This is a genomic window from Marinobacter sp. LV10R520-4 (assembly GCF_002563815.1).
Lineage (GTDB): Bacteria > Pseudomonadota > Gammaproteobacteria > Pseudomonadales > Oleiphilaceae > Marinobacter.
On the sequence record NZ_PDJM01000001.1, the window covers coordinates 1,888,259 to 1,945,929 of the forward strand.

Below are 57,671 nucleotides of genomic sequence, written 5' to 3' on the forward strand. Positions count from 1 at the left end.
GTTGGGAGAATGGCGCGCGGGTGACGGTTTACCTTGGTCTTGAAACGCCTTTGCCGCAGGCCAATGCGCTGGCTGATCAGATAGACACCGACAGTCGGGTGGCGTTTGTAGAGCTGGTAGACCGCGAGCGTGCCCTAGCGGAATTTCGCGCCAGCTCCGGGCTTGCCGACGCACTGGATTTTCTGCAGGAAAACCCGCTGCCCCACAGCCTGTTGATTACACCAGAGGCGAGTTATCGCAGTAGCGACGGCGTGGCGACTTTGGTGGAGTACCTTCAAGGTTTGCCGACAGTGGAGCGGGTACAGGTGGATCTGGGCTGGTTGCAGCGGCTGAACGCCCTGGCCGGTCTATTGACGCGGGCTGCTACGGCGCTGGCAATCTTGTTAGCGGTTGCGGTCGTACTGGTTATTGGTAACACCGTGCGCTTAGCCATTGAAAGCCGGCGCGATGAAATTCTGGTGGCCAAACTGGTGGGTGGCACTGATGCCTTTGTGCGCCGCCCTTTTCTGTACACCGGCGCATGGTTTGGTTTGGGCGGCGGTCTAGTGGCCTGGCTGTTGTTGCTCATTACTTTCTGGTGGCTAAGCGCACCAGTGGCGAGGTTAGCGGAGTTATATCACAGTGATTTCGTTCTGCATGGGTTGGGCTTTGAAAACGCAACAATGTTGATTTTTGCGGCCATGGCTCTGGGTTGGCTGGGCGCCTGGGTGGCGGTGCGAAGGCATCTGGATGACATGGAGCCGGGAGACCATTAGAATAGGCCGCAGGAAGTCTATGAGCACCCGTATTTACCGCGTTTTAATGATGCGTTCAGGAACTTTCAGGGCATTTTATGGTCTTATATGCCATTGTCTGTTTTTACAGCGTACAGATTCGGAGGAATAAAGCATGGGCACAAGTTTACAGCTAATGGACAAGCTGGTTCCGGGCGCTAATCTCGAGTCTTACATTCAGGCTGCGAGTCGCATACCCATTTTAACCGTGGATGAAGAGCGTGCATTGTCGGCACGCCTGTATCATGAGGGCGATGTAGACGCAGCCCGCCAGTTGATTTTGTCGCATCTGCGCTTTGTGATTCATATTGCCCGCAGTTATTCCGGCTATGGTCTGAACCAGTCTGATCTGGTGCAGGAAGGTAACGTGGGCTTGATGAAAGCCGTTAAACGCTTCAACCCCGAATACGGTGTGCGGCTGGTGTCGTTCGCGGTGCACTGGATCAAAGCAGAAATTCACGAATTCATTTTGCGCAACTGGCGCATTGTGAAAGTGGCGACCACCAAAGCCCAACGCAAGCTATTTTTTAATCTGCGCGGCCAGAAAAAGAAATTGGCCTGGCTAAGCCACGATGAGCTAAACGCAGTGGCCGCAGACTTAGGCGTGGAAGCTCGCGTGGTGCGCGAAATGGAAGGCCGCCTGTCGTCTCACGATACGGCTTTCGACGGCCCGATGAACGATGACGAAGACAGCGCTTACCAGGCGCCGGCGTATTACCTTGAAGATCACCGCAGCAATCCGGCTACCCAACTGGAACGCTCCGACTGGACTGAAGATTCCAACGGGCGCCTGATGCAGGCTCTGTCCACCCTGGACGATCGCAGCCAGGATATCCTGCGCGAACGCTGGCTGTCAGAGACCAAATCGACCTTACACCAGTTGGCCGATCGTTACGGGGTATCTGCCGAACGCATTCGTCAACTGGAAAAAAATGCGATGAAGAAAATACGTCTGCACATGCAAGAAGCGGCCTGACTTTAGCGGCTTAACTGCAGTGTTAACAAGGCTCTGCCAATTAACGCCACCGCCGCTTTTGCGCCTGGTGGCGTTCTTTTAAGTGTTGCGTCGTCATAGGCGACAGCCTCTTACAAGATGGTAACTGGCCCAGCGGCCGGGTTATTCGTACCCTTGGAGCACTATCATAGGCCAGCGGGAGGAATACCGGTGAAAGCACTGGTCATAGAAGACGATCATGACGTAGCAAGTTACTTGGTGAAAGGCCTGCGGGAATCTGACTTTGTGGTGGATCACGCGGACGACGGCAAAACAGGCATGCTGATGGCAGCCAGCGAAGAATATGACATTATGATTGTCGATCGCATGTTGCCTGGCATGGATGGCCTCACCATCATCAAAACCGTTCGCGCCACCGGCAATCAGGTGCCCATTTTGATTCTCAGCGCCCTGGGCGATGTGGACGACCGGGTAGAAGGCCTGCGTGGCGGAGGCGATGACTATCTTACCAAGCCCTTCTCGTTTACCGAGTTGCTGGCCCGCATCGAATCGCTGATTCGCCGTAATCGTCAGGCAGCAGAAACCGAGACCGTATTGCATGTTGCCGATCTGGAAATGGACCTGTTGGCACGCACGGTGAAACGCGCAGGCCAGAACATTGACGTACAGCCGCGGGAATTCCGTCTTTTGGAATATCTGATGCGCAACGCCGGCCAAGTGGTTACCCGCACCATGCTACTGGAAAAAGTCTGGGACTATCATTTTGACCCCCAGACCAACGTGATTGACGTGCACATCAGCCGTCTGCGGGCGAAAATCGACAAAGAGTTCGATACGCCGCTGCTGCAAACCGTTCGCGGTGCCGGGTACATGCTGCGTGAAACTGCTTAGCCAGCTTAGAACGTCGTCGTTCCAGCTGGCACTTCTGTATATGGTGGTGTTTGCCACCTCGGTGTTCTTGCTTCTGGCGTTCATATACTGGCGTACGGCCGGTTTTATGACCGCCCAGACAGACGCCACGATTGAAGCCGAGATTGCGGGCCTCGCGGAGCAATACCGCGGGCGTGGGGTAAACGGCCTGATTACCATCATCCGTGAGCGTGTAGCCCGCGAACCCAACGCCAAATCGATTTATCTGCTGACCACCGACGAGCAGGTCAAGCTCGCCGGTAATATCCAGCAATGGCCGCAAAGCACCGCCACGGAATCCGGCTGGATCAACTTCAAACTCGATGAAAAAGTAGGCTGGATGGGCAGTCAGCGCCTGGCCCGAGCGCGAATTTTCGAAGTGCAGGGCGGTTTGCTGCTGTTGGTGGGCCGCGATGTTGAAGAGCTGACCAACGTTAAAAAGGTCATTGAAAACACCATCAACTGGGGCATGGGGATTACTCTTGCACTGGCCCTGTTGGGCGGTTTTCTGATGAGCCGCAGTACTACTCGCCGCATTGAAATCATCAATAACACCTCGCGCCGAATTATGAACGGGCACATGTCACTGCGTATTCCAAATCGCGGGACCGAAGACGATTTCGACCAGCTGGCGGAAAACCTGAATCAGATGCTCGACCGTATCGTGTATCTGATGGAAGGCATTCGCCATGTATCTGACAGCATCGCCCACGATTTGCGCACGCCGTTGACCCGTCTGCGTAATCAGCTTGAAAACACTCTTATGTCGGTCGATAACGACGAAGCCCGCGAGCAGGCCAGACGTGCGGTGGCCGAAGCCGACCAACTGCTGGCCACATTTAACGCCCTGTTGCGTATTGCCCGCCTGGAAAGTCGTGGCAACGCCGGGGATGTAAAAACCGTGGCGATAGACGCGCTGGTGGAAGACGCCTGCGAACTTTACGAGGCACTGGCCGAAGACAAAGACCAGAATTTCGAGCAAGAGCTGGAACGGGATGTCAATATTGAAGGCGACCGGGATCTGCTGTTCCAGATGTTCAGTAACCTGATTGATAACGCCATCAAGTACACTCCGGAACACGGCACCATTCGCATTGGTGTGCGCAAAGAAAACGACGAAGCGGTATTTTCGGTGCAAGACAGCGGTATTGGCGTGCCAGACGAAGAGAAAAGCCAAGTATTTCAACGCTTTTACCGGGTGGGTAAAAGCCGCTCTTTACCCGGTAACGGGCTCGGCCTTAGCCTGGTGAATGCGGTTGCGGAAATTCATCAAGCCCGTATCGAACTGACGGACACCTATCCCGGCGAAGAGTCGCCGGGGCTGACCATTACCGTTCGTATGCCGGCGATGGTGAAAGAGCGTAGAAAGCGGCGTAGAAAAGCCATCAACGCCGCTAGCCCTGCGACCGACAGCAACAACCCCAAGATCTGAAAGCGGCGGGTTCAGCCCTGCTGTTTATCTCGCTTGAGTGGGCGTAACAGGCGATTCGCCCGCTGTTCCACCGTTTCACTCAGTTTTTCGAAGCGGGCTTTTTGCACATCAAAACGCACCTGCAAACTGTCCCACTCGCCTTCCAGCTGTCTCTGCCCGTGCATAAGGTAAGCCGCCAGATTATGGCGATTTACCTTGCTGGTAATACCGAAACGGTCCAACTGATAACCCAGGGTATCGACGCTCTGTAGCGCCAGATCCTGTAATTTTTGGCGGTTCATGACAGCCTCCGTTGTGAATGTAACTACGTTGGCCGAACGTTACGCCGGGCTACTAGAGCGCACAACCTAATTATGGTGAACCTTAGCGCTTGGCGATCAATTCTGACTAACTGGTAACGGTCCCGACATCCATTGGTAATAGTGTTGGAGTATAATAAAGGTCACATAGCAGCTGAACTCCAGACAGTGCAAACCTTACCCCGTTTAACGGGGTTTTTTTATGTCTGCTGTCCGCGCTTATGAAACGTCAGCAAGGGTAGCGAATGGCCTCAATCAGCCAGGTTTTTTCGCCGGCTGGCAGCATAACCGCTACTTCGTCACCCACCTCTTTTTTCAGGCAGGCACGCACCAGGGGTGCGTCGACAGAGGCGTAATCGTTGCGGCCGTAGATTTCGTCCGGTCCCACAATGCGGAACGTCAGTGGCTTGTCGTCTTCGTCCAGCAGGCTGACCCAGGCGCCAAAGAACACCTTGCCTTCTTGCTCCGGCGAATAGGCAACCACCTTCAATTCTTCAAAACGCTTGCGCAGAAAGCGTACGCGCCTGTCTATCTCCCTCAGGCGCTTTTTATTGTATTGATAATCAGCATTTTCAGAACGATCACCAAGGCCGGCGGCCCAGGTTACTTTGCGGGTAACCTCCGGACGTTCGTGGCGCCAGAGCTGGTCCAGCTCCTGTTGCAGAAGATCGTAGCCTTCGCGGGTAATCAGATTGGTTTTCATGGCCGGCCCACGGCGCTACTTAACCGCAGCGAGTTTGTCGATGTATTGCTGCATTGCCTGGTCTTTTGACGAACCTTCCAGTTTAGCCCAGGCGTCGTACTTTGCCCGACCCACAAAATCCATCATTCCAGGGCGCTTACCGCTGGCGTCGCCGACGGTTGCCTGCTTGTACAGCGCATAAAATTCCAGCTTCATTTCAGTCGAAGGCTTAAAATCGCCGTCGGCGTTCTGTACTTCATTCACGGCCTGTTCAAATTGGGTTTTCAGATCACTCATGGTGGCTCTCCTGTGGCTGATGCAGCGAGTATAGCGGGCGCCGTGGTTGTCGTCACAGTTCAAAGCGTGGAGGATCAAAGCGGGATGGTTTTGAGCGAAAACTTGCCCTTGTTCACATTCTATTTACTTTACTATCCACATAGCCGGTGGCATTGGGCAACCAGAAAAAATATCAATGACTTGCCGCATCTTTTTACACCCTTCCGACCTTGACATAGCAGCTCATAATTTTCTCAGCCGCCGACATGACGTTGGACTCTTGGCAAGCTAGGCTCGCCGTTGAACTGGCTTTTTAAGCCGCTTACGTGGCGGTGAACAGTTGCAGGGACAGATTCGGCGCACAGTTTCATTTCTACGCCGCCTGTGTGGCGGGGTAAGCGTGCTGACAAGTTCGCAAACACTGCTCGCATTTTAAATGTGCTTCAAAGTAGAGTGACAAGTGTTGAGCACCAGGATGGAGCGCAGCCTAAATTTAAAGGAGTTGTTGATGTTTGTTATTTCATGGATGAAGCGCCTGGGTTCAGGTTTATTGGCAGGCATGGCGCTGATGGCGACCGTGGTGCTTGGTGCGCCAGCGAAGGTTCCGTTGGCCAATGTGTATCAACAGGGTGCGCCGCTTGCGGATTATTGGGTGAGCGAAAAGCTGGATGGAGTGCGGGCTTATTGGGACGGTGAGCGCCTGTGGTCCCGCCGCGGCAATCCGTTTCAGGCGCCTGACTGGTTTGTCAGCGATTTTCCATCGCAGCCGTTAGACGGCGAACTGTGGTTGGGACGCGGCCATTTCGCGCAACTTTCCGGCATTGTGCGCACCGTTCGTCCAGTCGATGCAGATTGGCGTAAAGTGCGTTTTATGGTGTTCGATGTGCCGTTAACCGACCAGACATTCGACCAACGTCTTCCCCGTTTGCGGGAGTTGGTCAATCAAGCGGGCTCACCCTACCTGGCCTTGGTCAAGCAGCAACGGCCCGGAAACCATCAGCAGTTGATGGCTCGCCGGGATGACGTGATTGCAGTCGGCGGTGAAGGGCTGATGCTGCGCCGTGGCGCTAGCGTTTATAAGGCTGGCCGCTCGGACGACTTGTTAAAAGTGAAACGCTTTGACGACGCCGAAGCGACCGTTGTGGGCATTCTGCCGGGCCAGGGCAAATATCAGGGGATGATGGGCGCGCTGCGGGTGCGGCTGGCCGATAACCGTGAGTTTCGCATTGGCAGCGGTTTCAGCGACGCCGAGCGTGCAGATCCGCCGCCACCGGGCAGCGTTGTTACCTTCAAATATTCCGGCCAAACAGCCACCGGCCTGCCACGATTTGCCAGCTTTGTGCGAGTGCGAAATGATGAACCAGAGGTGCCTGTTATTAAGTAAGTTTTCACCGTCTGGCCCAAACGCCGTTGCATTAATGGACTGTCATGGTGCATTCAGGCCACTGTGCTAGAGTTATTTGAGCTGACAGCTGCAATGTCGGCGTTGATGGAAAGGAACATTCTCCATCCGTTCTCTAATGAAGAGTCGAATACACATCACGTTTCTGGATCACTCTACCAAGTCAGGAGATAGCTCATGGAACATAAAGCCGCACAAGACGATTACGCTCGCGTGAAAGGCGATCTGACAGCTCTCAGGGAAGACCTAGCCGCACTGACCAAGGCCGTGGCCAACAGCCAGGCAAACAGTGCCAACAATCTGAAAAGTGAAATCAGCAAGGAAACCCACGCGATTTTCGATCAGCTGCGTGCAAGCGGTGACAAAGCGATAGCCCGCGCTACGGAAGCCGGCTCGCAAACGGTGGAAAGCGTTGAACACAAAATCGAAGAGCGCCCTTTTTTGAGCATCATTCTGATGTTTCTGGCGGGCATTGTGGTTGGTAAGATGCTCGATCGCTGACCATGTTTGATTCTGCCGCTATAAAAAGCACCATCCGCAAGGCCGCAGCCGCGCTGATTGGTTTTGTAATGGCGCTGATTTTGTTGGCGGCGCTGTTGCTTACCGGGCTGCATTTGCTGGTGAGCGCAGCCACCCTTGCGCTTGCCCCTTTGGTGGGGCAGGCCGGGGCGATGGCCATTTCCGGGCTGGTTTGCGTGTTGCTGGTTGCATTGTTTTTCTATCGACTGGTTAGCCCCGGAAGCTCTTCGAAAAGTCAAAGCGGTAGCGAGGGCAGTTCCAAAACTGCGTCCCGTTCGCCCATCCAGACTTTGCGTTCCGCGATCACAGACAACCCCCTGGAAGCCATTGCCATTGCGTTTGCAGCCGGTATTGCCGGGCACGACGATTCTCGCCTGCGGCGCCTGTTGCTTCAAGGCGGCATGTCGATGATGGAGCAGCCGGAAGAAAGCGCGGCTTCCCCTGCCGAACCTCAATCCCCTGGCGCAAACACTCCACCCTGAGTCAATTGTGCTTGCGTTGAACTCTGTTTATCCAGCCCGGTCATTGCGATCGCTCAGGGGTTTTTTGGTTTTAACAAACCTCTTTGCGCTACAGTGCCTGCTTTAAAGATGGTTACAGGGAGAAGCGTATGTCAGTTACTGATTCTATCGACTGGCGCGTCACGCCGGCCGCCGTGTGGCGAAGGCACCGTTCCGGCCTGCGTGCTATTCGCCGCCTGGATCCGGTTACCTGGGGGTCGTTGACCGGCGTAGACCAACAGCAGGAAGCGCTGGCGTTGAACACCGAACGTTTTTTGCAGGGGCAGCCGTCTAATAACGTGCTGCTTTGGGGCGCCCGTGGTACTGGCAAGTCGTCTTTGATCAAAGCGCTGCTGAACCAGTATCAGCCACAGGGTCTGCGGATGATTGAAGTGGATAAAGACGACCTGGTGCACCTGCCTGAAATTGTTGATGATTTATGGGATTTGCCCTATCACTTCGTTATTTTTTGCGATGACCTGTCATTCGAGGCGGGTGAAACCAGCTACAAAGCGTTGAAAAGCGTTCTGGAAGGTTCGCTGGAATTGCCACCGGAAAATGTCCGTGTTTACGCCACCTCGAATCGCCGCCACCTGATGCCGGAATACATGGCCGATAATATGAACAGCAGTAGTCGTGGTGGTGAAATTCATCCCGGCGAAGCCATAGAGGAACAGATTTCTCTGGCTGATCGCTTCGGCTTGCAGCTTTCCTTCTATGCGTTTTCTCAACAGCTCTACTTGCAGGCGATTGATGCTCTGTTTGTCGAAGTTGGCGATCGTGAGGCTCTGCACCAGCAAGCGATTCGTTTCGCGACCGCTCGCGGTGTCCGCAATGGCCGCACAGCGCAGCAGTTTTTCCGTCAGCACGGCCCGCGCTCGCCGCTAGTTGATTAACAGGCGATTAAGGCGGCGTCGGATTTACATCCGCGCCTGATTCGGCGGCAGGAAGCACCAGCCGGAACGCCACGCCGTCAAGGCCGTTTTGGCTCTGATTATCCGCGTCCAGTCGGGCCAGGTGGTAGTTCGCGATCAACTGCGCAATCAGCAGGCCTTGACCCAGATGATGTTCGGACGTGTTGAGTTCGCCTATTCTATGGGACACAAACGGCGAAAAAATATCGGCCCCGGCGGGCAGTCTGGAGCCTTGATTAAACACGCTGAGTCGCCAGCCCTGGTCAACTCGCCGCAAATCCAACTCAATGCGTTGGCCTTCAGGGGTAAAGTCCCGCGCGTTGTCGACTAACTTATCCAAAAGCTGTACCAACAGCTCCGGAGACCCCAAAACTGGACTGCCGTGCTGCGGGCCCTGATACACAATAACGTGGTGCGGGTCCAACGCCTGGTAGGCGGCTGTCACCTGCGTCAGCACTTCAGCCACATCAAACACTTCTTTGTGCTCGGCTTCCAGGCTCTGCTCCAGCCGTGCGGCCTCACTCATGCTGCGTAAAATACCGCTAAGCCTGGCCACGGCGCTTTGGGCGCGGGTCAGATAATTCTGCCGCTCGGCTTCGTCGGTGCAGTGAGTCAGGTTATCAAGGGATGAGCGCACCACCGCCAGTGGCGTTTTCAGTTCATGGGACAAACGCTGTGAAAAGCTTTCCAGGTATTGGTTGTAACCGTGAAGACTGCTGATCAGCTGATTAAAACGTTGCTGCAGCTGGCCCAGCTCGTCGTTACCGCTGTTTGGTCTGGCCTGTAATGGCACTTGGGCAGCCATTCGGCCATCGGTATCCACGCACTGGGTGACCCATTTCGCCAGTCGGCTAATGCGCCACGACAGCCAGCTGGCATAACCCAGCAAAACCACCACCAAACCAATAATAATTAGAAGGCTGCGGGCCAGCACGGTGCCCAGAGCGGCGCCTGAAATATTCAGCAGTTGATCCAGCGATTGCTCCAGCACCAGTGTTCGCCCACCAAACACCGGTGCCTGTGCGCTCAGCCACAGGCTACCGTTACTGTGGCGCATCAACGCCGCGGCTGGAAGATCAACCGGGAGCTGGCGCCAGAGCTCCTCATTCACCAGAAGCGGGTCGGGTTGGTTGGCCTTAACCAGCGCTTGCAGCAGATTTTGCCCGACCTGTTGCAGCCATGAGGTGTTTTCATCGACTGGGTTGATGAGTGCTGCACTAGGCTCGATGTCCGTCGTCGTTGCGGCCATGGCTGTGCGTTGCTGACGGGCGATAACCCAACCGGATTCCTCCATTACTCGCAGTTGTTGGCCGCTGTCTAGCCAACTGGCCAGCGCCTGTTCCAGATCCGCGTTGCGGCGAACCAAAGCGGCTGCTGGAATCTGCGCCAATGGCGGATTTTCAGCAGCCACGCCTTCGCCCCCATATAGGGCAAGGGTTATGCGGCTGCCTGGGGCTGGCCGGGGTAGGGCCAGTTCCAACTGCCAGCCATTGGCTACCGGTTGCCAGAACGCGTTCACGCCCGGGTCGGTTTTGGTCCAGTTAGCACCGCTGCGGGCCGGCAGCTGCCCGGGTGCCGACGGCCGTAGCAACCAGGCCTGACTACGCGGGTTTACACGAAGCTGATTGGCGCCACTGGACAGTTGCAGCAATAACCGGTGGTGGGCCTGCTGCGGCGCTCCGGGATTGAACAGCTGAGGCGGCTGGCCTGGAATGCGAATCAGCAGATACAGGGTTTTATCGCTGTGGCTGGCCTGCCAGTAAAGCGCGCTAGGCTGAGGGGCGGCCCCTGGCAGCTGCTGCCAGGGTTGAAGAGCGGATAGAGGCGCTTGCGCCGGCGGTGGGAAGGGCTTGGGGGAATCGTAGCCAGGCCAATCATCGGCGTAGCCGTCAAGCAGCAGGGCACTGTTCTGAGCTGAGGTATAAACCGCAAACGTGCCGGCGGCCAATGGAGGCTGTGCCAGCAGTTCATCACCCGCCAGCAGGGCCAGGCGATTTGCCTGTTGCTGCAACTGTTGCTGGGCCTGCTGGCGCAGAATGTTGTCTAACTCAAGCGCAAACTGAACCCCGGCAAGAGGAACCAGCAGCATTAACAGGCTTACCAGCAACAGCTGGCGTTTCAGACTCAGTGCGGCCACGCGCACGGCTCTTGGTTTAGGCCAGAAATGGCGCGCTCAGGCATTGTGGTCGTGCCAGCGGTAACCCATGCCGTAAACCGTCTGAACGCTGTTGAAGTCGCGGTCCAGAGCGCTGAATTTGCCGCGAATACGTTTGATGTGCGACGTCACCGTGTTGTCATCAAGTACCGTGCTGGCCGCGTCCATCAGCTGAACACGGCTGCGCACGTGGCCTGGGTGGCGGGCCAGTGCGTGCAGCATCCAGAACTCGGTGACCGTCAGCTCAACGGCCTGGTTGTTCCAGCTGGCGCTCATGCGGTCCAGGTTCAGTGTCAGCTTGCCTCTTGCCAGCAATTCGTCGGGCTGTTGCTGGGCCTGATTCCAGGCGTCTGCGCGGCGTAGCAGCGCATTAATGCGGGCTAGCAAGTGTTCCATGCTCATGTCTTTGGTGACGTAGTCATCTGCGCCCAGGCGCAGGCCGTGTACGGAGTCTATGTCGCTGTCGCGGGCGGTCAGAAAAATAATCGGCAGCGTGGCTGACTGCCGGCGTAAATCCTGGCACAAGGTAAACCCGCCCTCTGCTTCGTTCCCTAGTCCCACATCAATAATCGCCAGGTCCGGCAACTGCCGCTGTAACGCCTGCCAGGCAGCGGGCCGGTCACCGTAGGTAGACACAGAAAAGCCCCGGCGCTCGAATGCAGCGCGGTAATTGTCGCGGATGGCGGGTTCGTCTTCGATCAGTGCCAGATGCTTGTTCATAGCGGCCCGGTGAGTGGATGAGGGGTTAATAGGCGAGCAATGCCGCAAACCTAAGATAGTGGTGACGCTCGCGCGGCACAAGAGCAAAAGGGTCGTGCTGCGGGGCTTGCCACAATTGATCACAGTTGCCCGCTGCTGCTGCCATATTAGGGTCATACAGTGCTGTTGCAATGATTGCGGGCGCCTGCCGGGTGTCCGCAGCAATAACGCAACTTACTAACGTAAAATGGCGGTGCTGATTATGATGATGACAGGTCTGGTTTTTGCGCAGGTAATATCGTTCAGCCGTGTGTTGGTGCGCCGCGCCATAATCGGGTTGAGGCGTGGCCGTGATGCCGCCGGTTTGTGGCTGGTTATGTTGCTGATTATGTTCGTGCATCCGCTGTTTGGCGAAACCGGCGACGCCCTGGATTCTGCGGTATGGGTGTTTGAGCAAATTGGGACTGTCTCCGGGCCGTAAACCTGGCGTACACTTGTGCGCCAAAATATCGGACACAGAGTTGCTATTTTATGGCCCTAATGAGAAAAATACTGGCGTGGACGGGTGTATTACTGCTGTGTTTGCTGTTGATGTTGCTGTATCTGGCGAGGCCCTTTAATCCGGATAATAACCGTATTCTGGCCGGAGTGTGTGCCCGTTTCGGGCGCGCAGTGCTTGGTATGCAGCGCCCGCTGTACGGCGCCGACAATATGCCCAAAGACCGTTCCATGGTGGTTATCGCCAATCATCAGCATAACGACGATTTCCTGATTGTGGGGGATGTTGTGCCGCGGCGTGTGGTGGCGGTGGGCAAGTCGGGGCTATTGTGGGTGCCGTTTTTCGGACAGGTATTCTGGCTTGGTGGCAACGTGATTCTGAACCGTTCGCGCTCGCACAAATCCGTTGCCAGCATGCAGGCGGTAGGCGACACCATTGTTCACGAACGTAAAAGCCTGTGGGTTTTTCCAGAGGGCACGCGCAGCCGTGGTAAGGGGCTGCAAAGTTTTAAAAAAGGCGCATTTTACGCGGCCATTGCGTCTGAATCACCGCTGATTATGGTGTGTGTTGGCCAGTATCAGGACGACTCCCAGGGCTGGCTGGGCCGCCGCAAACTGGTTCCGCTCAGGATTTTGCCGGCCATTGAAACCACCGGCATGACCAACAAAGACATACCCGAACTGATTGCGCGTTGCCACAGTGCCATGGCCAAGGCAATTGCCGAGCTGGGTGAAACTAAGGCACAGTAAGTTAGCTTCTGCCACTTGTCAGCGCCGCAGGCATAGCCCGCGTGGGCACTTTATTGAACAACAGGACTGAATATGATTGTACCTATAACCGGTGTTTTCGCGGCTGTTATCGGAATTTTGCTGCTGTTTTTGTCTGCCGTTGTGGTCAAGTACCGAATCAAATACGGCAAGGATATGGGTATTACGGATGACCGCGATTTCGAGGCTGCCGTACGCGCTCACGGTAATCTGGTGGAATACGCACCGCTGACCCTGCTGATGTTGGGTATTGCCGAGCTGAACGGCGTTTCTAACGGTTTTATTTACTGGATTGGTATGGCTTTTGTGTTGGGGCGCATATTGCACGCCTGGGGCATGTTCCAGGGCCAGGGCGGGCCCCACAAGGCCCGCATGGTGGGTATTTTGCTAACCTGGATCTCAATTCTGATGATCGCCGTGCTGCTGCTGCTGAACGTGTTTCAAGTATACGGGTAGGTCGAAAAATGTCCGGGGTCTAGGCAATTTAGCCGGACAACGCGCTGGATACGCTGTGTTGCACGTACTCCAGTTCCACCCGGCGGTTGGCAACATGATCAGCCCGTGTTGCCAACGGGCGGTCTGGACCCCAGCCGACGGCTTTTAAACGATGTTCCTCCACGCCCTCTTCAATTAGAAAACGCTCCACGGCGCTGGCCCGCATGCGCGACAGAAAATGACCATAGTCGTTGCTACCAAAGGCGTCGGAATGCCCGTGAACGCGCACATGTAAATGAACATTGCGGCGCAAGTAGTGGCCGTGACGGGTAAGCATGTCCATGTCGGCGGTGCTAAGCTGATGCTTGTTGTAGCCGTAATGGAACTTCAACTGGCGGGGTTTGTGTGACTCGGCGCATGAATCTGGCTGAAAACCCTCGGCCAGGGCTGCGAGGGCCAGTAATTCCGGGTTATCCAAAACAAGAACGGTCATGTGGGGTTTCCTTGCATTCGGGGGCCGGCTGATAATGTTTTTACGCCGAACGATGATGTTCATAGCCGGATTTCGAGGCCGTACTATATATCAAGGCCGAACTATTGACGCGCAGAACAATAACAGCATTAGGCGGTTGGTCGATAGCGCCATTAAACCGCACAACTAAGGCCAGGCTATGACAAAACACGGCTTACAAGTGGCCAATTGTGATCAAATGTGATGACCCATGCTGATTATTCCCGCTGAAAACGCTGTTAACTGGAAACGCCCTCCCTGGATTACCTTAGGGTTGATGCTGGCCTGCATGCTGGTGTTCACCTTTTATCAGGGCGCCGACCAACGCAAGCTTCAGGTGGCTGTTAGCCATTATCTGAAAAATAATCTGCAGGCTCTGGAGGCTCCGGTTTACGAAGATTACCTGCTGCGCCAGATACGCCAGCAGGGCGATAGCGAGTCGGTTTACCAGCTGCAGCAGATGCGCAATCTTCAGGCCAATCAAAAAAATGGCTGGCTGGCGGTGACCCTGCTGATGGACCGCGACTTCTATCAGTATTTGCTCGATAACCGTGATCTGGTGTGGGCCAGCGCAGAGCGCGAACGCTGGCAACAGCAGCGGGGCTTTATTGAAGACAACTTTATTGGCCGGCTTAGTGCCCAGCGCTTTGGGCTGATACCCGCGCATTTGTCGTTGCACAGCCTTATCAGCTATCAGTTTTTGCACGGCGGCTGGGGCCATTTGCTGGGCAATCTGGTGTTTCTGTTTTTGCTGGGGTTTACCGTAGAGAAAGCTTTGGGAGCTGCGCGCTTTCTGCTGGCTTATCTGCTGTGTGGGGCGCTGTCTGGCTTAATGTTCACTGGCTTCTCTACGGGCAGCCTGGTGCCGCTGATTGGTGCGTCTGGCGCCATTTCCGGGCTGATGGGCATGTACGTGGCGATTTACGGCCTGCAAAAAATCCGCTTTTTCATTTTTTTGGGCGTCTACTTTAACTATTTCCGAGCGCCGGCTATCGCCATTCTGCCGGTGTGGCTGGGTAAAGAGATTTACGATTACTGGTACGCCGGTGCTACCGGTATTGCCTACGTGGCCCACGCTGGCGGTCTGCTGGCAGGTGCGGTTCTGGTGGGAGCCTTGGGTAAAAGCTGGTTCCAGGTGAAAGACACGTTTTTCGAGCCGGAACCCGGAGCGGAAGATGCCGCTTTTACCGAGGCTTACGGGCAAGCTATGGCGGCTATATCTACCCTGGACTTTGAGCTGGCTAGCGCGCGCTTTGAGGCTTTGCGAGAAGCTTACCCCCAGCGCGCGTTGGTGCTGCAACATCAGCAGCAACTGGCGCAACTGCGCCCGGACCTACCAGAGTATCGTCACCTTAGCCGCGAGCGGATGGGGGATGCGCTTAGCAGGCAGCAATTTGATCAGGTTATTGCGGTATGGCAGGAGTATCTGGCCAAAGGCGAGGCGCACCATCCGTTGGCGGCGGAAGACCACAATCGTGTGCTGTTTGCCAGCCTGAAACAGCATGATTTGAGCACCGCAGAAAAAGCCTTTGAGCGCCTGCGAGGCGCTGGCAGCGAGCTGATGGTCAGCGAGGCCTGCCGGCTGCTGGTGGCGGAATTTGAAAAACGCCAGATGGCACCCAAGGCCCAGTATTACCGGCAGTGGTTATAACGCTACGCTGGCGGCACCAGGCGCTCAACAGGCTTACGAATTAGCAAGGCGGAACATTAGTCCGCTACGTTAAAGCTGGCTTTGGGGCCGCGTAATGGCTGGCGTTCCTGCGCTTGCTCCAGAAAGTGCTGAATTTCTGGGTGCTGAGGGTGTTGCGGGCACTGGCGTTGAATAAAGCCCAGAAACGCCGTGGCTTTTTCCCACTGGCCCAGGCCGTTGGCCAGGGTTTGCGCGGCCAGCAGGTAGGCTGGCACCAGTGCCTGGCTGTCGGCAAAACGCTTGTGAAAATCCTGTAGCAGTTTCAATGCCAAACGATGGTGACTGCTGCGATAAAGCGCGCCGGCCACCGTTACCGAAAGCTCGGCGTCTTGCAAACGGAATTGTGGGTCTGCCTGCTGCAGCTGCACCAGCAAATCGGCCAGGGCCTTGCCATCATTGCGCGCTGCCAGCCAGGCCATGATGCGCGGATGGTTAGCGTGCAGGCTGCGAATGTCATTGCGCGCCGCCAGCAATCGGTAAAGTTGGCCAATGCGCAGCGAGTTGTCTGGCTCGCGCTTGAGCTGTTCCAGCAGCAGAGCCTGCGCGCGATCGTAGTTGCCATCTTTCAGGTTCATGTCCAGATCGGCATCAAAGCGCTGGCTTTGGTCGCGGTGGTGCTGGTCCTCGGGTTCAATAGGGTCCTGGTAGTCCGCAGCAAAACCCAGCTCTTCCTGATACTGAAACAGCAGATAACCCAGCATGTGAAACAGCATTAGGGTGAAGGTGCTGTTAAGAAAACCTGCCAGCGGCCGCGATACCCATTCTGAAAAGTGCGTTAAAGCAAAATCCTGTGCCGCGCCAGACGCCAGCACCAGAAGAATCAGGTAACCGTAGAGCAGGAAGTAGGGGCTGCCGATGCGGGCGATCAAAGTGGCCAGGTTCAGGGGGTTTACCGCCGCGCCCACGCTGCGCTCCATGGCCAACACCATAATGCTGGCGGGCAGGGCTAGCACCACAAACGCCAGCGTCAGCAGTAATAGCAAGGGTCCCCCCAGCATGCCCGCGGCCGTCACCAGTCCGCCCATCAGCGCAAACACCAGAATCTGCAATATCACAATGTTAAAGCCGCTGCCGCTAAAGGCCTCGGCCAACGGTGGTGGCTTCAGGTGGCCTTCTGCGGTGCGATTGATAACGGCGTAGGTGTATTTCATCAACGCCAGCGCCAGCAACAGCCACACCAGCATGCCCAGCAGATTCTGAGGCACCAGGGCCGGCACCAGGGTACAGATGGCGATAACCAGCAGTGGATCAGTGTGGAATGGATAGCGGAAAAACGCCCCCAGCCGGTGCCAGAACGGCACTACCTCGGTTGCGGCCCCCAAATAGCGCATTGCCTTGCTGCACTGGGGGCAAATCCCGCGACGTTGTTTGGCGTTAGCATCTGGCATGCAGCGGGCGCAAAAATGCAGCTGGCATTCACCGCAATGCCATTTGGCCGGGTCGCCGGGGTGATAGTGGCAATAGTGTTTCAAAATGTGTCTGCGTCCTGACTGGCTTGGGTGCGGTAGCTATAATCGCAAAAGCGCTGCCTAAAGAATACGTTGTTCCCGTCGTTAACTAAAACTGGCACGCCGCTGCCACCAACCCACCCTTTTTACCTGACTAAGACGGGAAACTTAGCTTTGAAACACAAACCTCTAATTCTTCTGGCCAGCGCGGTGTTTTTGCCGCCCGCCAGGCCGGTAACGGCGTTGACATCAACCACAGTGCACGGCTCTATGTGGTTACTAAAAACAACCAGCGCCAGCTTTTGTGGTGTTTGATGCCGGTATTCTGGCGTTTTTTGCGATCAGTTTGGCCTCCGATCAGAAGCGGTCTTGGGAAATGATCGCTCTGGTGAGCGCCTTTGACAAAGAACAGGACTTGCGCGGTCGCCTTGTAGCCAGCGAAGGCGATCTGGCGGGCAGCTCGTTCAATACCATGACGGAGCGTTTTAGCGAGCTGATTGAGACTGTACGTTCGCTGTTCGGCAATCTGCGCACCAGCGCCAGTGCGTTGATGGTCGCGGGCAGCTCCACCGATCGCATTGCCGACGTCCAGCAGGCCCAGACCGACCAGGCCGCGGCGGAAGCGGCCAGTCGCTCGGCGGAAGCCTCAGCCGAAGGCGGGCGTCATATTCACAGCGCCATTGCCATGACCGACGCCACCAACACGGCGCTGACGGATTCCGCCCGCATGGTGACTGAACTGGTGGAAAAGGTTCAGTCTATCAGCAGTTTTATTGCATCTATTAACGATATTTCGGACCAGACCAATCTGCTGGCGTTGAACGCGGCTATTGAAGCCGCCCGCGCTGGCGAGCATGGTCGCGGTTTTGCGGTGGTTGCGGATGAGGTGCGGCAACTGTCGCGGCGTACCCAGGAATTCACCACGGAAATCCGCGCCACCATGGACGGCCTGGCCAATGTGTCGGAAACCACTTTGGCCGCGATTGAAATGGGGGGGACCCGCTCGCGGGAGACGCTCAATGCGATGAAGCAGACCGGTGAGGCGATTACGATTATTGAAGCGGCCATTGCCGAAGTGAACGGCATGAACCTGCAGATTGCATCGGCTACCGAGCAACAGGCAGTGGCATCCGGGCAGATCAACCAGAGCGTTTAGCTGGTGGCTGAACAAAGCCAGGACGTGTTGCGCGAAGCCAAAAAAACCCAGATCATGGTGACCGACATCGAGCAGATGATTGGCCAGGTAGATGAGCTTATCGCCGGTTACACAACTCGCTAAAATCGGCTAAAACTGACCATAGAATGAATGTTAACGCTTCACTATTCAGCCCGTGAATAGTGAAGATCTCCGTTATGGAGTTGCAGTCTACTGAAACGGTGCGATAGTAGTAGGAGCTACATTCACCGCAGGAGGCACGCTATGTCTAGTGAACTTCACAGTCAGGATAGCCTGAACACCCTTAGCAGTCTAAAGGCTGGAAACACCACCTATCATTATTACAGCTTGCCGAAAGCGGCGGCTGAGCTGGGTGACCTTGACCGCCTGCCGTTTTCGCTGAAAGTGCTGTTAGAAAACCTGTTGCGCAATGAAGACGGCACCACCGTAGACCGCAGCCATATTGATGCCATGGTGCAGTGGCTCAAAGATTGCAATTCCGACACTGAAATTCAGTTTCGCCCGGCGCGGGTGCTGATGCAGGACTTCACCGGCGTGCCCGGTGTGGTGGATCTTGCCGCCATGCGCGACGCCGTTAAGCTTGCGGGCAAAGATCCGGCAATGATCAATCCGTTGTCGCCGGTAGACCTGGTGATTGACCACTCCGTGATGGTCGATAACTTTGGCGATGCTTCAGCCTTTAAAGACAACGTGGCCATGGAGATGGAGCGTAACCAGGAGCGTTACGAATTTCTGCGTTGGGGCCAGCAGGCGTTTGATAATTTCCGCGTGGTGCCGCCCGGCACCGGCATCTGCCACCAGGTGAACTTGGAATACCTGGGCAAAACCGTGTGGCACAAACAGCTGGGCGACAAAACCCTGGCCTATCCGGACACCCTGGTAGGCACCGATTCGCACACCACCATGATCAACGGCCTGGGTATTTTGGGCTGGGGCGTGGGCGGCATTGAAGCCGAAGCCGCCATGCTGGGCCAGCCAGTATCGATGTTAATTCCCGAAGTGGTAGGCTTTAAAATCAGCGGCAAATTGCGCGAAGGCATTACCGCCACCGATCTGGTGCTGACCGTTACCGAAATGCTGCGCAGCCATGGAGTCGTGGGCAAGTTTGTCGAATTTTACGGCGACGGCCTGAAAGACATGCCGGTGGCCGACCGTGCCACCATTGCCAACATGGCGCCTGAATACGGTGCCACCTGCGGTTTCTTCCCGGTAGACGAACAGACTCTGAAGTATTTGCGCCTGACCGGCCGTGAGGAGCAGCAGGTCGAGCTGGTAGAAGCCTACGCCAAAGCACAGGGACTGTGGCGTGAACCCGGCCACGAGCCGGCGTATACCGATACCCTTGAATTGAATATGGATGAGGTCGAAGCCAGCATGGCCGGCCCCAAGCGCCCGCAAGACAGGGTGGCGCTGAAGAACATGAAAGCCGCGTTTGAACTGGTGATGGAAACCGGCGAAGGCGCACCCAAAACGAATGACAAACGCAACAACGCACTTGAATCTGAGGGTGGGCAAACCGCCGTCGGTGTCGACAACAGTTATCATCATCACTCGAGTCAGATGCTGGCTATGAACGGCCAGGAAACTCGCCTGGATCCGGGTGCGGTGGTGATTGCGGCGATTACCTCGTGCACCAACACGTCCAACCCCAGCGTTATGATGGCCGCTGGCCTGGTAGCACAAAAAGCGGTCGCCAAAGGTTTGAAAACCAAGCCTTGGGTGAAGACGTCGTTGGCGCCAGGCTCGAAAGTGGTCACAGAGTATTTGCGCGCAGGCGGTTTCCAGGGCGACCTGGACAAGCTCGGTTTTGATCTGGTGGGCTACGGTTGCACCACCTGTATCGGTAACTCCGGGCCGCTGCCCGAGGCGGTGGAAAAAGCCATTAACGATGGCAATATGACGGTGGCCTCGGTGCTGTCTGGCAACCGTAACTTTGAAGGCCGGATACACCCTCTGGTGAAAACCAACTGGTTGGCGTCGCCGCCCTTGGTAGTGGCTTACGCGCTGGCGGGTAATGTAAGGGTGAATTTGCTGGAAGATTCGCTGGGTGACGACAAAGACGGCAACCCGGTGTATCTGAAGGACCTGTGGCCCAGCCAGCAGGAAGTGGCCGAAGCGGTGGGAAAAGTCAAAACGGACATGTTCCGCACCGAATACGCCGCCGTGTTCGACGGCGATGCCGCCTGGCAGGCTATGGAAGTCCCTGAAACCACGGTTTACAAGTGGTCAGACGATTCCACCTACATCCAGCATCCGCCCTTCTTCGAAGGTATGGGGCCTGAGCCTGAGCCGATCGACGACATTCGCGAAGCGCGCATTCTGGCGCTGCTGGGCGATTCGGTCACCACCGATCACATATCCCCAGCCGGTTCATTCGCGGCCGACAGCCCTGCCGGAAAGTACCTGCAGGAGCGCGGGGTAGAACCAAAGAATTTCAACTCTTATGGCTCGCGTCGTGGCAATCATGAAGTGATGATGCGCGGCACGTTTGCCAACGTGCGCATCCGCAATGAAATGCTGGATGGCGTGGAAGGCGGTTATACTCGCTACGTGCCAGACGGTAAACAGATGCCGATTTACGACGCTGCCATGAAGTATCAGGAGCAGGGCATACCACTGGTGGTGATCGCCGGCAAGGAGTACGGCTCCGGTTCCAGTCGCGACTGGGCCGCCAAAGGCCCTCGCCTGTTGGGCGTACGAGCGGTAGTAGCCGAATCTTACGAGCGTATTCACCGCTCCAACCTGATCGGCATGGGCGTAATGCCACTGCAATTCCAAAGTGGCACCGACCGCAAAACCCTGAAATTGACCGGCGACGAAACCATCGCCATTGATGGCTTGTCTGGCGACATCACGACCGGGCAAATTCTGACCATGACGGTCACTTATGGGGATGGCACAACCGCAAGTTGTGATTTGCTATCGCGCATAGACACAGCGAACGAAGCGGTGTACTTCCGCCACGGCGGGATTCTGCACTATGTGGTTCGGGAAATGCTGCGCACTGCCTGATTTGTGTCGCTAAAAGTCGTTATGATCAAAAGGCCAGCTACCTGAAGGGTACTGGCCTTTTGTTTATGTGGTGGTGCGAGCATCAAAGCCTGTAATGTTGTGCGCGCAGTTTACGATCGTATATTCACCATCTTGTCTGAAATTTTTTGGCAGGTGCGTCGTTTTGGTAAGTGTCACTAAGGGAATAAGCCACAGGATGAATGTGTTGATTGTTGACAGCGACGACAACATGGTTGCTTTGCTGACCAGTATTTGTGTCGGTGTAGACCCAAGGGTGCGAGTGCACGGATTTGGCTTTGTGCAGAACGCTTTGGACCACTGGGAAGTTCACGGAGCGGATTTGATACTGGCGGATGTGGACCTTCCCGATGGCAGCAGTCTGGAGCTGATTCGCCGTGTGCGCCGCTCGCAAAGCGAGGTGCCCGTGTTAATGATCAGCCGAACGGCCGATCGTGAATCCATATTGAAGGCGGCTCGGCTGGGCATCAGTGGCTTTGTCAGTAAACCGTTCAGCGTTGAATCATTGCACCAGCGGCTGCGCAGTTTGCTCCCCCAGGGGCAGGTAGGTGGCAGTATGAATCTGAACGAGCACATTGCAGCAGCTGTTAGCACCATGGTGCAGCTACCCGGAGCCCCGAACACCGCTGAAATAATCGAGCTGCTTCAGCGCGGCCAGGATGTCAGCGCGGCAGAGCTGGTGCGATCATGGCGTAACGAAGTTTCAGTAACGGCACGTTTACTGGCGGTTGCGGGCAGTATTTCTTTTCGCCGCTCCGGACTGCCGGTGACAACACTGAAAGATGCCATTCTGGCTCTGGGTGTACCTATGGCACTGAATCACGCGCTGGCGCTGTCGTTGGATATTTGTGGCCAGTTGGCGCATCCGCTACTGGCAGAAAAAGCAAAAGGATTGCTGGCGCAGGCCGTGGCCGTGGCCGACGGTGCGTACCGGCTGGCATTGAAGCTTGGTGAGCCTGCCGTACCCTGCCATACCGCTGGATTGTTGAGCCGGGCCGGAGACTTAGCGGCGTTAAAACTGATGCAACAGTACTGTGACTCAGGCGACAAAACCCTGAGCGCTGAGGAGATAGACCAGGCCCTGGCCGACTGGGCGCAACCCTTGGGCAATCAGATTAAAGTGCACTGGCGCCTGCCGCTGCAGCTGCGGGAGCTGGTCGGTGCTGTACATTTTTTACCGCGGGAAACGGTGAACCAGTCCAAAGTGATTATGCGGGCTGCCGGATTATACGAGAGTGGGCTAATAGACAGTGATGACGGTAAGTGGTTACTGCGTCGGCTCGGGCTGGAGGGTATAGGTTAAAGCGCGGTCTGGCTCCTAACGGTGGCTGCTATTCGGGCAATCGGTTAAAATATGCCACGCATTTTTGACAAACATCCATCAAGGCCATTATGTCTTCTTCTTCTGAATCTGCGAATGAAATCAAAGCCCGCCTGAATCTTGAAACCTCCCGTATTCACTGGCATGACTTGCAAACATACTATGCCCGTGGACAAGTTGTGCAAGTGGCCGCCGACACTGATTTGTTAAACGTGGCATGCGAGTTGGTTGCCGACAATAAGGCGCAGTTTGAACACTGGCTGGCCAGCGGCAGGGTGGGGGATGTTACGCCGGATCTGGCCCGAGCCTGGTATCAGAACAATACCGAGTTGTGGGCCGTTGTAATCGCGCCCTGGGTGCTGGTGCAAGACCGTGCCGACGGCGAGTTGCACTGATGCTGACCGGAGTGCTGCTGATACTGGCGCCGCTGTTTCTGGGCTTTGCCATTTCTATTTCCAACCGTCGCGCGATGACCACCATCCACTACTCGGTAGAAACCCTGGTGTACCTGATTCTGGGTATGCTTGGTTTGGGGCTAGGGCAAATGGACGGCTTGGGCAGTCAGCTCGGCACCATGGCAAGCCAGGTGTTGGCCCTGGTGGCACTGTTGTTGCTGTGCAATATGGGCGGCTTGTGGCTGTTTCACCGCTGGCGCCCGCTGACGGTGAACAGCGCGGAACAGTCGGATAGCCCGGGCTATCGGCGGCTGTTCATGGCAGCGGTAAGACCCTTGTTCGCGGCGCTGTTTGGCTTGTTGTTGGGTTATTACCTGTTGCCGGCTATACCGTTTATTGATCAGATCGCCACCGGCCTGCTCATGCTGCTGCTGCTGCTGATTGGCTTGCAGCTTCGTAACGCTGGCTTGTCGCTGCGCAAGCTGCTGATGAACGTGCAGGGCCTGGGTATTGCGCTGGTTTTAATGGCCAGTTCAATGCTGGCGGGGGTGTTGCTGATACCGGTGTTAGGTTTACCCTGGCATCAGACATTGGCACTGACTTCAGGCTTTGGCTTTTATTCTTTGTCGGGAATTGTCATTGGTGATGCCTTGGGCCCCGCCTGGGGCGGGGTGGCGTTTATGAACGACGTACTGCGCGAAATTATCGCTCTGGCCATTATTCCGCTGGTAATCGCCCGCCGCCCGGCAATGGCCATTGGTTATGGCGGCGCCACTTCTATGGATTTTACCCTGCCGGTGATTCGCAGCAGCGGAGGCCTGGCCTGCGTGCCGGTGGCCATCGCCTCCGGCTTTTTGCTGTCGTTTTTCGCCCCGGTGTTCATGGGGCTGTTTTTGTCATTAGGCTAGCCGGCTTGTGGGCTTAGCCCGCCGGAAAAAATGTGCGCAGGCTGTTGTGGTAGGTCTGCTCGATCACTTGCTGCAATGGCAGCTCTTTTACTTCGGCAATTTTTTCGGCCACAAAGGGCAGGTAACAAGGTGCGTTTTCACGCCCGCGATAGGGTACCGGCGTCAAAAACGGCGCGTCGGTTTCCAGCAAAATTTGCTCGATGGGCGACATACGCACAATATCCCGCACGTTCTCGGCTTTGTTAAAGGTGGTAATGCCGTTAAAGCCCAAGCACCAGCCCTGGTCCAGGGCATAGCGCGCCAGCCCAGGGCCGGAGGTAAAGCTGTGAATCACGCCGCGCCGGGTCAGGCTGGTTTCGAACTCGCGCAGAATTTCAACCATGTCGTCGTCGGCGTCGCGGCTGTGAATCACCACCGGTTTGTTGTGGTCACAGGCAATTTTTAACTGGCGGCGAAACACGGTGCGCTGCACCTCGCGGTCAGCGTGATCGTAGTAATAATCCAGACCGATTTCACCCACCGCGACGATTTTTGCATCGCCGGCGTGGGTGCGAATTTCAGCTTCTACTTCATCGTTGAAGGTTTCGGCTTCGTGAGGATGAATTCCCTGGGTGCCATAAATCCAGGGCGCAAGCTGGCTCAGTTGCCGCACCCGCTCAAGGTTATCCGGAGAGACCGCAATAGTGATGATGCGCTCAATGTTCAGCTGCTCACTTTGCAGTAGAATATCCTCGAGCGGGCGCTCTTTGAGGTAGTCCAGATGGCAGTGGGTTTCTATGATAGGGTGATCAAATCGTGGAATGTCACGACGCTTCTTACTCATGGGGCACTCGCAATACGTTGTCGGCAAGGAATGTCGCCATATTAACAGCTTTACCCGTTGTTCACCCAGCCAAAGGAGAGTTCTATGCACGTTGTGGTGATTGGTGGTGGTGTGGTTGGTGTAACCACAGCTTGGGAACTTTGTCGCCGCGGCCATCAAGTGACCGTTCTGGAGCGTCACAGCCTGGCAGGTAATGAAACCAGTAAGGCCAACGCTGCGCAGCGCTCTTACGGTGTTGTGTATCCCTGGGCCGACCCGTCTATGGTGCTTAAAGCACTGCCTTGGTTGGTAAAACAGGATGGGCCGTTAAAAATGGGTTTGCCGCCGTCGCTGGCAACCATTCGTTTCATGTTTTCGACGTTACGCTACGCCTGGTCGCCGGGGCTCTTCGGTTTTAACCGGCGCGCCATGTTGCGCCTGGCCAAGCACAGTCGAGAGCGTTTCCTGGTTCTGGAAAACGAGCTTGAGCTGGACTTTGACGGTGCCCATGAAGGCCTGTTGCATTTAGCCAGTACGCCGGAGGCGTTGGACGGCTATCGCAAGATTCAGCACTTACTGAGTAGTATGAACATTCCCGCACGTATTTTGAACGCCGCCGAGGTAGAACAGTTAGAGCCTGGCCTGAGCGGCAACGGGCCACTTTACGGCGCGCTCAGCTATGACACCGACGGCACCGGCGACTGCCATCTGTTCAGCCGTGAATTGGCGCGGGCTTGTGAAGAAAAAGGCGTGGTGTTTCGCTATGAGGTAGACGTAGAACAACTGCTGGCAGACGACCGGCGTGTCAACAGCATTATGTTGCGTACCAAAGAAGGGCAGCGGGAAAACCTGAACGCCGATGCGGTTGTCGTCAGCGCCGGCTGCTGGTCTGATAAGCTGACCCGGCCCCTGGGCCAGCGACTGCCGATTTATCCGGTGAAAGGCTACAGCCTGACGGCAACCATTACCGATGCACAAAAAGCGCCAAAATCCACCATACACGATGACCAATACAAGGTAGTTATGACCCGCTTGGGCGACCGCTTGCGGGCAACGGGGTTTGTGGAATTGAACGATTTTGACCGGAGCATTCCGCAGGCACGCCTTGAAACCATTAAAAAGTCGGTTCGCAGTCGCTTTCCGGGTTGCACAGACATCGATAGCGCAGAAAGCTGGACCGGGTTTCGCCCGATGACGCCAGATGGCCCTGCGATCATTGGCCGTGGCAACCGGGAAAATCTGTATTTGAATACCGGCCACGGCGTATTCGGTTGGACGCTCGCCGCTGGAAGCGCGGATGTGATCGCCAGTGTGATCGATAACCAGGAGCCGGCGGTGTGCCTGGATGCTTTCCGCCCAGAGCGTTTCAGCGAGTAGGGCGCTTGGGCTTTATCGGCCGCTAGCGAATAAATAGAAACAAAAAAAGGCACCCGAAGGTGCCTTTTTTATACTTCATTTCATCAGACTGGAAGTCTTAGCGACGCACTTGAATGCGAGCTTCAACCCGACGGTTGGCTGCACGGCCAGCGTCTGTGCTGTTGTTAGCAATGGGCTCGGCTTCACCGTAGCCTTTGCTGGATACGCGATCCTGGCTGATGCCCAGTGCGCCGGTTAAGCGATCGGCAACAGATGTTGCGCGGCGCTCTGACAACTTCTGGTTGAATTCAGCTGTACCGGTACTGTCGGTGTGGCCAGCAATTTCAACGTAGGTGTTGCTCTTGGCCTCTAGCGTGTCAGCGATGGCACGGATCTGGCTGTCATAAGCATCACCAATCGTGGCGCTTTCCAGCGGGAATTGAACTTCAATTTCCGTGGTGCTAATGGTTTCAGTGATGCCTTCACAGCCGTCTTTGTCAACTTTCACGCCAGCGGCGGTGTTCGGACATTTGTCTTTGCTGTCCACTACGCCGTCTTTATCGCTGTCCAGTTCACAACCGTTAGCGTCAACTTTGGCGCCGCGGGGGGTGTTAGGGCACTGGTCACGGGTGTCGGGCACGCCGTCGTTGTCAGCATCAGCTGGCGGCAGGGGTGCTGGAACCGGAGCCGGGGCTGCCTGGCCAACGGTGCGGGTGAACGCAACGCTGATACCTAAAGACGCCATGGTGTCGAAAGTGCTTTCATCAATGCCGTGGAATTCACGCAAATCGCCACGCAGGGATACGCGATCGCTGATGTTGTAACGTATGCCGGCACCCAGGTTTACGCGGGTTTCGTCGCTGTTGAAGCCTGGGGTAGACGGGCCAGTGCCGTCAAAGTTGGCGTGACCGGCACCCACAGATACGTATGGGTTCCAGGCGCGGTCCGGGCCGGCAAAGTAGTAAGTACCGTCTACGCGTATTTCGTCAAAATCGGTAGAGCCGCCGGTGTATTTGCGCTCTGCGTTAGCTCGCGAGTAAACGGCTTCTACTGCCCAGTTCGGCAGAAAGCGATACTCAATGCCCACACCGTAGGTGTCAGACTCATCCAGATCCCGCTTGTCACCAAAGTACTGGTAACCGGCAAATGGGTTCAGGTAAATGGTTTCCTGGCGCTCAGCCAATGCAGGAACTGCAAAAGATGAGGCAAGGGCTGCAATAGCGACCGGACGCAAAAATTTCATAAACGCTCTCCATTTCGATTATTAAGCTTCAGGAAATCTACGAATTTGTGATCGCCATCAACTCTTGCAGCTAAATTAGGCTATTGATACGTAAAATTCAAAACAAGCTTATGTAATGTTACCTTAGGAGTTATACGGGTATGCATATAAGGTATTTATATAAATTATTGATTTTAAAAATATAATTTTAATTTCGGCATCTGAACTCGTGTTAATTTAACGAGCTGAAGTAGAGGTGGGCGCTTTGCTTGCTGAAATTGAGGGTATCGCCGTTATCAAATCGAACTTCAAAGGCTCTTTCATCCTCACTGACAACGGTTCCAGCGCCAAATATGGCGTGTTGCAGCCGTTCTCGCTGCCATAGGGGTTGGTCATTGTCTTCCTGGCTTGTTTCGCCGCTCAGGGTTACGCCTTCGCGGCGACCGTAACGCTCGCTAATCGCCGTTAGCGGGGCGCTCAGGGTTATAGCGTTGCTCCCGTCTGGTTGATGCAAAGCGCCGCCCAGTTCGTCGGAGAGCTCAAAGCAACACTCTGCAACAAAGCGGCTGGGGCCCTGGTCGCCGTCAAGGTGAGGGCGGCTGCTGGCGGGGCGCGTAATCAAGTGCAACTGCTGCCGGCTGCGAGTAATGGCCACGTACAATAAGCGCCGTTCGCTTTCCAGGTGCGCGCGCAGATTGTCTTCAGCGCGGGGGCTGTAAGGCAGGTACTTCTCCTGCAGACCGGGCACGATGACCGTTGGCCACTCCAGACCTTTGGTGCGGTGAATGGTTGACAGCAGAACGCCGGCGGGCGTGGTGTCTTGCCCATCGTTGCGGCGGGCACCGGCCTGTTGTTTCAGCGTGTGCAGGTGGGCCAGGGCTTTTTCGGCGTTAACATCCAGGCTTTTCAGGTATTGCCGAAAGCCGTGAATGGTGTCGATTCGCTCTTCCGCGCTGTCGTGGGTCAGGGCCAGGCTGCGAATGCCCTCGTACAGGTCGGTGCTGTCGGCGTACACGCTGATCAGCCCGGCTACCGGGCCGCGGTAACCGCTTAGCTGGTTCAGGGTGTCACCGAGCTTGCGCAGCTTGCGGGCCGCCATTGGGGCCAGGGCGTTAAAATCCATCGCCAGTATGCGCTGCGCCCAGTCTTCGCCAAAGCCTGCTAGAAAGCGTGCGAGCTGGTCCAGTTCTGGCTCTTTCAGACCGACGTGTGGAAAGCGCAGCAGTTGCCGCGCCAGCTCTAGGCGGTCGCTGTCAGGCAACGCTTTAAGCTGCCCTGTCACCACCTGCAACAGCGCCATGACGGCCTGCACTTCGCGACTGAACAGCGCACCTTTACCGGCATCAATGCGGTAGGGCACTTGCCGCGCCAGCAGTTTCAGTTCAATTGCAACGCTTTGGCTCCATACCCGGAACAAAATAGCGGTATCGGTCACCTGTTCTGCGGTCATCGCCTGCAGTAGTTGCAACACGGTATCGGCGTCATTGTCGTGGCGGTGCAGGGTAACGGTGGTGGCGGGCGTAGACGGGTGTGCATGGCAAAGTAAGTCTTTACGGCCACTGTTGTTGTGAATCAGATGGTTGGCTAGCAACGCTACCCGGTGGCCATAGCGGAAACTGTAGCTTAGGGTTTGTTCCAGCGGGCTTTCAAATTCGTCGCTGAAGCGGCGCAGAATAAATTCCGGTTTGGCACCACGGAACTCGTAGATAGTCTGGTCCGGGTCGCCCACCACGGTTACCCGGGCCCGGTCGCCGGCTACGTAGCGCAGCAACAAGTGCTGAATTTCGTTGGTGTCCTGATACTCGTCCACCAGAATCAGGTCCATTTTATTGGCCACCAGTCTTTGCAGGGGCGGGTTCTGGTGAATGGCCATGACCGGCTCGTACAGCATGTCGGCAAAACTGATACGGCTCTGGCCTTTGCGCCATTGCTCGAAACTGTGGAACAGGTCAATCAGGTAGCGCTGGCGTTCAGTGAATTCCATGTCTTCAAACACGATTTCAGCAGGCGAAAGGCTGGTTTTCACCCGGTCAATAAAGCCGGTGGCGGTTTCTATAAATTCTTTTTTGTTCCGCCGCAGCTCGTCGGCCAGGTCTTCCGGCACCAGCCGGCGACTGAGCTGAAATACCTGATAGTTAATTTCCGCGTCGCTGAGAATGTTAGCGGAAAAATTGGGCAGATAGCCCTCCCGCACAAAACGCCGGTAAAGCCGCAGGCCCATGGCGTGATAGGTGCGTATTTCCGGCAGCGCCAAGCCACTATTGCCGCACACCGTTTGCAGTTTGCGTTCGAAATCCATCTTGGCGCTGCGGTTGAACATCAGCACCAGCATACGGGCAGGATCGTGCCCCTGGTGCAGCAGGTAGCGAATACGCCATGCCAGGGTCGTGGTTTTGCCACTGCCGGCGACCGCGGTAATCACCGCGTGTTCAAAGCCGGCGCTAATAATGCTCCGTTGCTCGTCGGTCAGAAACTCGGGCAGCACCAGTTGTGCAGCTGGATTCGCCAGGGCCGTTGCGGCAGTGTGGGGTTGATGCTGGTAATCGATAGCGGGTGGTTGCTGTGGCATGGCGCCATTGTAATCGGCAACTGGTCGCGGGCACAGGCCTGTTCCATAATGGCGTCGTCATTTTTCATATTCAGCAGTTCAAACGCACCTTAAAAACACCTATTAAGAGCACGGTTATGGCGTTTACACCGGATTCACCCAGCCCCGGCGCTCTGCAGCACTTGCGCGCTGAATTACGGCACGCCGGTGAACGCAGACTGGTGCTGATGGAGGGCGACCGCAGTGCGGCATTGCGCTGGTTGACGACCGAACTGCCATTTTTAACGGTAGATCAGGGCCTGTGGGTCAGCACCAGGGCCGACAGTCCCCTGCTGGCCTTGCAACTAGCGACACCGGCGCAAGCAAGAACGTGGCTGGGGCGTGAGCTAGACCTGCTGGTGTGGGACGGCTTCAGTGGCAACCCACCTGACGGGCTGGCGGCGCTGGCTGGCACATTAACGGCTGGCGGCCTGTGGTTCTGGCTGATGCCGCCGCTGGCGCAATGGGGCACATTTGCTGACCCGGACTACGCCCGCACCGGCCTTGATCAGGCCAGTGAACACCCCTTTGCTGAGCGCTTGGCGAAGATACTGTGTGATACGCCAGACGTCATTCGGCTGGATGTGAGTGGGGATGAGAGCACGAACGCCACCATAAACTCAGAACTGGGCCGTGTGCGGAACGAATTAAGCCGACGCCGACCCGCAACGGCGTTCTGCGTTAGCGGCGGGCCCGAGCAGGACCAGCTAGTGCAAGCGCTGGTGCGTTTTGGCTTGGGGCGCCGGCGCCGTCCGCTGGTGGTTACCGCTGATCGCGGCCGCGGCAAATCGGCAGCCTTGGGCTTGGCGGCAGCGGAGTTGCTGTTGCAGGGCCGCCAGCGAGTATTGCTGACTGCGCCTTCGGCCGAACAGGTGGCTACCGTTATGGCCCACGCCCGTGAGCGCCTGGGAGCCCAACTGCAAAGCCAATCGGCTACTGAACTGAACACCACCAGCGGCGCCAGCCTGACATTCGTATTGCCGCAACAGCTGCTGGCGGACAAACCTGCCGCCGAAGTCGTGATGGTCGACGAAGCCGCCGCCATAGCCGCGCCGCTGTTGCAGCGTATTTTGCTAGGCTGGCCACGGGTGGCCTTTGCCACCACTGTGCACGGCTATGAAGGAGCCGGGCGGGGATTTGCGGTGCGCTTTCGCGAACAGTTGGACCGGTACACGCCTCACTGGCAAGAGCGTACTCTTTCGCAGCCAGTGCGATGGGCGGCCAGTGACCCGCTGGAGCCGCTGGTTTTCCGCTTGTTCTTGTTGGCGGCGGAAAGCCAGAACAACACACAACAGCAGACGCCTGATCCCTTGCTGGTACTGGAGCCGGTTCTGGAGCTAGAGCGCTGGCAGCCGGCTCAGGCAACAGAAAATGATTTGGCGGAAGCTTTCGGGCTTTTGGTGAACGCTCATTACCGCACGACGCCGGCAGACCTGCGCCAGTGGCTGGACGACCCCGCCGCCGTCAGCTGGCGAGCTCGCATAAATGGACGCACGGTGGGATTGTTGTGGGCCCAGGGCGAAGGCGAATTTTCAGCGCCTTTGGCGCAGCAGGTCAGCCTTGGGCAGCGCCGGCTGCGCGGGCATTTGTTGGCACAGTCGCTGGCGTTACACGCGGGCCTGCCGCAAGCGGTTCAGCAGCATGGTTTACGGGTAACACGAATTGCGGTGGCGGCCCCGCAGCGGCGCAGCGGGATTGGCCAGCGCCTGGTGTCTGCCGCTAAGGCCTATGCCAAAGCGGAAGGCTTTGATTATATCGGCAGCAGTTTTGGTGGCACGCCTGCGCTCCTGACTTTTTGGCAGCGCCAGGGGTTGCAGCCGGTGCGTCTGGGTTTCAGCCAGGAGGCCAGCAGTGGTGAATATCCGTTACAGGCTGTGTGCGGGCTCAGTGCAGCGGGTAAGCGTTTGGTGCAGGATTTACAGCAGCGCCTGGGCCGGCACTGGCTGGTGCTGGCCGGTCGTCAGTGGGTCCAGTGTGAGCCGGAACTGATGGCCACCGTAATGCGCAGCCTGCCGGCCGGCCCGCAACCAGATGCCGAAGACCAGCGCGATTTACAGTATTTCGCTGCTGGCCATCGCGGCTTTGAGCTGACCCTGCCCGCGCTGCAGACTCTTAGCCGCTGCGCCGGCGCAGCAGACTGGCTGAGTGGACTGCCGCCCGCGCAGTGCGCGCTTTGGTGTCGCGCTGTGGTGCAAGGCCGCAGTTGGGCTGAACTTCAGCGCGAGAATCTGTGCCTTGGCCAGCGCAACGCCGAACGACAACTTAGGTTTATGGTTTCAGGCTGGTGCTGTTAGTATCCGTGCCATGCAAACTGCGTCTTGATTTATCACATTTGAACAGAATTTGGCGCGTGCTATAACGCCAAACTGGTATATTAATAGGATGTTTTATTCGCTGTTATTCGCTGTTATTCGCGTTTAAGAAATTACAGTCATTCGATTCGAAAAAAATGAGAGGGTTACCCTAATGAAATTGAAGCACTTTGCTGTTGCAGGTCTTTTTGTAATGAGTGCCGCGCTGCCGATGATGGCCAGCGCCGGAGATGCGGCCGCTGGTAAGGCAAAAGCCGCCGTGTGTGCTGCTTGCCATGGTCAGAACGGTATCGCGTTGATCCCGATGTATCCGAATCTGGCGGGCCAGCACGAGATGTATTTGGTGTCGTCGTTGAAGGCGTACAAAAACAAGGAACGTAATGGTGGCCAGGCGGCCATTATGCAGGGCCAGGCAATGGGGCTGAGCGATACTGACATCGCCGACTTGGCGGCGTATTTCGCCAGTCTGCCTGCAGGCGGAAAATAAGCCACCCCGCAGTCAGTTGTTGCAAAATAGTGGGGCTGTTTTACGTCTGGCTAAAGTGTCCGTTTACTTAGCCAGACGAAATGTCAGACCTTGCTGATAATCCGGTAACTTGGCCTATAAGCCGAGGTGCCGGGCAGTTTCATACGATTTTGAGCCACAAACTGTTCCAGCATGGCTTCCAAAGGCTTAATCAGGCTGGGGTCGCCCGCAATTTCGAACGGGCCATGGGCCTGCACCTTCCGAATTCCTTCTTCTTTTACGTTACCCGCGACAATACCGCTGAAGGCTTTGCGCAGATTCGCCGCAATCAAGTGCACTGGCTGATCCCGATGCAGTTCCAAGGCGCGCATGTTGGCGTGGTCCGGCTCAAATGGCAGCTGAAACACAGGGTCTATTTTTAACGTCCAGTTAAAGTAATAGGCGTCTTGCATGGCGCGGCGGAAGGTCTCGACCTCTTGCATACCGTGTTTCATGGTGCGCGCCACCCGCACCGGATCGTCAATGATAATTTCATAACGCTTCGCGGCGTCGTTACCCAAGGCATTGCGGATAAACTTGTCGATCATTTCAAAATAATCAGCGTTCTCGCGCCTGCCGGTAAACACCACCGGGAAGGGAATGTCGGCGTTGTCTGGGTGCAACAAAATACCCAACAGGTAAAGAATTTCTTCCGCTGTGCCAACTCCACCGGGGAATACGATCACGCCGTGGCCAAGGCGTACAAAGGCTTCCAGGCGTTTTTCTATATCCGGCATGATCACCAGTTCGTTCACAATCGGATTGGGTGCCTCGGCGCCGATTATGCCTGGTTCGGTAATGCCAATGTAGCGACCGTCTTTTACTCGCTGTTTGGCGTGGCCTATGGTGGCGCCTTTCATCGGGCCCTTCATGGCGCCGGGGCCGCAGCCGGTGCAAATGCTCAGTTCACGCAGGCCCAACTGGTGGCCCACTTCTTTGCTGTATTGGTATTCTTCATGGCTGATGGAATGGCCACCCCAACACACCACCATGTCTGGCTGTCGCCCCGGTTGCAGCACCCGCGCGTTGCGCAGAATGTGGAACACCATATTGGTCAGATCTTCCGGCCGCGGATGCCGCTGGGCTTCAATGAACAGCGGGCTGGAATGGGTATATACAATGTCGCGTAACACCGAAAACAAATGTTCGCGATTGGCGCGCAGCATTTCATTGTCGACAAAGGCATGGTGGGGTGCGTTGATCAGTTCCAGTTTCAGGCCGCGGGGCTGGGGCACCAGGTGCACCTCAAAGTCGCTGTGGGCCGTCATCAAATCCTGGCAATCGTCGGTAACCACTCCGGTATTCAGTACGGCCAGTGCGCACTGGCGAAACAATCGGTAAAGGCCGCCTTCGCTGCGGTCTTTCAGGCGGTTTACTTCATGGTTAGACAGGATTTCGAGGCTGCCTTCGGGCGACACCAACGCGTTGATGGTGGGTTCATTCATCGGTCGTAAAACTCCTTGGTATGCGGCCGGCATCCTCCACCACACGGGTGCTCGTCCGATTGCCGGCGGCCGAGGCGCTACACTAAGTGTTTTTTTGCCGATGTGCTACCGAATAACGCTGGATTCCAGACTGGGCTGGAACCCACCGAACCTGTTTTCAACGTGCCTTACCGCAACAGGGCTCAGCCAGTCAGGCCCTTAAAAAATTGCTGCACGTTGAGACTCAGGGTGTCCAGGTCATAGCCGCCTTCCTGCACCGTCAGTGTTGGCAGGCCCATTTGGCGAATGTGGCTGCCCAAACGACAGAAGCCCTCGCTGGACACTGACACTTTGGCTTGCGGGTCGTTCTTGTAAATATCGAAGCCCAAGGCCAGTACAATAACATCCGGCTGGTACAGCTTCAGCGCGGTCAGGGCTTCTTCCACCTTGCTGAAAAAATACTCTTCATCAGAGCCGTGGGGCATGGGTAGGTTGATGTTGTAACCGTAGCCTTCGCCTTCGCCGCGTTCTTCTTCGTAACCGGCCACCACCGGGTAGAAGTTGGTGGGGTCGCCGTGCACCGAAACGTAAAGCACGTCGCTGCGGTGGTAGAAAATCTCTTGAATACCCTGGCCGTGATGCATGTCGGTGTCGAGTATGGCTACGCGCTGATATCGGCTGCGCAGGCGCTCGGCAGCAATGGCCGCGTTATTCAGATAGCAGAAGCCACCGGCTGCTGCGTGGCGAGCGTGATGGCCCGGCGGGCGGCATACCGCATAGGTGGTGTGTTCCCCTGCCATCAAGGCGTCGGCCGCGCCCAGGGCGGTCTGTGCCGACCAGTAGGCGGCATCCCAGGTGTGCTTGCCAATGGGGCTGCTACCGTCGGCCTGATAACGTGCGGCCTCAGCCAGAACGCCTTTCAGCGCGTTGGGGCTGTGCACAAAAATATTGGACATGACCTCATCGCCCCAGTCATCGCCCATCGCCTTCCAGCGCCTGTGGGCAGATTCCAGAAAGCGCAGATAACTCAGATCGTGCACCTTGCCAATGGGCCCCGCGCCCTGGTCAGCCGGTTGCAGCACCGGAATACCGCTGGCCTTCAGGCCCGCCAACATTTCCCGGGTACGGTCTGCTACTTCTTGCGGTTGGCGCATTTGGCCGCGGGTGAAGTACGACTGTGGGCTGTGTTGATCTTGTGCGGGGTGAAAAAATGCTTTCATATTTCAGCGGCCTTCTTAGGAAGCGGTAGGGCGTAATCACCCGAGTATAAGCACTGACTGGCGTGGGTCAAAAAAATCTGAACCGTAAAATCGCCGTCAGCTTTACAGGTTGCCGGAGAGCATCCACTATAGTGAATAAATGAATGAGTAAGAATTTGCGCTTCTGCGATCGAGCGTTCAGATCGCATCGCAGCAGCTTGATCGGTATTGCAACGGCCTGGCTACCACGTACAGCTTGGCTACCTATCACGTACAGCCTGATTATCTATCATGTAAGGGAGCCTGAATGATTGAATCACCGTTATTACAGAACATAACCGGATACGCCGGTGGCCAGTGGCAACAAGCCGCCGCTGATACCTTTGATGTGGATAACCCGGCCACCGGTGCCGTTATTGCGAAAGTGCCGTTTGTAACCGAGCAACAAGTGCAAGATGCCATAGCCGCGGCAAAAAAAGCCGAAAAACTGACCGAGCCTTACCCTTTGGAAACTCGCCGTAAGTGGCTGGAAGACATTCGTGATGCTTTAACCGCCAATCGCGCAGAGATGGGCCGTATTCTATGTCTTGAACACGGCAAGCCGTTAAACGAAGCCCAAGGCGAAGTGGACTACGCCGCTGGCTTCTTCGATTACTGCGCCAAAAATATTGAGGTGTTGAGTCCGCGTAACTTGGAGGAAAAGCCCAAAGGTTGCAGTTGGACCGTGCATTTTCGCCCGGTCGGCGTGGTGGGCCTGATTACGCCCTGGAACTTCCCCATTGGCATGATTGCTAAAAAGCTGTCGGCGGCTCTGGCAGCCGGTTGCCCGTCGGTGATCAAACCCGCCAGTGCCACCCCGTTGACCATGGTTGCGCTGTTCACTCTGATGGATAAATACGTTGATCTGCCCGCCGGAATGGTGAACCTGGTGATGGGTAAAGCCAGCATGATTGGCAAAGCGCTGAGCGAAAGCCCGGACGTGCCTATGCTCAGCTTTACCGGTTCCACCGAAGTGGGGTGCCAGCTGATTAAAGACAGCGCCGACTTGGTGAAAAAGCTGGCTCTGGAGCTGGGTGGCAACGCGCCGTTTATCGTGTTTGACGACGCCGACCTGGACGCGGCGGTTGATAACCTGCTGGCCAACAAATTCCGCGGCAGCGGCCAGACCTGCGTGTGCGCTAACCGTATTTTTGCCCATGAAAAAATAGTCGACAGCTTCAGTCAGAAACTGGCCGAACGGGTAAATAAAATGACCATAGGTGACGGCATCAACGGCGATGTAGACCTCGGCCCGCTGATCAACCGTGCCGGTTACAACAAGGTGAAACGCCATCTGGCAGACGCGCTAGAGCAGGGCGCCACTCTGGTAGCCGGTAAAAAGCCGTCAGAGTTGAACGATGACGATTTGTTTTTCCCGCCCACGGTGATTACTGGCGTAACTCGGCAGATGTGTTGCTCGCGGGAAGAAACCTTTGGCCCGTTGGTACCCATCGCCAGCTTTAGCGATGAAAACGAAGTGATCGCGGCCGGCAACGACACCGAGTTTGGCTTGGCCTCTTACGTGTTCACTGCGGATGTCAAACGCGCCCAGCGCGTAGCGGCCGGGCTGCGTTTTGGTCACGTGGGCTGGAACACCGGCACGGGCCCCACGCCGGAAGCGCCATTTGGTGGCATGAAAATGTCTGGCACTGGCCGTGAAGGCGGCGAAGAAGGGCTGTTTGAATTCACCGAAGCGCAAACCGTACCCCGCGGGTTTTAATCGCGCCGGCTAGCCAAACAAGCGTTAGCGCTTGTCAGTGAAAGAGTGAACGAAAACGGTGGGCCACGGCTCACCGTTTTTTTGGCTAAAACCCATGGAATTTGGCCCCATGCACCCGCATTCGGCAAGGGCGATTCAAGGCTGTTATACTTTCCGACCTGTTTATTTAACCAGTAGCGACATTTTATGGACGTTTCCTACATTATCGACGGCCTGAACGACGCCCAGCGCGAAGCGGTGACGGCAGAAAACGATCACTTGCTGGTTCTGGCCGGCGCCGGCAGTGGCAAAACCCGGGTGCTGGTGCACCGCATGGCGTGGCAGATGCAGGTGAACCGGGTGCCGGCAACCGGCCTTCTGGCGGTGACTTTTACCAACAAGGCCGCCAAGGAAATGCGCCACCGCATTGAAGAGATGATGAACATACCCTCTCGCGGCCTGTGGATTGGCACCTTCCACGGTATTGCCCATCGCCTGCTACGCGCCCACTGGAAAGACGCAAATCTGCCGGAAAATTTTCAGGTGCTGGACAGCGACGACCAGTTGCGCATGGTGAAGCGGGTAATGCGCGAAGCCCAGATCGACGAAACCCAGTTCCCGCCCAAGCAGGCCCAGTGGTGGATCAGCAGCCAGAAAGACGAAGGTCTGCGTGCCGATCATATTCAGGAAAACCCCGGTGATCACTTCACCAGCACCATGGTGCGGGTTTACCGCCAATATGAAAAACTGTGCCAGCAAAGTGGTCTGGTGGATTTTGGCGAATTGCTGCTGCGCTCTCACGAACTCTGGCTGCAACGCCCGGAACTGCTGTCCCACTATCAGCAGCGTTTTCAGCACATTCTGGTGGACGAGTTTCAGGACACCAACGCCATTCAATACGCCTGGCTGCAAGTTCTGGCCAGCAACCGCGTGCCATTAACTGTGGTGGGCGACGACGACCAGTCCATTTACGGCTGGCGCGGCGCCAAAGTCGAAAACATCCAGCAGTACCAGCGCGATTTTCCCAACGCCCGCCTGGTAAAGCTAGAGCAGAACTACCGCTCTACCAAGCTGATCCTGAAAGCTGCCAACGCGGTGATAGACAACAACCAGGGCCGCCTGGGTAAAGAGCTGTGGAGCGACGGGGTTGACGGTGAACCTGTGAGCCTTTACGCCGCGTTCAACGAGCAAGACGAAGCCAACTACATTGCCGACACTATCACCAGCTGGGTACAAGACGGCAATCTGCGCAGCGAATCGGCCATCCTTTACCGCTCCAACGCCCAGTCCCGCGTACTGGAAGAATCGTTGATGCGCCAGGGCATTCCGTACCGGGTGTACGGTGGCCTGCGTTTCTACGACCGCCAGGAAATCCGCAACGCTCTGGCCTATCTGCGTTTGGTGCACTACCGCCGCGACGACGCTGCGTTCGAGCGAGTGGTAAACCTGCCACCGCGGGGCATAGGCGCAAAAAGTCTGGCCGATATACGGCGCTATGCAGGCGAGCAAAGCATCTCTATGTGGGAATCGGCTCAGCGCATGCTGGACGCAGGGCAAATGAAAGGCCGGGCAAAAACCGGATTGCAGAAATTTCTGTCGATCATAGAAGAACTGTCAGCTTTGGCCGAACACGGCACATTACACGGCCTGATGCAGCAGACCATCGACGACAGCGGTTTGAAGGAGTACCACGCCAGCGAAAAAGGTGAAAAGGGCCAGGGGCGGGTGGAAAACCTGGAAGAGCTGGTGAATGCGTTGACGACTTACGAAGTGGAGGAGGGCATTGATCCACTGTCTGAATTCATCGCCCAGGCTGCGCTGGACGCTGGTGAAGCTCAGGCGGAAGACCACGAAGACAGCGTGCAGTTAATGACTCTGCACTCCGCAAAAGGGTTGGAATTCCCGCTGGTGTTCATGGCCGGTGTTGAAGAAGGTCTGTTTCCCCACAGCATGTCCCTAGAGGAGCCGGGGCGCATGGAGGAAGAGCGCCGCCTTGCGTATGTGGGTATCACTCGCGCGATGAAGAAGCTGATAATCACCTACGCCGAATCACGCCGTTTGTACGGCCAGGAAAAGTTCAACGCGCTGTCGCGGTTCGTGCGGGAAATCCCCGGCGACTGTATTCAAGAGGTGCGGTTGCGTAATACGGTGACCCGCCCGGCCATGGTGGCGCGGCCTAACGAAAGTATGTTCAGCCAGGAATCCGCCAAGCAGTCTGGTTTCAGCCTGGGGCAGCGGGTTATGCATCCGAAGTTCGGCGAAGGCACGGTGATGAACAGCGAAGGCAGCGGCCATCACACCCGGATTCAGGTTAATTTTGATGACGGTGCCAAGTGGCTGGTATTGGCGTATGCGCCGCTGGAGGCTTGCTGAGATTTTCAGTTTGGCCTAAAATTTTTTACATAAAATTTACCTAATAGGTAAAGAATGCTAGAGTAAGAGCATCTTGGAGATTCTGTTCGAAAACAAAAAAGTCAGAGAGCTATGCGAGCAGCAGCGTAAAGCCGAGAAGAAACTCGGCGCGCTCTGTGCTCGCAAACTGCGAGCACGACTTAGCGACCTTGATGCTGTAAGTCGGGTAACTGAGCTAGTCGCCGGCAACCCTCATCCTCTCCAAGGTGACCGGCAAGGACAGTTTGCTCTCAACCTGACAGGAGGCTTGCGTCTAGTGTTCAGTCCAGCCAATGAGCCTTGCCCCATGAAGGATGACGGGGGTATCGACTGGGCCCAAGTGACCATAGTGTGTATTGAATATATAGGGGACTATCATGACTGAGTTGAGTGCTGCCTTTGCGCCAGACTGGGTCTCCCCGCCTGGCGAATCCATACTTGATATATCCGAAGAGCGCGGCTGGACTCAAGCCGAACTTGCTCAACGTTTGGGGTACACAGAGAAACACGTTAGTCAGCTTATTAACGGCAAAGTATCGCTTAGCGTTGACGCTGCACTTCGTCTGGAGCGCGTAGTCGGTGGGACTGTTGATTTTTGGCTAACTCGCGAAGCTAATTATCAAAATCATAAAGCGCGACTGGAAGCTGCTGAACAGCACGCTAATTGGGTGCCTTGGCTTGATGACTTACCGGTTAAAGCATTAATGGATAACGGCGCCATTGCTAAGCAACGCTTGGTTGAGAAGAATAAACCAAATGTGGTTGAAGCGTGTCTGCGATTCTTTGGCGTTGCATCACCAAGTGAGTGGAGAGCGCACTACGGTGGTATGCAAATGGCATTTCGCAGAAGCAGGGCTGAGCAATGCGATGTTGGTGCGATCTCCTCATGGCTAAGGTTAGGAGAGCAACACGCGGAACAAGTTGAAGTGCCTAAGTACAACAAAGCTCGTTTTGAAAAAGCTTTGCGCGTTATTCGCACATTCACATGCGAGTCGCCGGAAGAGTTTGAACCAAAAATGAGGCAGTTGCTTTCAGGGGCAGGTATAACATTTTTTTTGGTGCCTGCTATCCCAAGAGCCCATGTAAGTGGTGTTGCTAGGTGGCTAGGCCCTACACGGCCTTTTATACAGCTTTCCTTGTACGGTAAAACGAACGATAAATTCTGGTTCACTTTTTTCCATGAAGCAGCGCACATTTTGCTGCACTCTGGGAGTAGAGAAGAGAAAAAATCTGTCTTCCTTGACGATCCTAACGCTACTCATACTGATGACCCACAGGAGCATGAAGCAAACAGTTGGGCTGGAGACTGGCTAATCCCTGCTCAATACACCGACAAGTTGAACGGCTTAAATAACAAAGCGAAAGTTCGCCATTTTGCGGATGAGATTGGAGTTCACCCAGGTATAGTAGTGGGACGTTTACAGCATGATGGAGTAATACCGCCGTCATGGATGAATGGCCTGAAAAAAAACTTCAAGTTCACAAAAGCGTCTACTGACTAAGCACTTAATAATGGACCGGCTCCAAAATCTACATCAGGACCGCAAAAATCACCCCAGCCAGAATCACCCGGTAAACCACGTACGGCCACATACCCACTTTATTCAACCACTTCAGGAAGAAGTGGATGGCGGTGATGGCCATCACGAATGAAGTCACGCCGCCGATCAAAAAGCCCGTCCAGTCTACAGCGATGTCCATCATCGCCACTTCCAGGATTTTTACACTCGCCGCCAGCGCCGTAATCGGGATGGCCAGCAGGAATGAAAAGCGGGATGCTGCTTCGCGGCTGAGGCCCAGAAACAGGCCAGCGGTGATGGTAATGCCCGAGCGTGAGGTGCCGGGTATCAGGGAAATAGCTTGGGCCAGGCCAACAATCAGCGCGTCTTTCCAGCGAATGGAGTCCAGCGAGCGATCGCGTTTGGGTATCCAGTCGGCCACACCCAACAGCAAACCGAACACCAGGGTGGTGGTGAAAATGATCGCAGGTGAGCGCAGCTCGTTATCAATCATATCCAGCAGCGCCAATCCTGCCAGGCCTGCGGGGATGGTGCCTATCACAAGATAAAACGCCATGGCACCCTGGCCCACAATGCGGCGCCGGGCCATGGAAACCAGGCCATCGCGGGCTATGCCGAACACATCGCGGCGGAAGTAGAGCACCACCGCCAGCAGGGTGCCCACGTGAACGGCCAGGTCAAAGCCTACGCCCTGGTCCTGCCAGTCCAGCAGGGCCGGAGTAAGAATAAGGTGGGCAGAGCTGGAGATGGGCAGAAATTCTGTCAGCCCCTGCAGCAGGCCAAGAAAAATTGCCTGAAAAAAGTCCATATCGTATCAATCCAAAGTTTCACAACAATCCAGGGCGCCAGAGCAGGCCAGGAGATTACACACAGCGGGGGTCAGGGCTGGACTGGCACCTCGCGGATGCGGCCCACTTCATCAATCGCCACATAAACGAAGTGGCCTTCGGTCACCTTGCGGCGATCTTCGGAGTAGCGGTCCATCGTCCACACTTCTACTTTTATATTCATGGAGCTACGGCCGATTTCGATCAGCTCGCAATAACAGCCAACCTGCGAGCCAACCCGTACCGGCGATAAAAACTCCATCCGGTCCATCGCCACAGTGGCGCTACGGCCTTGGGATATCCTGGCCGCCATAGTGGCCGCCGCAATATCCATTTGCTTTACCAGCCAGCCCGCGAACACATCTCCGTTGGCGTTGGTATCGCCGGGGAAAGGAATGATTCGCAGGATTAACTCGCCGAGGGGCATTGGTTTGTCGTCGTCAAAAGTGCTCATCACACAGGCCTTTAAGAAAAGTGGCGGAATGCCAGTTTGGCAAATTCCTTAATTGTTTGGCTGCATGGTAATGCCGCGCCTGCCATTTGTCAGGTGTGTTCGCGGTTCTGATGATGAATTTAGATAATTTTAGCCTTTGTCACAAACCTGTCACAGAGAATGCCTAGTCTTGGGCCATCAGAACGGCAGATGTCGATATAAAAAGTGATGCAACCTAGGAGAAACACGGTGACTAAACTATATAAAGCTCTGACAACAGTAACCCTTGCTGGTGCAATTGCGGCACTTTCGGCTCCGGCCATGGCTCGCGACACCATTAGCATTGTCGGCTCGTCAACGGTATATCCTTTTGCGACCGTGGTTGCCGAGCGTTTCGGCCGTAATACCGATTTCGCGACGCCTAAAATTGAGTCTACCGGTTCCGGTGGCGGCCTGAAGCTATTCTGCCAAGGTGTTGGCACCCAGCACCCGGACATCACCAACGCTTCCCGTCGCATGAAGAAGAGCGAATTCGACATGTGCCAGGCCAACGGCGTCAAGGAAATCACCGAAGTGCGTATCGGTGCTGACGGTATCGTTATGGCAAACTCCAAGGAAGCGGAAAAGCTCGACTTGTCCCTGAAACAAATTTTCCTGGCATTGGCTAAAGATGTACCTAACCCGGACGGCAGCAACGAGCTGGTTGCCAACCCTTACATGAAGTGGAGCGAAATCGACTCCAGCCTTCCGGATATTGCCATCAGCGTAATGGGCCCGCCTCCGACGTCAGGCACCCGCGACGCGTTTGTTGAGTTGGCGATGGAAAGCGGTTGCAAACAGTTCCCCATGATCGCGCAGATGGAAGACGACAACGAAGACAAGTTCAAAACCGTGTGTCAAAGCATGCGTGAAGACGGCCCGTTCGTTGAAGCCGGCGAAAACGATAACCTGATCGTTCAGCGTCTGGCCCAAGACCCAGAAACTCTCGGTATCTTCGGCTACAGCTTCCTCATGGAAAACACTGGCCAGATCCAGGCCGCGACCGTGAACGGCGTCGAACCGACCCCCGAAGCGATTTCCAGCGACCAATATCCGGTAGCCCGCTCACTGTGGTTCTACGTCAAAAAGGCGCACGTGGGTGTTGTTCCGGGTATTCAGGAATACATTTCCGAGTTCACCAGCGAGGGCACCTGGGGTGATAACGGCTACCTGGTCGATGTAGGCTTGATCCCAGCCCCGCGCAATGAGCGCATGAAGATTGCCAAAGCAGTGAAAGAACTGGCGCCGATGACGGGTAACGAGTTATAAGGCCGATCAGGCAACGTCAAGGATGACGACAAAACAACGCAGGCTTTCAGGCTTGCGTTGTTTTGTTGCGGTTGTATGAATATTTTTATGCGGCAAGCTGGCAGAATAGGTGCCCAGCTAACTCAAAACCATCAACACAGAGACTGATATGCAGACGGCCAATCTTCTGCCCTTGGTTCTGGTTCTCGCCGTGGTTGCCTATGGCCTCGCTTATATGCGATCCCGGGCTGTGGCAGCGCCCCTTGGTGGCATCCGGAATCTCAAGGCTCTTCCTTTTTACTACGCGGCGCGTGCAGCGCTTTGGTGTGCTATTCCGGCACTGATTGTGCTGGCAGTCTGGGCCGGTTTTGAAGACAAGGTCATTCAGGGCATTGTGATCGCATCGCTGCCCCAGGATACCTGGCCGGAGTCGGCCGGACAGGCAAGCCTGATTCTTTCTCAAATCAGCAACGTGGCAGCTGGCAGCCTCAACCCTGAGTTTTTGCCGGAGCATATTACCGGGGCGGCATCATTGCTGGAAGCCATGCAAGACAAGAGCGGGAACTTTAAGGCCATCCTGGTGGTGTTGATTGCCGTGTTGGGAGCAACCTTTGCCTGGACTCGCGTAGCGCCCCACATAAACGCCAGAAAAAACGTAGAAACCACCCTGCGCCGAATCTTCTTTGCGTGTGCTGCCTTGGCCGTGTTGACCACCGCAGGTATCGTATTCTCGGTCTTTCTCGAAACCATGCGTTTCTTCGACAGAGTGCCGATTACCGAGTTCCTGTTCGGAACCAGCTGGAGTCCTCAAACCGCTATACGGATCGATCAGATAGGTTCCGAAGGCGCTTTCGGTGTTATTCCCCTGTTTACCGGCACTTTGCTGATTTCCGCCATTGCTTTGTTGGTTGCCGTGCCCGTTGGACTGATGTCTGCCATCTATCTTTCAGAGTATGCGAGCAAGCGTATGCGCTCGACAATAAAGCCTGTGCTGGAGATGCTGGCGGGCATTCCTACCGTTGTTTACGGCTTTTTCGCGGCCTTGACCGTTGCCCCGTTTATTCGTGACCTTGCCGCAATAGTGGGCCTTGAGGCCTCCTCCCAGAGTGCTCTGGCCGCCGGTCTGGTGATGGGCATTATGATTGTGCCGTTCGTGTCATCGCTGTCAGATGACGTGATCAGTGCGGTACCTCAGACCATGCGCGATGGCTCGTTGGCTCTGGGTGCGACGCAGTCGGAAACCATGAAGAAGGTGATTTTCCCGGCGGCCCTGCCGGGCATTATTGGCGGTATTCTGCTGGCAGCGTCCCGTGCCATCGGTGAAACCATGATTGTGGTCATGGCGGCAGGGCTCGCGGCCAACCTGACGGCCAATCCGCTGGACTCGGTGACCACCGTAACCGTGCAGATTGCGACGCTGCTGGTGGGTGACCAGGAGTTCGACAGCGCCAAGACGCTTTCGGCCTTCGCCCTCGGCATGCTGCTTTTCATTGTCACGCTGCTGCTCAACGTGGTCGCACTGAAGATCGTACGTAAATATAGGGAACAGTATGACTGATCAAAGTTCTCAGGCGGAGAGGGTCCGCAAATCGCTGAAACGCCGGTACCGTAAGGAACGCCGATTCCGGCTGTACGGAATTCTGGCGATTTTCATTGCACTCGCGTCCCTGTTTATCCTGTTCGCCGACATTATCAGCAAGGGACACACCGGGTTCGTAAAGACCACCATCACCTTGGAAGTGACTCTCGATTCCACAATGATGTACCTGGATGATCCGACGGATAAAGATCAATGGTCCAGCGCGGATTTTAAGGCGCCGATTATCGCCGCCTTGCAGGCGCAAGTTCCTGAGGCAGCTAGCGCGGCTGAGAAGCGTCAGCTGGGCCGTTTTCTGGGGACCTTTGCAGACAGCGAAATCCGCAATTTACTGACAGAAAACCCGGAGCTTCTGGGTACCACCCAGACCATTGAGTTCCCCACCCATGATCGGGTGTCGGTGTACGTCAAGCATGCGGACAATCCGCGGTACAGCATCAAACTGTCCGAACAGCAGCAAGGTTGGGTGGACGAGCTGTTAGAAAAAGGGATTATCGACACCAGCTTCAACGATGTGCTGTTCAGCCGAGGTGACTCCAGGGAGCCTGCCAACGCCGGTGTTCTTGGCGCGATTGTCGGTTCCCTGTTGACCATGCTGGTGACCCTGGCCATTTCATTCCCCGTGGGAATTTCGGCAGCGGTCTATCTGGAAGAGTTCGCGCCCCAGAACAAGCTTACCGATTTTATCGAAGTGAATATCAATAACCTGGCTGCGGTACCGTCTATCATATTTGGTTTGTTGGGCCTGGCGGTATTCATAAACCTGTTCGGAATGCCCCGATCGGTTCCTGTCGTAGGTGGTTTGGTGCTTGCGTTAATGACGCTTCCAACCATCATTATTTCCAGCCGTGCCGCCATCAAAAGTGTCCCGCCTTCAATACGGGAGGCGGCCGAGGGTGTTGGCGCCTCCAAGATGCAGGTGGTGCTCCATCATGTGGTGCCCCTGGCCATGCCCGGCATGCTGACCGGTTCCATCATCGGTATGGCTCAGGCTCTGGGTGAAACCGCACCGCTTCTGCTGATTGGTATGGTGGCGTTTATCGTGGATGTACCGGATGGGTTTTTCAGTTCAGCCACTGTGCTGCCGGTACAGGTTTACCTCTGGGCGAGCAGCTCCGAGCAAGGTTTTGTGGAGCTGGCATCCGCCGCCATCATGGTGCTGCTTACTTTCATGATCATTATGAACGCATTGGCGATCTGGCTGCGCAAGCGGCTTGAGCGTCGCTGGTAAGGAGAAGGATATGAACACGATGAGTCCGAGTATTTCCGCAGAAGCCGACATGCGAGGCAAGGGGGCAGCGATTCCTGTGTCTGAAGACAGGGGCAAAGATACCGTGATGGAAGACAAGCCCGAAGATACCGTGATTGAAGAAGGTAAGACGGTTGGAAAGCCATTTGCCGACGACCCTAAATTCAAGCTGCGTAATGTGGACGTTTCCTACGGCGCAGACCGGGCTATCAAGAATATCAGCCTGGATATTGGCCGGAACGAAGTCATTGCCTTCATCGGTCCTTCTGGTTGCGGTAAATCAACCTTTTTGCGATGCCTGAATCGCATGAATGACAGCATTGATATTTGCCGCGTTAAAGGTTCTCTTGAGCTGGACGATCAGAACATCTATGACTCCAAGCGGGACGTGGTTGAACTGAGGGCCAGGGTAGGGATGGTGTTCCAAAAGCCGAATCCCTTTCCAAAATCGATCTACGACAATGTGGCCTATGGGCCCCGAATCCACGGGCTGGCAAATCGCAAGTCCGAGCTTGACGACATTGTCGAAAACAGTCTTCGCAAGGCGGGCTTGTGGAACGAGGCTAAAGACCGTCTGGATGCCATGGCAACCGGCATGTCCGGCGGCCAGCAGCAGCGGCTGTGTATTGCCCGCGCCATTGCCGTCAGTCCGGAAGTGATCCTGATGGACGAGCCCTGTTCGGCCCTTGACCCGATTGCAACTGCACGGGTGGAAGAACTGATTGCCGAGATGTCCGAAAGCTACACTATCGTCATCGTGACTCACTCCATGCAACAGGCGGCTCGGGTTTCCAATCGCACCGCTTATTTCCACATGGGTCACCTTGTGGAAGTGAACAAAACCGACACGGTGTTTACCTCTCCCCAGCACCCGCTGACCGAATCCTACATTACCGGCCGTTTCGGCTAAGCCAGCCTGTGCCGGTAGGGCCAGACTATTTACGGAGCAATACAATGCCGAATAACAAAGACCAAGTGTATGGCGATCACATCTCCCAGCGTTTCAACAATGAGCTGCTGGAACTGAAAACCCGTTTTCTGGAAATGGGCGGGCTGGTGGAAGCGCAAATTGGCAGTGCCGTGCAGGCGCTGACCACCAACGACAGCGTGCTGGCGGAACAAGTGCGCGCAGGCGACCGTGGCGTTGACCAAATGGAAATTGACATCGATGAAGAGGCCATACTCATTATCGCCCGGCGCCAGCCCGCGGCGCGGGACCTTCGGTTGGTTATTGCGGTCATCAAAATGGTGGTCGATCTGGAGCGGGTGGGCGACGAGGCCAAAAAAATCGCCAAACTGGCGTTGAAGCTGGAGGCAGAGGGCCAGACATCACTCGGCTACGTGGAAGTCCGCCACATTGGCAGCCATGTGCACGCCATGCTGCACGATTCCCTGGACGCCTTTGCGCGGCTGGACGCCGAACAGGCGCTGCGAGTCATGAAGGAAGACAAACGAGTAGATGAAGAGTATCAGGCCGCCACCCGCACCCTTCTGACCCATATGATGGAAGATACCCGCAACATATCCCGCTGCATGTCGATCATGTGGGTACTGCGGGCTCTGGAACGGGTAGGAGACCACGCCTGTAACATTGCCGAAAACGTGATTTTCATGGTTAAGGGTGAGGATGTACGCCATACGCCGATGGAAGAAAAAGAGCGGGTAGTGGGGCGGTAGGGTAAAGTTTAGCGCTAAGCCGAGCTTCGTGTTAATGCCTTGCTTGCTTGGGGTTGAAACGCGCCGGTTTAATTAACGTCTGCGGCCGTTATTTCCGATCTGCCTGTTCGGCAATGAAGGCGCGACTGGTTGCATCCAGCTTAGGGTTTCAAATTTCTGAGCTGCCTACTCGGCAGTGAAGAACGTCGGGAAAGCAGATTGGGCAGACTTTCATTTCTGAGCTGCCTACTCGGCAGTGAAGTTGTTTGATCGCCCAGCCCGGTCGTGCCAGGCTTTCTGAGCTGCCTACTCGGCAGTGAAGGAACGGGTGGCGCTAAAAACATTACTCCCTCCTTTCTGAGCTGCCTACTCGGCAGTGAAGCAGCTGTGCCAGAAGCCGGCTGATGACTTTGCTTTCTGAGCTGCCTACTCGGCAGTGAAGTTGCCCCTGCTTAATAAGCGAGTCTTCAAGATTTTCTGAGCTGCCTACTCGGCAGTGAAGGGCGGCGAACCGGCGAACCGCCAGGCATTGCATTTCTGAGCTGCCTACTCGGCAGTGAAGAATATTGACGCAGATGGCCTTGGCTATTACGTTTTCTGAGCTGCCTACTCGGCAGTGAAGCTTATCTTTCATGCAGATCCAGTCATCGGCCTTTTCTGAGCTGCCTACTCGGCAGTGAAGGCGAGATGAGCTGATAACGGCGTTCACCAGCTTTTCTGAGCTGCCTACTCGGCAGTGAAGATACGCCTTGTAGACATCCCGGTGTACCGCACTTTCTGAGCTGCCTACTCGGCAGTGAAGGAGTGAAGCGTGGCGCATTAGAAATTCTCTCTTTTCTGAGCTGCCTACTCGGCAGTGAAGGTGACTCATCTCGTCTTCCGCTACAGCCAGCTTTTCTGAGCTGCCTACTCGGCAGTGAAGTTGTTTAACGGCCCAGCCCGGACGTGCCAGGCTTTCTGAGCTGCCTACTCGGCAGTGAAGCTGTTGCGCCCGGCGATCTTCCGCTTCGGCCTTTTCTGAGCTGCCTACTCGGCAGTGAAGGATGGCGCAGACGTTTACAGCTACTCACTTGCTTTCTGAGCTGCCTACTCGGCAGTGAAGCATCATCGCCAGGCTGGTCATTGCGCTTTCGTTTTCTGAGCTGCCTACTCGGCAGTGAAGGGTAAATGACTTGGTTTCGCCTGGCTTGGGGTTTTCTGAGCTGCCTACTCGGCAGTGAAGAAAACGGCGCTCGCGGGCACACCAACAGGGTTTTTCTGAGCTGCCTACTCGGCAGTGAAGATCTTCGGCGGGCTGGCCTTGAACTCACTCATTTTCTGAGCTGCCTACTCGGCAGTGAAGCCACTCATCATCGACCAAGGCGTGACCAGCGTTTTCTGAGCTGCCTACTCGGCAGTGAAGGGATTTACACCCTCAAGCGCCAGATTTTAGGCTTTCTGAGCTGCCTACTCGGCAGTGAAGTAACTAAAAAATAGTCTAAGTAACTAATTTTTAAAGAACGATGACAAAAATAAGGCGGCAAACCTATTTTTTGATCTGCCGCCTAACTCATTGATTTTTTTCGATTCAAACCGCCGTGCAAAAAAAGGGTTAAAACCAGGGTACCGTTGCGCCTTGGCTCAAGCCGTACGTATTGAACTCGCCCTCTACAGGTTCAGCTTGTGGAGGGCTTTGTTCAATAAACAGCGGGAAATGCTGTTTGGTTGATTGGCTTTGTAACCGCAAAAAGGGATGCGTTAATGGTGCGCGATTTTGAAGCATGCTTTCAGCCACCTCAACTTCCAGTGAATTACGTTTCACTGCACGCCGTATGCGGGCGGCCGTCTGCTTGCTTTGCACTCTTTGTACAGTGACATAGCTGACGTTCGCCGGGATGGGTTTAACGGCTGTCACCTCGGTATAGTCTCCCAGGCCTTTCAACCAATATTGCTCCATCAAATCATTCAGCGTTGCTTGTTCTGAATGAATTCTGAGCAGTGCCCCCGGTGTATTACGCAGTTCTGGGAAACTGACGCCGATCGAGTTTCCATCAAGCGCGGCCAGCGCTCGGTGGAGTTTCGAATACACCGCGTTCATCAACGTTGGCGTATTGAATTCTGGATCTGACAGCACTTTTATATCGATGTAGTGGTTCATTCTGTCGCCTTTAATCTGCTTTGCCGAAAACCCCACCGCGAACGAGCGTGGCGATTACGTAATGCTGCTGGTTCAACTCCGGTTCTTTGTCTTTAATAATCCAGTTATCCAGTAATGTGTAAAAATCCATTTTGTCTTTTGGCTGCCGGTACGCCTTACCCCGGCTGGTTACGGAACCATAAGGTTCTACCGCAATCGGGCCAACTTCATCCGCATCGGGATACCAGGTATCAATTGTTCGCAAAGCATTGCCTACTTTTTGTGAGTGCATAGCCGCTATGCCACTGACGTCATACAGCACTTTGCTCTTGTCGCTTTTTCCTTTGTCCAGAATCAGTTCCTGAGACGGAAACACTTCCTGGCCTTGGCCCAGTTTTACAAACGCATCGACGGTGATAAAGGCAAAGTCTTCACCTTCCAGGCCTTTTTGAATTACATCGCTTAGTGCTTTTAAGTCGCCGGTGGGCTGAGACAATTTGCGCAAGCTGAAGCTATAGCCATCGAAAATCCAACGGTTGTCGCCATGGGTAACGTGCACTTCTACGGCTTCCGCACCTACACGGTTGCGCCAAAGAAAGCGGCCGTTGGCAATGTTTTCTGCGTAACGCGTGGCAAGTTCAGCGAAGCTATTTTTTTGAATATAACCGTTTACTTTTTCTGCAAGAGCGCTTTGATATTCGGGGCTATTGCAGGCTGAAGGTGTCGCCAGCCCGCCCAGAATTCGCAGGGTAAAATGTACTTTCAGGGTGTCAGCGTCAAAAGGTAGAGCCGCGACGTCTACGCGCTGAAGATTGGCTTTTTCTATTTCGGCATCCATTTTTGCCGGGTCGTCGGCTATCGCAGTTTTCATACGGTTGGATATGGTGCCACGTACGTCTTTAGTTTGAACGGCCAGCGGTGACCATTTTTCTGCGGCGGCCCGGTCATCCCAGTAGCCTGAATGCATTAATGCATCCGAGTTTGCCAGTTTGCGCTCAAAGGCCAGTACAGATGCTGTTGTTAATTTCGCCATGATTTTATCCTTCTCTTCCGATTGAGTTTAGTCTTGCAGCAGTTGTGTAGATTCAGATTGATAGTCGTTTTTGCATAGGTACCAGTCGCCATCCTGTTGGTAGCGCCAAAAAATATGGCTTATGTCGCGTAGGCGGTGAGGGCTTATCCATTGGCCTACGCCGTACGCCGATTCCACAAAACGAAATGGCACGCTGGGGTCGCGGGCGTTGGCCACTTCGCCGGGTGGATATAATGGTGATATTGCTTTGAATCCGGTTGTTATGGGTACTAGCCATCCTTCACCTGGCTTGGCAACGTAGCGCCATTCTGCCGGTGTTGTTTCATCGGCTGTTTTTCCTTCCGCAATCTGAGGGTAAGCGCGATACCGGAGTGCTGAAAAGTCCAGCCAGGCATCCAACAGGGTGGCATCAGCTTGCCGTTCTCTCAGACTGGAAAGATGTTCGTGCAGTAGTGGTGAACGATCGACCAGCATGAAGCCCGGAAGCAATCTGAGCATACTCTTTCTGAATTCTTTGCTGCGTTCGTCGTAGTCTTCGCTCAGCGTCTTAAATTCAACGCCTTGAATTGCCTGTATTGTGCCGCCGGCCAGTCTCATCATGGGGATTTTACGCGCGAGCTCGTTTTCAAATCGGGCGGTGTTTTCAGAATCGCTGGCTGCACCAAAATCCAGGTCTTCGGTGATAAAGTCGCATTCGATAACCAGACTGACGTCCATGTGCATTCGCGCCTCTTCGTTGAAAGGTGCGGTTTTTCCCTCTTTTGTTAGTGGATTGCGTGTTAGCGCAAACACATATTCTCCGTATGGCGTGGGCTGGTGGGCTTGTACCTGGTGGCTGTGACAAACGACCGCGCAACCGTCAAATCGTACGCCTTGTATTTTCTCTGCATAGCGTGACAGCGCATGAGTGAAACCCAGAAAGTTGGTTATGCCGGGAAAGCCCCAGGTTAGCCCAGCAATTGCGTTGGCGTTCTGGACTTGTACATGTTTCAGGATAAGTAGTGATTTCATCGGCCTGCCTCCAGATCGTCTTTTAGCAGCAGCAGTTTTTTCTCTAAAAGCCGATTCCATTCCTGGAACTCCGCATCGCTAAAACCACTCAACGTTGTTTTATAACTGAGGCGACTGTTTAGCCAGGTTGCAAACTGGCGAGCGATATCGCTTTGCCAGTCGTTTTTCGCCCGTTGTTGTTTGAATTCTTCGTCCAGCTCAGTTCTGTAAGGGTCGAGCCAAAGTTGTTCTGCAAAGCTCAAATCTGTTTCGGCGCTCCAGCCGCGCTGAGCGTGCAGTTGTTGTACCTCTGCGGCGCAAATCAACAGAATATCGACCAGCTCGTCTACCATTGCAGCCCGCCGATCACGGCGTTCTACAGTACTGGTGCGCTTGGCAATTCGCTCCAGATAATCACGCAGACTTTTCACCGTTCGCCAGGCACGGCGATCGTACTGCCGCCAGAATGAGTGTTTGCTTCCGGAGGGCGTGTTGATTTGAGTATTCCAGGCTGGCGGTTGTGAGGACAGTAGAAAACCGCGGCCGTAGCGGCCGGTATTTAACTGGGAAATATTTTGCGGCTTGGTCCCACCGAAACTTTGGACCGCTATGTTCGGAAAGCGCACCGCGTCGTCGGCACAATAACGGCCTTTTTTGCGAGCTTCGCGGATACTTTTAGACGATTCGGAATAAAAACTATTGGTTATCTTGATGTAGAGCTTCTGATTGAGTGACGAGGCGTACAGCGGGCTAATCAGGTGATACCCGTCCTCAACGGGGAAGTAGAGCTGCTTGGATAACTGGCCACTTTTTAGCTCTTTATCGTGAAGCGCTGCCTTTAATCCATGTAACCAGGACTGATACTGCTGGTTATCCGCTGCTAATTGCTCAAGTGCCGAGCTTTCACCCGATGCGATTTCCGCCAACAACGAGTGTCCATCTGACGACTGTTGCAAAAGTCGCGCGACGTCCAACGCTGCGGCGTTGCCAACTACGTCTGGCTCCAGTTCGTCAAGTGACTGTGAATGCAGATATGCGCTGGTCTTTATTTCAGTAGCGCCCTCGTTGGGCTGAAGAAATACGCCCATTCCCCTGGTGTCTGAGTGGGTATATTTGGGCGCATGGGTCACCATGCTGATCTGGCCTGCGCGTTTTGCGGCTTCGGTAAGCCAGTTTTGCGGTTGGAAGTAGGCTACAAGTTCAGCGCGTTTTTCTTGCAGTTTCTGTTCAAGCGCGATGGCGACGCCAGGCTCTGCATTTGCGCGCTGCTTAACAGCATCTTTGTCGAACGCATCCAATTTGGTGGTCAGACGGTCTGCAATAAACGTCTTTATTGTTTCGGCCAGTGGGTTTAGGTTATCCATAACATTCCTTTTTTTTATCCTATTTTAGACAGAATATAGCCTCATAGGATTATAATTCAAGTCCTCGTAGTTTTCGGATACTATCTAAGGCTGGAAACTGCTGCAAGGCAGCTCAGAAATATGAAGCTATATTCTGCAAATCTACTGCTGAAAAGCAGCACCGGCACGCCTTTAAGGCGTGCCGAACACTCCCAGGAAGTCGTTGTAGTGCCAACGAGCAGGTGGTTCAAGCTTTCGCAGTCGCACTTCTCCGTATCGCAGTGAGCAGTATTTGATGTCCATTTCTTTGCGCTCTGCCATGCTTTCAATGAGATTTTGTGGATTGATAACGATCCATGGGGAAACACCATCCGCGAATTCAATCGTCATTTTTTCAAAATGGTTGGTCTGTTGAACAGTGGAGCCATCTTGAAGCACTTCGTGAAACTCAGGCTCATCACCTTCATCCTCCATACAAAGCGCATAGCATTGCTGCGATTCGGAGGCTCTAAAGCGTGTGCGTCTTTGCAGTTCGGCGCACCAGGTTGGATTGTGCTGCCACCAAAGTGCGCTGTGAATAGGCTGAAGCCTGTGCCCAAAAAGACGGGCGTTCAGCTGTGTGTGCTCCAAGTCCACCAGACTATGCTTGGCATCTAACTCGGCGTTGGCCTGAATACGTGGTATGGCGTTGATGTGGACGTACTGTTCGGGCTGTAGGATGTCATCCAGACAATGACTGGCTAGCGGAAAATTTTTTGACTCAAACCCTGGTTTTTGAAAGCTGATATCAGCCCCTTTCATGCCGCGAACGTTTCTATTCATGATCAGCAGGTTGGGGCTTTTGGGTGATCGTCGCCGATGGCGCTGAATACGTCCTGCTAACTGAATTAGCGAGCGCATGGAGCTGGGCTCGGCGATCGCCCAGTCGTAGTCGTGGTCTCGCCCTACTTCCGTAACGGGTGTACCCAGCACTAGAAAAACATGTTGGCAATCTGGGGCTTTCGCCATTGCGCTTGAAATCATCGGTTGATGCCAAATGGCATTTTCATCGTTTCGGTTTAAAACGGCATCCAGCTCGCGTTCAATATGCGACCTTACAATCAACGGGTATTGGCTGTGGTAAACACACAAGTGCAGCTGATACCCCTCGGGTGCCGGTTTGCTGGCCAGCGCCTTTGCCAACGCAACCATAGGGTTGATGTTAGCCATGCGGATCAGCCCAACAGAAACGGCCACATCGCCCTGGGCGGCCTTTGTATTATGGGCATCGTGCAGTGTGAAAATATGGGAATGAAGTGTTTCTGCCAGTGCGGTCACAATCGTTTCACTGTCGATTTTTTCAGCACTGACGGGCAACAACTGGGCGTATCTGAGTGGCGCCTGCTCTTTTTTCAACTGTTTTATGCGCTGCTCCACAAATTGTTGATGTGCAGTACCAAAGGTGTCAGCTGATGGGTGATCGGAAATAACCGAGCCAAATTCATCAAACCAGGCGCAGATTACCGCAGGTTGCTTTCCTGGTTCACCGCAGGCGTTGTTGAATGTTTGTCTGCCGGCGGCATAGGCGTCAAACAGCGCGGTAACCAATGCTGGCGGTAATGTTGCGGATGACAATAAAACCCGACTGCCCAATAGGCCGGCCCAGTTCACCAGCCGGCACAAGGCTGGCAAATCTTCCAGCCCAAAGTCATCGGGCTCGTCCAAAACCAGGTCTGAAGTCAGCAATCGCAACATAGGCGCAATCTGTTTACCGCCGCGGGTACCCTCGGTTGCGGGCATCAGGTAATCAATGGTGCTGACCAGAACCGGCGCGCTTATAAGTTGATGCAGGCGGGGGCTGCGCTTTAGCCACTCACTCAAAAGACCGTCGTCCAGAGTGCCCTCATAACGCAAGTGGTGATTGCCGTCGATCAAATCGTCCGCTGATTCACTGCCGGTGCGCTCTGATGCTGTCGTGCTTTCTAAATCTGCTTCCGCTCGCTGTTCGTGAAGTTTTCTTACGGCCTGCGACCCAATCAGGACCGCCATATCTCCAGAGTCCAGATGCAAGCGTTCCTTAAAAGCATCGCCGGTTTGTAGGGTAAGTGTTCTCAAGCCCAGAGCGACGTTAAAGCGGCAACCTTCACGTTCGTTGGCGAGCCCATACATGATGCGAGCGTTAGCAAAGGTTTTACCGCATCCGGTTGAGGCCATGTTGATACCAAAAAAGCCCTGCTGACGAGAGCGCTCAGATACGCTTCGCGAAAGATCGTAAGCTTTGTCTTGCCAGCGAAATCGCGAGATCGTTACGCGTTTTTTTAGGGCTTTCAGGCGCGTAATAGCTGGCAGTTGCTTTCGCAGACTGGGTAATCGTTTTGCCATCAACACTGCGTTATGGCCAACGCCAATGTTGTGCTCGTCGAGCCTCTGCTTCAGTTGGCGGGTTTCCCTGTCGGTATTGGCGTAAGCTTTATAGCGCTTGTCTTGCCATTGCACGACCGGCGGGGCGGCGGAGTAGCAATGGTCAGCCAGCATCAGCACCAGGCGTGCGAGATGGCTGGTAAAGCGGTCAGCCATCCAGTCGTGTTCCTGCAATTTTTGATGTTTGAGTGCACGTTTACCCAGACTTTGTGCTTTCTGGCACCAGGTGCGGCTTGAAAGAGGGGTGCCGTGTGGGAATTTGCGGATGCCGGCCCAGTGTTTCGCTTCCCAGTCGGTGAAAAAGATTTGCGGCGAGTTCCAGCCTGCGTTGAGCGTTTTGCCTTCCAGCCAACTGTCGATGCGCTCAGTATGAGGCTGGGAACTTGCGCCATCGACCTTGTGAGGAAACTCAGGCAAGCGGTGATGAGTCATAATCAGCCAAGCCGCAACGCGTGCAATGGGGCGCTCTGTCCATTTTGAAAACGGGTTACTGAAATGTGCCGGTTCGTCTTCGACCAGCCGGGCCAATACGCTTTTTTCCAGATCAGGCGTAACGGTTTCCAGTTGCTCCAGCCATTGCGGGTCACTGAGTTCGCCTACAAACGCTTCAAATAGCCGTAGGCTGATCCACTCGTGGCGAATGGGTTCGCTGCCTTTGCCTGTGTAAGACGGCTTTAGTTTTCCCTGAAATAATGCGTTGGCTTTGCCGAAATCGTGGAACAATCCTGCAATGCCCGCCAGCAGTGATATGGCTTCTGCCGTATGCCACTGGTTTTCATCGTCTTGCCTTAGAATATTGCGGCTTGTGCTATTGGTTGGCACCGCTCCTTCTTCGTTGAACTGTCCGATGTTGCCGACAATCCACATCAATTCACTGTGATCTTTGCCCCGAATCCAATGGCAGGCCACGGCGGTGTTTTTGCGGGCACTCTTTTTCAGCAGCTTGCGAAGTGTAATCAGGCCTTCCATAGTGATGGGGGTTTGCCAAGTTCGATCGCCCCGACGCTCGGCAAACTGATCCAGTATCTTTCGGGTTTCGGTTAGCGCGTTTTTACTGCATTGGGAAATTAGCAGCACGTTCATGACTTCGCGCTCCCGAGTGTCACGGCGATATCCTTGAGGGTATCAATCATAAAGTCGAGAGAACCGGTGCGGGTGAGGGCTTCAATGCAACTGCGCCGAAATTCCTGTTCTTCGTCGCCACGTGAGGCAGAAATAAAGGCTTGTGGCAGAATGACTGCGTCTTTCACAAGGTCTGCCGCGTCGAAAACCAGACCACCGCGCCTGGTTTTGCCGTGCAATACCGCCAAGCCATGGGGTATGCCCAGCACCCAAGTAGCGGTAGCGCCTAGACCGTAGGCAAGGTAGTTGCCGTGATCCAGGAAGCGGTTGGCGGGGTCGGCGCCGGTGCCGCGTTTGGATCGTGTGAACTCGCCATAACTAAGGGCGTTTACGGCCAGCTTGAAAAGCTGTTTCGTTAATCTGGCCTCTTCCGTGAGTAGGTTCATCACATCCGGGGCGTGCTCTATGCGCTCGAGGCTGCGCTCCACAAGTCCATTGAGTTGGTCAGAATTGATCTCAAAGCCGTTGTCTTTGAGTTGGCGGCTGCCAAGCCATAGCTTTTGAATCATACCCAGCCGCGCCCGCTGAATGTGCTTGGCCGCCGCTAAGCGTTTTTCGTCGTCAAACCAGAAACTGACCCAGCCCTGAAGGTATTCCGTTGGACGGTATTCACTTTGAGGGGAGAACCAGGCTACTTCAATATCAACTTCGTTGGCGCTGAATAGCGGTGTGCCGCCGCCGCCGGAAAAACCCACAAGAACCCCGGCTTTTGCCAGTTCCCGCATCGCCGCTTGGGTGACAGATGTACCCGTCCCCAGCAGCACTGTTGTGGTGTTCGCGATGGGGATGTTCCAATACAGTGAGCGTTTGCCTTCGTCGGTCACATACTCGACCCTTCCGCCGTTCACAAGTAAGCGACAATGTTC

48 protein-coding genes and 1 CRISPR repeat array (2 of these 49 running past the window's edge) are annotated in these 57,671 nt (G+C 55.2%); of the genes, 28 read left to right on the forward strand and 20 right to left on the reverse strand.

Annotated features, from left to right (window positions below):
* The 4 genes from ftsX to ATG98_RS09165 all read left to right on the forward strand — a co-directional run.
* Nucleotides 1-755, forward strand: the 3' portion of a protein-coding gene (ftsX, locus tag ATG98_RS09150) for a permease-like cell division protein FtsX (RefSeq protein ID WP_098422697.1). Its footprint begins 232 nt before the window's first position; 755 of the gene's 987 nt are visible here — the last part of the coding sequence; its start codon lies off the left edge, out of view; its stop codon occupies nt 753-755.
* 133 nt (nt 756-888) lie between these two features.
* Nucleotides 889-1,749 (forward strand): RNA polymerase sigma factor RpoH, encoded by an 861-nt coding sequence (gene rpoH / locus ATG98_RS09155; RefSeq protein WP_098420759.1) that lies wholly within the window; start codon nt 889-891, stop codon nt 1,747-1,749.
* A gap of 189 nt (nt 1,750-1,938) precedes the next feature.
* Nucleotides 1,939-2,619 (forward strand): response regulator transcription factor, encoded by a 681-nt coding sequence (locus ATG98_RS09160; RefSeq protein ID WP_098420760.1) that lies wholly within the window; start codon nt 1,939-1,941, stop codon nt 2,617-2,619.
* Complete coding sequence (locus tag ATG98_RS09165; protein WP_098422699.1) at nt 2,606-4,069, forward strand: sensor histidine kinase; 1,464 nt, start codon at nt 2,606-2,608, stop codon at nt 4,067-4,069. Before ATG98_RS09160 ends, ATG98_RS09165 begins: the two co-directional genes overlap by 14 nt.
* 11 nt (nt 4,070-4,080) lie before the next feature.
* On the opposite strand, the gene ATG98_RS09170 is transcribed toward ATG98_RS09165, so the two are convergent.
* From ATG98_RS09170 to ATG98_RS09180, 3 genes are all read right to left on the reverse strand, one after another.
* Nucleotides 4,081-4,350, reverse strand: coding sequence for a hypothetical protein (locus ATG98_RS09170; RefSeq protein WP_098422701.1), 270 nt, complete (start codon nt 4,348-4,350; stop codon nt 4,081-4,083).
* Between the two features lie 247 nt (nt 4,351-4,597).
* Nucleotides 4,598-5,071 carry a transcription elongation factor GreB gene (gene greB, locus ATG98_RS09175; protein WP_098422703.1) on the reverse strand — a complete coding sequence of 158 codons (474 nt, stop codon included), beginning with the start codon at nt 5,069-5,071 and terminating at the stop codon, nt 4,598-4,600.
* A 15-nt stretch (nt 5,072-5,086) separates the two neighbouring features.
* Nucleotides 5,087-5,347 (reverse strand): acyl-CoA-binding protein, encoded by a 261-nt coding sequence (locus tag ATG98_RS09180; RefSeq protein ID WP_098422704.1) that lies wholly within the window; start codon nt 5,345-5,347, stop codon nt 5,087-5,089.
* Between the two features lie 487 nt (nt 5,348-5,834).
* On the opposite strand from ATG98_RS09180, the gene ATG98_RS09185 reads away from it, so the two are divergent.
* The 4 genes from ATG98_RS09185 to ATG98_RS09200 all read left to right on the forward strand — a co-directional run bounded on the left by ATG98_RS09185 (nt 5,835) and on the right by ATG98_RS09200 (nt 8,643).
* On the forward strand, nt 5,835-6,710 hold the full coding sequence (locus ATG98_RS09185; protein WP_098420765.1) for a DNA ligase: 876 nt from the start codon (nt 5,835-5,837) through the stop codon (nt 6,708-6,710).
* A 195-nt stretch (nt 6,711-6,905) separates the two neighbouring features.
* The gene (locus ATG98_RS09190; protein WP_098420766.1) at nt 6,906-7,229 is read left to right on the forward strand and encodes a DUF883 family protein; all 324 of its coding nucleotides are present in this window, start codon (nt 6,906-6,908) and stop codon (nt 7,227-7,229) included.
* A gap of 2 nt (nt 7,230-7,231) precedes the next feature.
* Nucleotides 7,232-7,729 carry a hypothetical protein gene (locus tag ATG98_RS09195; RefSeq protein WP_098422706.1) on the forward strand — a complete coding sequence of 166 codons (498 nt, stop codon included), beginning with the start codon at nt 7,232-7,234 and terminating at the stop codon, nt 7,727-7,729.
* 128 nt (nt 7,730-7,857) lie between these two features.
* Nucleotides 7,858-8,643: an ATP-binding protein gene (locus tag ATG98_RS09200; protein ID WP_098422708.1), complete on the forward strand. Its 786-nt coding sequence runs from the start codon at nt 7,858-7,860 to the stop codon at nt 8,641-8,643.
* A 7-nt stretch (nt 8,644-8,650) separates the two neighbouring features.
* On the opposite strand, the gene ATG98_RS09205 is transcribed toward ATG98_RS09200, so the two are convergent.
* Together ATG98_RS09205 and pdsR are read right to left on the reverse strand one after the other, a co-directional pair.
* Nucleotides 8,651-10,798, reverse strand: a complete 2,148-nt coding sequence (locus ATG98_RS09205; protein WP_098422710.1) for a histidine kinase dimerization/phospho-acceptor domain-containing protein — start codon at nt 10,796-10,798, stop codon at nt 8,651-8,653.
* 36 nt (nt 10,799-10,834) lie between these two features.
* Nucleotides 10,835-11,536: a proteobacterial dedicated sortase system response regulator gene (gene pdsR, locus ATG98_RS09210; RefSeq protein ID WP_098420770.1), complete on the reverse strand. Its 702-nt coding sequence runs from the start codon at nt 11,534-11,536 to the stop codon at nt 10,835-10,837.
* Between the two features lie 241 nt (nt 11,537-11,777).
* Here pdsR and ATG98_RS09215 point away from each other — a divergent pair, with 241 nt between their 5' ends.
* The 3 genes from ATG98_RS09215 to ATG98_RS09225 all read left to right on the forward strand — a co-directional run bounded on the left by ATG98_RS09215 (nt 11,778) and on the right by ATG98_RS09225 (nt 13,237).
* Nucleotides 11,778-11,996, forward strand: a complete 219-nt coding sequence (locus ATG98_RS09215; protein WP_228706070.1) for a hypothetical protein — start codon at nt 11,778-11,780, stop codon at nt 11,994-11,996.
* A gap of 50 nt (nt 11,997-12,046) precedes the next feature.
* Entirely contained in the window at nt 12,047-12,763 is a 717-nt protein-coding gene (locus tag ATG98_RS09220; protein WP_098420772.1) for a lysophospholipid acyltransferase family protein, read from the forward strand.
* Between the two features lie 72 nt (nt 12,764-12,835).
* The gene (locus tag ATG98_RS09225; protein WP_098420773.1) at nt 12,836-13,237 is read left to right on the forward strand and encodes an MAPEG family protein; all 402 of its coding nucleotides are present in this window, start codon (nt 12,836-12,838) and stop codon (nt 13,235-13,237) included.
* A 28-nt stretch (nt 13,238-13,265) separates the two neighbouring features.
* Here the strand turns inward: ATG98_RS09225 and ATG98_RS09230 are convergent, their stop codons facing one another.
* Complete coding sequence (locus ATG98_RS09230; protein ID WP_098422712.1) at nt 13,266-13,709, reverse strand: OmpA family protein; 444 nt, start codon at nt 13,707-13,709, stop codon at nt 13,266-13,268.
* 229 nt (nt 13,710-13,938) lie between these two features.
* Here ATG98_RS09230 and ATG98_RS09235 point away from each other — a divergent pair, with 229 nt between their 5' ends.
* Entirely contained in the window at nt 13,939-15,378 is a 1,440-nt protein-coding gene (locus ATG98_RS09235) for a rhomboid family intramembrane serine protease (RefSeq protein ID WP_098420775.1), read from the forward strand.
* A gap of 56 nt (nt 15,379-15,434) precedes the next feature.
* Here ATG98_RS09235 and ATG98_RS09240 read toward each other — a convergent pair whose 3' ends face one another.
* Complete coding sequence (locus ATG98_RS09240) at nt 15,435-16,889, reverse strand: B-box zinc finger protein (protein WP_098420776.1); 1,455 nt, start codon at nt 16,887-16,889, stop codon at nt 15,435-15,437.
* 280 nt (nt 16,890-17,169) lie between these two features.
* Between ATG98_RS09240 and ATG98_RS09245 the strand changes: the two genes are divergently transcribed.
* The 5 genes from ATG98_RS09245 to ATG98_RS09265 all read left to right on the forward strand — a co-directional run bounded on the left by ATG98_RS09245 (nt 17,170) and on the right by ATG98_RS09265 (nt 23,696).
* Nucleotides 17,170-18,021: a methyl-accepting chemotaxis protein gene (locus tag ATG98_RS09245; protein WP_098420777.1), complete on the forward strand. Its 852-nt coding sequence runs from the start codon at nt 17,170-17,172 to the stop codon at nt 18,019-18,021.
* 264 nt (nt 18,022-18,285) lie between these two features.
* Complete coding sequence (gene acnA, locus ATG98_RS09250; protein WP_098422714.1) at nt 18,286-21,054, forward strand: aconitate hydratase AcnA; 2,769 nt, start codon at nt 18,286-18,288, stop codon at nt 21,052-21,054.
* A gap of 196 nt (nt 21,055-21,250) precedes the next feature.
* Nucleotides 21,251-22,375, forward strand: coding sequence for a response regulator (locus ATG98_RS09255; protein ID WP_098422716.1), 1,125 nt, complete (start codon nt 21,251-21,253; stop codon nt 22,373-22,375).
* 89 nt (nt 22,376-22,464) lie between these two features.
* Nucleotides 22,465-22,788 carry a DUF2288 domain-containing protein gene (locus ATG98_RS09260; RefSeq protein WP_098420780.1) on the forward strand — a complete coding sequence of 108 codons (324 nt, stop codon included), beginning with the start codon at nt 22,465-22,467 and terminating at the stop codon, nt 22,786-22,788.
* On the forward strand, nt 22,788-23,696 hold the full coding sequence (locus tag ATG98_RS09265) for a lysine exporter LysO family protein (RefSeq protein ID WP_098422718.1): 909 nt from the start codon (nt 22,788-22,790) through the stop codon (nt 23,694-23,696). The genes ATG98_RS09260 and ATG98_RS09265 overlap by 1 nt, the downstream gene beginning before the upstream one ends.
* Before the next feature lie 13 nt (nt 23,697-23,709).
* Here ATG98_RS09265 and ATG98_RS09270 read toward each other — a convergent pair whose 3' ends face one another.
* Nucleotides 23,710-24,519 carry a TatD family hydrolase gene (locus tag ATG98_RS09270; RefSeq protein ID WP_098422719.1) on the reverse strand — a complete coding sequence of 270 codons (810 nt, stop codon included), beginning with the start codon at nt 24,517-24,519 and terminating at the stop codon, nt 23,710-23,712.
* 84 nt (nt 24,520-24,603) lie between these two features.
* Here ATG98_RS09270 and ATG98_RS09275 point away from each other — a divergent pair, with 84 nt between their 5' ends.
* Nucleotides 24,604-25,875, forward strand: a complete 1,272-nt coding sequence (locus ATG98_RS09275) for a D-amino acid dehydrogenase (RefSeq protein ID WP_098422721.1) — start codon at nt 24,604-24,606, stop codon at nt 25,873-25,875.
* Between the two features lie 97 nt (nt 25,876-25,972).
* On the opposite strand, the gene ATG98_RS09280 is transcribed toward ATG98_RS09275, so the two are convergent.
* Both ATG98_RS09280 and ATG98_RS09285 read right to left on the reverse strand, forming a co-directional pair.
* Nucleotides 25,973-27,097, reverse strand: a complete 1,125-nt coding sequence (locus ATG98_RS09280; RefSeq protein WP_098422723.1) for an OmpA family protein — start codon at nt 27,095-27,097, stop codon at nt 25,973-25,975.
* Between the two features lie 211 nt (nt 27,098-27,308).
* Nucleotides 27,309-29,645, reverse strand: coding sequence for an ATP-dependent helicase (locus ATG98_RS09285; protein ID WP_098422725.1), 2,337 nt, complete (start codon nt 29,643-29,645; stop codon nt 27,309-27,311).
* 116 nt (nt 29,646-29,761) lie between these two features.
* Here ATG98_RS09285 and ATG98_RS09290 point away from each other — a divergent pair, with 116 nt between their 5' ends.
* On the forward strand, nt 29,762-31,957 hold the full coding sequence (locus ATG98_RS09290; RefSeq protein ID WP_098424416.1) for a tRNA(Met) cytidine acetyltransferase TmcA: 2,196 nt from the start codon (nt 29,762-29,764) through the stop codon (nt 31,955-31,957).
* A gap of 172 nt (nt 31,958-32,129) precedes the next feature.
* Nucleotides 32,130-32,462 carry a c-type cytochrome gene (locus ATG98_RS09295; protein ID WP_098422727.1) on the forward strand — a complete coding sequence of 111 codons (333 nt, stop codon included), beginning with the start codon at nt 32,130-32,132 and terminating at the stop codon, nt 32,460-32,462.
* Between the two features lie 83 nt (nt 32,463-32,545).
* Here the strand turns inward: ATG98_RS09295 and ppnN are convergent, their stop codons facing one another.
* Together ppnN and ATG98_RS09305 are read right to left on the reverse strand one after the other, a co-directional pair.
* On the reverse strand, nt 32,546-33,925 hold the full coding sequence (gene ppnN, locus ATG98_RS09300; RefSeq protein ID WP_098420787.1) for a nucleotide 5'-monophosphate nucleosidase PpnN: 1,380 nt from the start codon (nt 33,923-33,925) through the stop codon (nt 32,546-32,548).
* A 182-nt stretch (nt 33,926-34,107) separates the two neighbouring features.
* The gene (locus tag ATG98_RS09305) at nt 34,108-35,124 is read right to left on the reverse strand and encodes a histone deacetylase family protein (RefSeq protein WP_098420788.1); all 1,017 of its coding nucleotides are present in this window, start codon (nt 35,122-35,124) and stop codon (nt 34,108-34,110) included.
* A 286-nt stretch (nt 35,125-35,410) separates the two neighbouring features.
* On the opposite strand from ATG98_RS09305, the gene ATG98_RS09310 reads away from it, so the two are divergent.
* From ATG98_RS09310 to ATG98_RS09325, 3 genes are all read left to right on the forward strand, one after another.
* Nucleotides 35,411-36,862 (forward strand): aldehyde dehydrogenase family protein, encoded by a 1,452-nt coding sequence (locus ATG98_RS09310; protein WP_098422729.1) that lies wholly within the window; start codon nt 35,411-35,413, stop codon nt 36,860-36,862.
* Between the two features lie 186 nt (nt 36,863-37,048).
* Nucleotides 37,049-39,214 carry a DNA helicase II gene (gene uvrD / locus ATG98_RS09315; RefSeq protein WP_098420791.1) on the forward strand — a complete coding sequence of 722 codons (2,166 nt, stop codon included), beginning with the start codon at nt 37,049-37,051 and terminating at the stop codon, nt 39,212-39,214.
* A gap of 395 nt (nt 39,215-39,609) precedes the next feature.
* A complete protein-coding gene (locus ATG98_RS09325) occupies nt 39,610-40,734 on the forward strand; it encodes a helix-turn-helix domain-containing protein (protein WP_098420793.1) in 1,125 nt (374 codons plus the stop codon).
* Nucleotides 40,735-40,762: 28 nt separating this feature from the next.
* Here ATG98_RS09325 and ATG98_RS09330 read toward each other — a convergent pair whose 3' ends face one another.
* Both ATG98_RS09330 and ATG98_RS09335 read right to left on the reverse strand, forming a co-directional pair.
* Nucleotides 40,763-41,560: an undecaprenyl-diphosphate phosphatase gene (locus ATG98_RS09330; protein WP_098420794.1), complete on the reverse strand. Its 798-nt coding sequence runs from the start codon at nt 41,558-41,560 to the stop codon at nt 40,763-40,765.
* Nucleotides 41,561-41,631: 71 nt separating this feature from the next.
* Nucleotides 41,632-42,033 (reverse strand): acyl-CoA thioesterase, encoded by a 402-nt coding sequence (locus ATG98_RS09335; RefSeq protein ID WP_098420795.1) that lies wholly within the window; start codon nt 42,031-42,033, stop codon nt 41,632-41,634.
* Between the two features lie 228 nt (nt 42,034-42,261).
* Here ATG98_RS09335 and ATG98_RS09340 point away from each other — a divergent pair, with 228 nt between their 5' ends.
* The 5 genes from ATG98_RS09340 (at nt 42,262) to phoU (ending at nt 47,822) form a co-directional block, all read left to right on the forward strand.
* Complete coding sequence (locus ATG98_RS09340; RefSeq protein WP_098422731.1) at nt 42,262-43,320, forward strand: substrate-binding domain-containing protein; 1,059 nt, start codon at nt 42,262-42,264, stop codon at nt 43,318-43,320.
* A 148-nt stretch (nt 43,321-43,468) separates the two neighbouring features.
* Entirely contained in the window at nt 43,469-44,857 is a 1,389-nt protein-coding gene (pstC, locus tag ATG98_RS09345) for a phosphate ABC transporter permease subunit PstC (protein WP_098422732.1), read from the forward strand.
* On the forward strand, nt 44,850-46,127 hold the full coding sequence (pstA, locus tag ATG98_RS09350) for a phosphate ABC transporter permease PstA (RefSeq protein ID WP_098422734.1): 1,278 nt from the start codon (nt 44,850-44,852) through the stop codon (nt 46,125-46,127). The genes pstC and pstA overlap by 8 nt, the downstream gene beginning before the upstream one ends.
* Nucleotides 46,128-46,137: 10 nt before the next feature.
* The gene (gene pstB, locus ATG98_RS09355; protein WP_098422735.1) at nt 46,138-47,055 is read left to right on the forward strand and encodes a phosphate ABC transporter ATP-binding protein PstB; all 918 of its coding nucleotides are present in this window, start codon (nt 46,138-46,140) and stop codon (nt 47,053-47,055) included.
* A gap of 44 nt (nt 47,056-47,099) precedes the next feature.
* Nucleotides 47,100-47,822, forward strand: coding sequence for a phosphate signaling complex protein PhoU (gene phoU, locus ATG98_RS09360; protein WP_098420800.1), 723 nt, complete (start codon nt 47,100-47,102; stop codon nt 47,820-47,822).
* Between the two features lie 91 nt (nt 47,823-47,913).
* Nucleotides 47,914-49,263: a CRISPR direct-repeat array (repeat unit 28 nt; unit sequence TTTCTGAGCTGCCTACTCGGCAGTGAAG).
* A gap of 129 nt (nt 49,264-49,392) precedes the next feature.
* On the opposite strand, the gene cas6f is transcribed toward phoU, so the two are convergent.
* From cas6f to cas1f, 6 genes are all read right to left on the reverse strand, one after another.
* A complete protein-coding gene (gene cas6f / locus ATG98_RS09365; RefSeq protein WP_098420801.1) occupies nt 49,393-49,938 on the reverse strand; it encodes a type I-F CRISPR-associated endoribonuclease Cas6/Csy4 in 546 nt (181 codons plus the stop codon).
* A 10-nt stretch (nt 49,939-49,948) separates the two neighbouring features.
* The gene (gene csy3, locus ATG98_RS09370) at nt 49,949-50,950 is read right to left on the reverse strand and encodes a type I-F CRISPR-associated protein Csy3 (RefSeq protein ID WP_098420802.1); all 1,002 of its coding nucleotides are present in this window, start codon (nt 50,948-50,950) and stop codon (nt 49,949-49,951) included.
* Nucleotides 50,951-50,977: 27 nt separating this feature from the next.
* Nucleotides 50,978-52,021: a type I-F CRISPR-associated protein Csy2 gene (gene csy2 / locus ATG98_RS09375; protein WP_218925853.1), complete on the reverse strand. Its 1,044-nt coding sequence runs from the start codon at nt 52,019-52,021 to the stop codon at nt 50,978-50,980.
* Nucleotides 51,958-53,304, reverse strand: coding sequence for a type I-F CRISPR-associated protein Csy1 (gene csy1, locus ATG98_RS09380; RefSeq protein WP_098422737.1), 1,347 nt, complete (start codon nt 53,302-53,304; stop codon nt 51,958-51,960). Before csy1 ends, csy2 begins: the two co-directional genes overlap by 64 nt.
* A 171-nt stretch (nt 53,305-53,475) precedes the next feature.
* Nucleotides 53,476-56,766 carry a type I-F CRISPR-associated helicase Cas3f gene (gene cas3f / locus ATG98_RS09385; protein ID WP_098422738.1) on the reverse strand — a complete coding sequence of 1,097 codons (3,291 nt, stop codon included), beginning with the start codon at nt 56,764-56,766 and terminating at the stop codon, nt 53,476-53,478.
* Nucleotides 56,763-57,671, reverse strand: partial view of a type I-F CRISPR-associated endonuclease Cas1f gene (cas1f, locus tag ATG98_RS09390; RefSeq protein WP_098422740.1) — the 3' portion only. Its footprint extends 69 nt past the window's final position; only the last 909 of its 978 coding nucleotides appear in the window; its start codon lies off the right edge, out of view; its stop codon occupies nt 56,763-56,765. Before cas1f ends, cas3f begins: the two co-directional genes overlap by 4 nt.

Coding starts and splice junctions, on each gene's coding strand:
- rpoH (WP_098420759.1), top strand. CDS start 889: ATGGGCACAAGTTTACAGCTAATGGACAAGCTGGTTCCGGGCGCTAAT.
- ATG98_RS09170 (WP_098422701.1), bottom strand. CDS start 4,350: ATGAACCGCCAAAAATTACAGGATCTGGCGCTACAGAGCGTCGATACC.
- greB (WP_098422703.1), bottom strand. CDS start 5,071: ATGAAAACCAATCTGATTACCCGCGAAGGCTACGATCTTCTGCAACAG.
- ATG98_RS09180 (WP_098422704.1), bottom strand. CDS start 5,347: ATGAGTGATCTGAAAACCCAATTTGAACAGGCCGTGAATGAAGTACAG.
- ATG98_RS09185 (WP_098420765.1), top strand. CDS start 5,835: ATGTTTGTTATTTCATGGATGAAGCGCCTGGGTTCAGGTTTATTGGCA.
- ATG98_RS09190 (WP_098420766.1), top strand. CDS start 6,906: ATGGAACATAAAGCCGCACAAGACGATTACGCTCGCGTGAAAGGCGAT.
- ATG98_RS09195 (WP_098422706.1), top strand. CDS start 7,232: ATGTTTGATTCTGCCGCTATAAAAAGCACCATCCGCAAGGCCGCAGCC.
- ATG98_RS09200 (WP_098422708.1), top strand. CDS start 7,858: ATGTCAGTTACTGATTCTATCGACTGGCGCGTCACGCCGGCCGCCGTG.
- pdsR (WP_098420770.1), bottom strand. CDS start 11,536: ATGAACAAGCATCTGGCACTGATCGAAGACGAACCCGCCATCCGCGAC.
- ATG98_RS09215 (WP_228706070.1), top strand. CDS start 11,778: ATGATGATGACAGGTCTGGTTTTTGCGCAGGTAATATCGTTCAGCCGT.
- ATG98_RS09220 (WP_098420772.1), top strand. CDS start 12,047: ATGGCCCTAATGAGAAAAATACTGGCGTGGACGGGTGTATTACTGCTG.
- ATG98_RS09225 (WP_098420773.1), top strand. CDS start 12,836: ATGATTGTACCTATAACCGGTGTTTTCGCGGCTGTTATCGGAATTTTG.
- ATG98_RS09230 (WP_098422712.1), bottom strand. CDS start 13,709: ATGACCGTTCTTGTTTTGGATAACCCGGAATTACTGGCCCTCGCAGCC.
- ATG98_RS09235 (WP_098420775.1), top strand. CDS start 13,939: ATGCTGATTATTCCCGCTGAAAACGCTGTTAACTGGAAACGCCCTCCC.
- acnA (WP_098422714.1), top strand. CDS start 18,286: ATGTCTAGTGAACTTCACAGTCAGGATAGCCTGAACACCCTTAGCAGT.
- ATG98_RS09255 (WP_098422716.1), top strand. CDS start 21,251: ATGAATGTGTTGATTGTTGACAGCGACGACAACATGGTTGCTTTGCTG.
- ATG98_RS09260 (WP_098420780.1), top strand. CDS start 22,465: ATGTCTTCTTCTTCTGAATCTGCGAATGAAATCAAAGCCCGCCTGAAT.
- ATG98_RS09265 (WP_098422718.1), top strand. CDS start 22,788: ATGCTGACCGGAGTGCTGCTGATACTGGCGCCGCTGTTTCTGGGCTTT.
- ATG98_RS09270 (WP_098422719.1), bottom strand. CDS start 24,519: ATGAGTAAGAAGCGTCGTGACATTCCACGATTTGATCACCCTATCATA.
- ATG98_RS09275 (WP_098422721.1), top strand. CDS start 24,604: ATGCACGTTGTGGTGATTGGTGGTGGTGTGGTTGGTGTAACCACAGCT.
- ATG98_RS09280 (WP_098422723.1), bottom strand. CDS start 27,097: ATGAAATTTTTGCGTCCGGTCGCTATTGCAGCCCTTGCCTCATCTTTT.
- ATG98_RS09285 (WP_098422725.1), bottom strand. CDS start 29,645: ATGCCACAGCAACCACCCGCTATCGATTACCAGCATCAACCCCACACT.
- ATG98_RS09290 (WP_098424416.1), top strand. CDS start 29,762: ATGGCGTTTACACCGGATTCACCCAGCCCCGGCGCTCTGCAGCACTTG.
- ATG98_RS09295 (WP_098422727.1), top strand. CDS start 32,130: ATGAAATTGAAGCACTTTGCTGTTGCAGGTCTTTTTGTAATGAGTGCC.
- ppnN (WP_098420787.1), bottom strand. CDS start 33,925: ATGAATGAACCCACCATCAACGCGTTGGTGTCGCCCGAAGGCAGCCTC.
- ATG98_RS09305 (WP_098420788.1), bottom strand. CDS start 35,124: ATGAAAGCATTTTTTCACCCCGCACAAGATCAACACAGCCCACAGTCG.
- ATG98_RS09310 (WP_098422729.1), top strand. CDS start 35,411: ATGATTGAATCACCGTTATTACAGAACATAACCGGATACGCCGGTGGC.
- uvrD (WP_098420791.1), top strand. CDS start 37,049: ATGGACGTTTCCTACATTATCGACGGCCTGAACGACGCCCAGCGCGAA.
- ATG98_RS09325 (WP_098420793.1), top strand. CDS start 39,610: ATGACTGAGTTGAGTGCTGCCTTTGCGCCAGACTGGGTCTCCCCGCCT.
- ATG98_RS09330 (WP_098420794.1), bottom strand. CDS start 41,560: ATGGACTTTTTTCAGGCAATTTTTCTTGGCCTGCTGCAGGGGCTGACA.
- ATG98_RS09335 (WP_098420795.1), bottom strand. CDS start 42,033: ATGAGCACTTTTGACGACGACAAACCAATGCCCCTCGGCGAGTTAATC.
- pstC (WP_098422732.1), top strand. CDS start 43,469: ATGCAGACGGCCAATCTTCTGCCCTTGGTTCTGGTTCTCGCCGTGGTT.
- pstA (WP_098422734.1), top strand. CDS start 44,850: ATGACTGATCAAAGTTCTCAGGCGGAGAGGGTCCGCAAATCGCTGAAA.
- pstB (WP_098422735.1), top strand. CDS start 46,138: ATGAACACGATGAGTCCGAGTATTTCCGCAGAAGCCGACATGCGAGGC.
- phoU (WP_098420800.1), top strand. CDS start 47,100: ATGCCGAATAACAAAGACCAAGTGTATGGCGATCACATCTCCCAGCGT.
- cas6f (WP_098420801.1), bottom strand. CDS start 49,938: ATGAACCACTACATCGATATAAAAGTGCTGTCAGATCCAGAATTCAAT.
- csy3 (WP_098420802.1), bottom strand. CDS start 50,950: ATGGCGAAATTAACAACAGCATCTGTACTGGCCTTTGAGCGCAAACTG.
- csy2 (WP_218925853.1), bottom strand. CDS start 52,021: ATGGAATCGGCTTTTAGAGAAAAAACTGCTGCTGCTAAAAGACGATCT.
- csy1 (WP_098422737.1), bottom strand. CDS start 53,304: ATGGATAACCTAAACCCACTGGCCGAAACAATAAAGACGTTTATTGCA.
- cas3f (WP_098422738.1), bottom strand. CDS start 56,766: ATGAACGTGCTGCTAATTTCCCAATGCAGTAAAAACGCGCTAACCGAA.